A 57,671-nucleotide genomic window follows, 5' to 3' on the forward strand; every position below is an offset into this window, starting at 1 on the left:
AATGCTTGTATAAATGCAGCAAATACATTAACGCCACTGACTTGAATTATAAAACTCCCAGAAAGAATTCCTAGCAACAAAGAAATTATTACATTTTTAGTTATAAATGCAAGTATTATAGCAACTAATGGTGGTATTAAAGTTAAGATTCCAAATTTTTCTGCGTTAGCTAATGCAATAGTATCTATATCTTCCTCTGCAAATACCATTACAGTTGACATTATAAACATAATTGTCGTCAGAAAAATAATGTTAAATTTTTTATTTCTCATATAAATCTCCCTCTCTTTTTAATTTTGTGAATTATATAGGGTATTATGGGTTATGATAAAATAAAAAAGCCTTGAGTGGTAAACACTCAAGGCTTAAACATTACATACATTGATAATACTAAAAAACAAATATAATATAATTCCTTAAATGATAGCTCACCACAAATAAACCTGTGACAGTTGTACATATATTTTATGTACCCCCAGCAATATAATCTTAAAGCATCGATTATAAAACTTCGGCAATATCCCCTTTCCCAATAATTCTTTGTGCTTAACTCCTTATTAGTACTGATAGATTATTGCGCCTCTACCCTTTTATTCACTTTTATTAAATATATTTTGAGTATATATTATTTATTTAAACTTTGCAAGGAAGTTTTAAAAATTTTACTTTAAAGGATTTTTTATATCATTGTCGAATTATAAAATTAATTGTACTAAAATCAGCTAAAAAAATTTTATCAATTATATGGAGGAATTACTTTAATGTTATTAATTTACAATGAAAAAACAAACCCTTATTTCAATTTAGCAATGGAAGAATATCTACTTAAAAATTTTGACGAAGATTTATTTATTTTATGGAGGAATGAACCATCTATAATTGTTGGAAAAAATCAAAATACACTTTCTGAAATAAACTTAGAATATATAAGAGAACATTCAATACCAGTTGTTAGAAGACAATCTGGTGGAGGAGCTGTATTTCATGATTTAGGAAATATAAACTTTACATTTATAGCTTGTAATAATAATAGTTTTAGTGATTTCAGAAGATTCACTCAACCAATAATAGACTTACTTAAAACCTTAGATGTCAGTGCTGAGTTTTCTGGAAGAAATGACCTTCTTATAGATGGCAAAAAATTCTCTGGAAATGCTCAACATAACTATAAAAATAAAGTAATGCATCATGGGACACTTTTATTTTCATCTGAGATAAATGACCTTTCAAATGCACTAAAAGTAAAACCCATAAAATTTGAGGGTAAAGGTATAAAATCTGTAAAGTCTCGTGTAACCAATATAAGTGAACATTTACAGTCTGATATGGATATACTTGAGTTTAAAGATGCTATAATGAATTATCTTTCTGCGACAAATGCTGATAATACAAATTATTCTCTAAGTAAACATGACATAGAGGAAATAGAAAAACTTACTAAATCAAAATATGAAACTTGGGATTGGAACTTTGGTAATTCACCGAAATACTCTCTTTCAAATGAATTAAAATATGTTGGTGGAAATGTAGAATTTAATTTAAATGTTGATAAAGGTATAATAACTAGTATAAAGTTTTTTGGAGATTTCTTTGGGAAGTACGATGTATCTTTTGTAGAAGATAAACTTATCGGTACAAAACATGAGGAAAATTCATTGAGAACTATTTTAGATACAATTGAAATAAATGACTATTTCTTGGGTGCTGATACTAATATTTTAGTTTCTGGAATTTTAGGTGTTAAGTAAAAATAACAAAAATTTTAAAATATTTATAAAATTATGTTTACAGATACAAAAAATCATGCTAATATTTATAACATAATTAAAAATTAATACTTCTTATCCAGAGTGGTGAAGGGACTGGCCCTATGAAACCCAGCAACCAGTATATTTTAATATACATTGGTGCTAAATCCTGCAGTATTGTACTGAAAGATGAGTTTAAATTAGCTTTTAAAGCCTGAGTTTATACTCAGGCTTATTTTATTTTCACAATGTGATAAAAAGAGGGTATTTTATTTTTAACTAATCAATTATATTCAGGAGGGAATTTTTATGAAATTCAAAAAATTATTAAGTTTGTTATTATGTCTAGTATTTACTTTATCTGTAGTTGGATGTTCAAAATCTAAAGACGATAAAAAAATTGTTGTTGGTGCTACTTTAGTTCCAGGTGGAGAGTTGTTAGAAGAACTAAAACCACTTATTGAAGAAAAAGGTTATACTTTAGAAGTTAAAAACTTTGACGATTACATACTTCCAAATGAAGCTTTAAATAATGGCGAAATTGATGCAAATCTATTTCAACATGAACCTTATCTAAAAGAAGCTGTTAAAGCTAAAGGCTATAAAATAATGGCAGGAACTAAACTATATGTATGCCCAGCCATACTTTACTCTTACAAAATAAAATCTGTTGATGAATTTAAAAAGGGAGATACAATTGCAATAAGCAACAATCCATCTTCTTGTTCTAAAGACCTTAGATATCTTGAAAGTATGGGACTTTTAACTTTACCTAAAGAAAATAATTTAGTTAGTCCTAAAGATATAATTGAAAATCCAAAGGGCATACAATTCAAAGAATTAGATATTGCTCAAATACCATCTTCTCTTCCAGATGTAACTGCTGCATTTATAGACACTACTTACGCAGTACCTGCTGGTCTTAATGCTAAGAAAAATGGAATCTACACAGCACCAGTGAATGATGAGTATGCTAATCTTTTAGCATTTAGAACTGAAGATAAAGATAGTGAAAAAATTAAAGTTCTACAAGAAGTTCTTACATCAGATAAAGCAAGAAACTTAATTGAAGAAAAATATAAAGGAATTGTAATTCCTGTTTTTTAGTAGAATTAGTATAATTTGAACATTATTATTGTAATCTTGTTGAATATTGACTTATTAAGTGCTACCATTTAAATAAATCTATGTTTGTGGAGGAAGATTACTATGGCTATAGAATTGAAAAAAGGACAAAAAATAAATCTTACAAAAAAAGAAAATACCGATTTAGGTGAGATTTTAGTTAATTTAAATTGGAATCAAAAAGTACAAAAAAAGGGCTTTTTTGGAGCTCTAAGAAGTAGTAATATAGATTTAGATTTAGGCTGCTTGTTTGAAATGAAAAATGGTGCAAAAGGTGCTGTTCAAGCATTGGGCAATTCCTTTGGTAATTTAGAACATCCTCCTTTTGCTCAACTAGATGGAGATGACCGAACAGGAAGCAATACACAAGGCGAAAATATAAGAATCAACGGTAACAAGATAAAAGAAATAAAAAGAATATTGATTTATGCTTTTATTTATGAAGGTGTGGCTAATTGGTCAGAAGCTGATGGAATTGTAACTATTAAACAAAAACAAGATTCTGATTTAGTGGTTAAGCTTGATGAGCATAAAAATGGCTATAATATGTGTTCAATAGCATTAATAGAAAATGTAAATGATGAAACATTTAGCGTTGAAAAAGTAGTTAAATACTTTAAAGGACATAGAGAAATGGATAATGAGTTTAACTGGGGCTTAAAATGGGTTGCAGGAAAAAAATAATAATGTTTAAGAAGGTTCATCTTATCCAAAACATAACTTCATATTATTTACACCTCACATAAAACTTTATAAGAATTTATAGTTTTCATATAATTATTTATTTAAAATCGTATATCATATATATTGATGTTATTCTCAGTACTTATACCACTATACGTTTTTAAATAGTTAACAAAATCTAATAAAGTACTTATAATATAAGTACTTTATTAGATTATTATATATTAAAATATACTTTAACTATTATAAACTATAAACAATTTCTTTATCTAATATTTTTTCAAACTCTAACATTGGCATTGGTTTATAAAAGACAAACCCTTGAACCAAATCACACCCAATCTCTTTAAGAAACTCAACCTGTTCTTTATATTCAATACCTTCAGCAACAGTTATAATATTTAACTCTTTTATCATCTGTATAATATTTTTTATTACTATCTTCTCTTTTTCTTTGTTTAAACTCTCTTTAAAAAACATCGAGTCAAGCTTTAAAACATCAAATGGTAAATCCTTCAAAACACTTAGAGACGAGTATCCCTTTCCAAAATCATCCAAAGAACAAGTAAAGCCACTTTCATGTAGGTCATGTACAATTTCTAAAAGATGCTCTTGATTTTCAAAAGCAACACTTTCTGTAAATTCAATTTCTATAGTATTTTTAGGTATATTATATTTATTTTGTATGTGCGAATAAGTTTCTACAAACTTAGCATTATAAAATTGAATCTTAGAAACATTAACTGAGATAGGAACAATTGTTTTATTTTCATCTAATCTCTTTCTAATCCATCTACATACCTCTTCAAACACATATTGGTCTACCAAACTAATAAAAAACTCCTTTTCCAGTATTGGAATAAATATCGCTGGAGATATCACACATTTGTCTGGTGTCATCCAACGTACTAAGGCTTCTGCACAATCTATTTTTTGATTATGTAAGTTAACTTTAGGTTGAAAATAAACAACAAATTCTCTTCTATTGAGTGCTTCATGTATTCTACTCTTAATTGTATTTTCTTCAATCATTTTTTTACGAATATTTTCATTATAAAAAGCATACTTAGTACCTGGTTTATTTTTGACAGTCTTTTGTGCAAAGTTTGCACGATTTATCAAATCATCTATATTTAATTTCTCATTCACATCTTCAATACAACAAATTCCACTAACAATAGTAATACTATATTTATTTTTAATTTCATCTGTAATGTTAATCAACTTATCATCTACAACTTGTTGTCTTCTTAGCAAAGTCTCCTTATCTACATAACATCTTAATGCAACAAATCTATCTGCAATCTCTCTTGCAAATACTTCGTATTTTCCAATATCATCCATCATGATATTAGAATAGCGTTTTAATATCATGTCACCATAATCGTATCCAAATATATCATTGATATACTTAAAATTTTCAAAATCGATATAAAATATAGCAAATTTCTTATCTTTATACTTATAAATATACTGCTCTGCATCCAACTTAAACTTTTCTATAGTATTTGCTCCTGTAAGTTCATCTTTATATGCAATATTTTTTAAATCTACGTTTAGTTTTTCAAGTTTAATTAATCTTCTATTGTACTGTATAATCAATATAATCCATGCTACTATGCCTACAATCGATATTATAATTATTAAAGTCATTAAGTAATTGCTTTTTTCTTTAGAATAATGTTCTATTTCGAATACTGTGTCATTTGCAATCTTAAAAAATTCTTCACTTGTTTGTAATAACTGACTACTATCTTCTTCCATCCTTACTTTTTTAATTTCAATATTTAAATCTTCCCATTTTCTTTCTAGTAAAGATAAATACTCATTATATTTTTTACAGTCAGTGACTACTAGACCATATTTTCCATGTCCTGTATTTAATTCATGTAAAATTTCATCGATATATTCTACTAGTTCATCATTTGGTTGAAGATTCATTTCTAATTTAGTTAGACGTTGACTAGCTCCACGAACAATACCAACATAATTAATCAACTTTCCATAATCTCCAATGTTGTGAATTAATTGAACAGAAATGTAACTTATAGAAATTAATAAAACAAATAAAACTAAGATAGTCATCTTTAAAAATCTCTTCATAAAATACCTCTATCCCCTATATTTTCACGTTTATCAGATATTCTACAATTATGCTAACTAGGTTTTTTATATGTTATAAATAATTAGTATGATTTCAATTTTCTAAACATTTTTAATAACCAACTTAGTAAAAATATTGTATAATCATTTTTCTCAAATAACGTGTATTAAACTTTAATAAAATTCTCTTATCACTTAAAATATAAATAAGCTTCCTTAATTCCATCTTCTTGTGACTTAATTACATTTAAAAATTCTGCTCTTTGTTTAGTAGAACTTTCAGCTTTATTAAATTTTTAATAATCATATGTAATTAATCTAGGTTGTTCATTCTCGTTTGTAGGTGGTATTGAAAACATCAATGTGTTTTTTTATAATCATACTCAATAAAATAATCATCCATAAGTTCATACACACGTAAATGTTTTTCAAGTTCTGTTGTACAAAGTATTTTTCATGTAAACTAGTTGAGAAATAAGGGTCTATTTGATAAATATTAGAAATAGCTTAATCTAGTTCTTTAATCAAACCATTATTATCGCCTCGGCCAGTCATGAAATAGAAGGGTTTTAGAGAAAATTTGGCAATTGTTTTTACATTTTCAATATAATTCGTATTATAGTTAAGCATGTCTTCTGAGAACCATCTTGCATAGCCTGTATCTGTTCTTTTTCACTATCACAATATACATATTGTGGTATAAAGACTTCTTTTACAATATGCTTCTAAATCTTTTATCATTTTATTGTTATTTCTAATTACTACAACCCTCAATGTCTGTGTAGCTTGAGCGTCAATAATAATGTCTTTTGTATCATCATACAATACTTGTAAAACAGTGTCAGATACTACATAACTATGACTTGAATAGTTATATATTTTTCCAAAGTCATCATTTAAATTATAGCTCCCATTAAATCAATTTAGCCCAATTCTACCTTCTTTCTTTAGTGCATATGCTGTAGGTGTTATATGGATAAAAGCAATAATTAGTACTAAAAATAAAAAAACGTTTTTTTAGAGATTTTCTTCTTATATTTAACCCCCCTTCTGGGAAATTATATAATAAATAAATATATATCCATTGAATTATTAATATAATAACATAACCTTGTTCATGTATATATTGGATTAATTGTATCAAAATAACTAATAAACCGCAAGTTCTAGCTAGTTTTTTAAACATAGAATGATAAAATCCTTATAATCAAAGAAATTTTTTCACAACATTATATTTATGTTAAATAGTATTGTACATAATGAGCTATATCTTTCAATTAAATAAACTATATAAAGCAAAGCTTATAATGTTATTAACCACAGAAATATTTAAATCATAAAAAATCAGCCACTTTAAAGTGGCTGATTAATATAATCATTATATAAAGCACATTTGCTATAAACAATATGCTTACTTATTAACTGCTTTTGAAGCATCATCTATCATTTTATTTAAAGATGTAAGACCACCATCATTTACATACCATGTTGGTGCATCTAAGTATATTATATTATCATTTTTATAAGCATCCATAGATTTTATTACGTCATTGTTTAAAACAGATTTAGCTGTTAAACCAGCTTTCACATCACTACCAGTAGCTATACCTCTATCTATAACAAACATAATATCTGGATTTTGTTTAGCTATATATTCAAAAGTAATATTTTGACCATGACTTGATTCCTTTATATCTTTATCCTTATTCTTAAATCCAAAACTATTGTATAATATGCTAAATCTAGACTCTTCACCAAATACACTTAAATTCCCCTCATTTACCATAAGAGTTAAAGCATTTAAGTCTTTCTCTGTTACTTTTTTATTTAAAACTTCTATTTTCTTTTCAATTTTAGCAAATTCTTGATTAGCTTTCTCTTCTACTCCAAATATTTTAGCTATTTTATTTATATTACTTTTGACAGATTCTAAATACTTCTTATCATCTTTACTTGTACTTATTGTTGGTGCTATCTTAGATAATTGCTCATAAAAATCTTCTTGTCTTCCATTTATTATAATTAAATCTGGATTTGTTGATTTTATACCTTCTAAATCTGGTTCTTTTAATCCACCTAAGTCTGCATATTTTTCATCTTTATACTTTTCTAAAGATGCTGGCAAACTTGATTTTGGAAGTCCTACTAAACTCTCACTGACACCTAGTGCATCCATTGTATCTAGTGCTGAATAATCAAATACTACTACTTTTTTAGGCTTTAACTTTACATCTATTTCTCCTAAGCTATGAGTTATTTTTATAGTAGCATCTGAAGCATCTGCTGTTTTCTTCTCACCTTTTTTACTCCCACCTAATGCAAATACTGCTACTAATCCTACTATAGCCACTGTTGCTATTATTGCTGCTTTTTTATTCATCTTAATGTCTCCCTCATTTTTTATTAATATTCGTCTTAGTTTAAATTTTGATTAGAAAATTCATAGATTCCTATCTATAGTGTCTTAAAAATAAACACATATTCTATTTCCATTTATATGCTTAATGTCAAAGTTCATTTCGTAAATATCTCCTAAAACTTTTTCATTGACTATTTCATCTGTACGACCTACCTTTTCAATTTTTCCATTTTTAAGTGCAACTATATTATCTGAATAGCATGAAGCAAAATTTATATCATGCATGACCAACACTATAGTCTTACCTAATTCATCACAAAGACTTCTAAGTACCTTCATCATTTGTACTGAATGATTCATATCCAAATTGTTAAGTGGTTCATCAAGTAATATGTACTCTGTATTTTGGGCTATTACCATTGCTATATAAGCTCTTTGTCTTTGACCTCCACTTAATTCATCCAAATATTTGTCTTGTATATCAGTTAGTTTCATATACTCTATAGCTTCATTAATGTATTTTTCATCATCTTGAGTTAAATTTCCTTCACTGTATGGAAATCTTCCAAATCCAACTAATTCTCTTATTGTGAGTTTTAAAGTTATATTATTAGATTGTTTAAGTATAGCTATTTTTTTAGCTAGTTCTTTATTATTGTAAGAATTTAAGTTTTTTCCTTCTATTAATACTTCTCCACTATCACTGCCTATAAGTCTTGTTACTATTGATAATACAGTACTTTTACCAGCCCCATTTGGACCTATAAAAGATGTTATTTTCCCTTTTTCTATATTAAAAGAAACATTATCTACAACATTTTTATTTTTATATTTTTTAAATATGTTTTTTATTTCTATCATCTATTTGCCCCCTTTAATAATAATTGGATAAAGTAAATTCCTCCTATAAAATTTATTACTACGCTTAATGTTGTATCAAATTTGAATATATGTTGTATAAAAAATTGACCTATTATTAATGTAATTATTCCTAGCAATATAGAACCTAAAATTAAATACGTATGTTTATATGTTTTAAAAACTTCTCTAGCTATGTTGGCTAGTAAAAGACCTAAAAATGTCATAGGTCCAATAAGTGCTGTTGATACTGAAACTAAAATTGCTATTAGGATTATCATTTTTTTTACTACTTTATCAAAATCTACACCTAAATTAATCGCTTGCTCTCTACCTAATGACAGTACATCTAAATATTTTATATCATCATATATAAAAGGTATTGTTGCAATAACTATTATAAATGCAATTAATAATACATTTGTATTTATATTATTTAGACTAGCCATTATGCTAGTTTGTAGTGCTAGAAATTCATTAGGGTCTATCATTACTTGAATAAATGTTGTTGCACTTTTAAATAGAGTTCCAAATACTATTCCTACTAGGATTAAAAAGAAAATATTATTTTCTTTTCTTTCAAACAATGCTCTATACAATAGCATTGAAGCTACAATCATTATAGTAACATTAATGATAAAATTATAATTTTCATTTATGATAAGAATACTGGTTGCTCCAAATATAAATACTATTATAGTTTGAATCATTACATATAAGGAATCTAACCCTAGTACACTTGGTGTCAATATCTGATTGTTAGTAATCGTTTGAAATACTACAGTAGTAAATGCTATACATCCTCCTCCAAGTATCATCGCAAGTATTTTTGGTATTCTTTGTGATAATGCATAATCTAGATTATTCATGTCTATTCCATAGGTTAAAAAAAGCACCATTGATATCAAGAGTAATGCAGTCATCAAATAAATTTTTTTATTAAGACTAAGCTTCATTTATATTCCTCCTTAGTATTAAGTAAAGGAATAGTATACTTCCTATAACGCCAACTGTAAGCCCTATAGATATTTCATATGGATAAATGATAATCCTTCCAAAAATATCACATATAAGTACAAATATTGCCCCAAATAATCCCGTATGCCATATACTATCTCTTATATTATCACCCATATACAGAGATACAATATTTGGAACTATTAGACCTATAAAAGGTATATTACCAGCAGTAACAACTACACATACTGTGACAAGAGCTACTATTATTAAACCTAAATTGACGACTTTTTTATAACTTAGCCCTAAGTTAGTTGCAAAATCCATCCCCATTCCAACAACAGTAAATCTATTTGCATAAATATATGCTACTATTATGAGAGGTATTGTTATGTATAATATTTCATAATTTCCTTTAAGTATCATAGAAAAATCACCCTGCATCCAAGAACTTACATTTTGACTCAAATCATATTTATATGCAATAAAATCAGTCATAGAACCTATTATATTTCCAAACATTATACCTACTAATGGTACGAATATTATACTTTTAAACTGTAACTTCCTTATTATTTTCATAAACATAAATGTTCCTATAAGAGAAAATATAAATGCGATTATAGTCTTCGTGAAAATCGATGCACTTGGTATTAAAAGCATACAAATTACTATACCAAATTGAGCCGCATCTATTGTTGCTCCTGTAGTAGGCGATACAAATTTATTTTTACTTATCTGTTGCATTATAAGGCCTGCTATACTCATTCCTATACCTGCAATCAATATACTTATTAATCTTGGTATTCTACTCATGACAAATATCATAAGTTTATGCTGATTTTTTGCAAATATATGCATTATGTTTATATCTTCTGCTCCTATAAATAAGGAAAAATAAGATAAAATTATTATTCCTATAATTAAATATCTCTTTTTCATTCTCCCTCCTTACTTTTTACTAAAAATGATAATAATTATCATTTCTTTTATAGTTTATCAATAATAATTATCATTGTCAATATGTATAGATATTTGTTTTTTTATATAAAAAATGTTACTAGAATTTTTAATTCTAGTAACATTTAAATTTAATCTAATCTATATACCATATATAAACCTATATATATGAATGCTTATTATTAAGTATAGCATTTTCTACACCTAATTTAGTTAATATCTTACTTTAGTATCTCTTTAAATACTCTATAAAAGTTTCCACTAGATATTAAGTTTATATCACTCTTTTTATATCCTCTTTTTTCAAGCTCTACTATTATATTCTTAGCTTCATATGTACTTTTAAGCCCATCTACACTTGGATTTTTGGAATTTTCTTCAGTAAAAGAACCTATAGTCTCTTCTCCTAGATAGTCACTAAAATCAAAACCAAAAGATACATGCTCTATACCTATAAGATTCACCATATAGTCTATATGGTCAACTAAGTGTATTAAATCTTGCTTTTTCGGATTGATATTTGTAAATCCTCTAAAACTATTTATTCCCACTAATCCACCTGTTTTTGAAATTTCTTTTAATTGATTATCTGTGAGATTTCTTTTTGCATCACATAGATTTTTAACATTAGAATGAGATGCTATAACTGGTTTGCTTACAACAGACATCAAATCCCAAAATGATTTTTCATTTAGATGTGATACATCTATTAGCATACCTAATTGTTCTAACTTCTCTACTGCTTTTTTTCCTATTTCAGTCAATCCTCTGTTTTCATCTCCTAAACACCCTGTAGCAAGTTCATTCTGTTCATTCCAAGTTAATGATGCATGTCTAGCTCCAACTTCTTTATAATAATATTCGATTAAGTCTAAATTTTTTCCAACATGGCTTAAACCTTCAAGACCTATTAAAATATTTATTTTATTCTCATTTAGACCTTTATTTATATCAGAATATTTTTTTACTATATTTACAATATCCTTCATATCTTCAATTTCTTCTTTTATACATTCTATTATCTGCTTAACTCTCTTTTCCGGCTTTTTATCATATGGTGGGTCTATCCATATTACAAAAATAGCCCCTTCAATATTTGCTTTTTTAAAATTTTCAAGATGGATTCTTCTAAATACATCTTTCTCTCCATTAAGCCTTCTTATCGTTACATCTGACCAAGTATCTGAATGTCCATCAAAAATCATGACAACCTCCAATTAAATAAAGTTTTTTCAAACGTTTGTTTTTCTCTCTTTATAAAACTTATATTAAAATATTTCCTACCAAAAGACCAAAATAATTACCAACTATATATCCAAATGTCCCAACTATAAGTATTGGCCCTACTAACTTAGACCACCCTTTTGATATTGCCATAGCTGCTGCTGTTGTAGGTCCACCAATATTTGCATTAGATGCAAGAATAGCTTCTTCCAAGGTAAACTTAAATATTTTGGCAACTATAAATGTAACTAACATGTTTATAAGTACCATTATTCCACAATATAAAAGTAATAATGGAGATTTTTGAATTATTAATGTGATTGAAGCAGGAACACCTACTACAACAAAGAAAATGTAGATTAAAAATGTGCCCAGCTCTTGAGCTCCTTTTATATCACTAAAGAAATTAGGCATAAAGGTAGCAAATATCATAGTTAAAGTAGTTATTATTAGATATTGATTGCCAAATAAAGTATTTAACATTGCTAAAAATGGACTTGACGTTGGTATTATAGATTTAAACCAACCTGACAATTCTACTGATACTGCAACTATTATAAAAGCACTACCAATGGCTATTGCTATATCTTTTAAAGATATTTCTTTTCTTCCCCAATAATTTGCTGCTATTGTTTCGCCTTCATTTACACCTATGCTTTCCATCTCATCTACATGTGGATGTTTAAAATGTTTTCTAAAAAATCCAATAGATGGGATAGCTATTAAAACAAAGAAATATAATGCCATCAAAAGATTATCTGCTACAACAGTTGCTGATACCAATTCCCCAGGTGCATCAAATGCTCCTGACATAGCTGCAAAGTTTACATTTCCACCTATATAAGAACCTGTCATCATAGCTGCAACAATATTTAAATCTGGTACTGCATTTTTTAATGCCAAGAATCCAATCATAGCTCCAAGTACAGTTCCTATCGAACCTACAAGAAATATTACAAGTAATCTTCCACTCTCTTTCCATATCTTTTTGATATTACATTGATATAACAACAAAGCTATGGCTAAAGGTACAACATAACCCCAGACTTGGTCATATACAACAGACTCTACTGGTATAATATTTAGATTTGATAATAACATTGCCCCTACAAGGGCTATTATTGCTCCTGATATTTTTGATGCCCAACTATACTTTTGCTCTAAATAAATACTAAATGCTGCCCATCCAGTTACAATTGCCCATAATACCCAAATATTATCAGGACTTACAAAACTCCTCATCTCAACCGCCTCCATTTCATTAAATTAAAATATCAATATTAATATTCAATATATTGAATATTAATACTATTATAATTCATCTTTTCAGAAAATTCAATATAACGATGTAAATACATGCATTACATAACTTTTATTTTATTTTATTAATTTTGGAAACTATATATGTTATAATCATGTTTGAGGGGGTTTTTATCTAATGGACATAGATGTTGGAAGCAAAATTAGAGCTCTTAGAAAATCTAAAAATATAAGTATAGCTACTTTAGCCAAAGAGTCAGGTTTAAGTACAGGTTTAATAAGTCAAATTGAACGTAATATGGTTGTTCCATCAATTATAGCAATGTGGAAAATAGCAAAATCTCTTGATGTAAACATAGGCTATTTTTTTGATGATATTGGGAAGGATGATTCTAATATAGTAGTAAAGAAAAACAATCGAAAGAAAATAGTAACTAACGATTCTACAAAATTTTATGAGCTTCTTGTTCCTAATCTAATTGGAAAAAAAATAGAATTCATACTTGTTACATTAAATGGACATACAAAAAAAAGTAGCGAATTCGTAACACATGAAGGAGAAGAATGTGGGTACATAATAAAAGGAAAAATGAAAATAACACTTGGTAATAAAGAGTATATATTAGAGGAAGGGGACAGTTTTTATTTTAACAGCACTATACCTCATATATATGAAAACTGTGATAATGATGAATGTATTTCAGTTTGGGCAATGACTCCACCTTCATTTTAATATATTAGACTCTTGTTTAAGTATAAATTAATAAAAATCTGAAATAAATTAGTATGATAAATTTTATCCTAATTTATTTCAGACTTTTCTAGTTTATTGGTTATATATTAAGTAGACAACTTTCATCTAAAATTTTAGATAGTATTTCTTCAGTTCCACTCATTCCATCAAATTTACTTGATATAAATGTGTTTTTTCTTTCATTTTTATTTATATCACCATGCTTCAATACATAAGCTTTATTTGAAATATCTAGCATTCCATAATCCATAATAGAATCCCCAATTGCATAAAAATTTTCTATTCCTAATTCTTTGGTTAGGTATTCGATAGCATTTTCTTTTGAGATTTCTTTTGGTATAAAATAAATTTTTCTACCACTTACATACAATCTCCAATTTTTTGATTCCAATATATTTATATACTCTCTAATTGAATCTAAATTAAATTTTTTAAAATCTACAACTATATAAAAAAATGTATCCTCTGCAACTTTAAAATTAGTTATTCCTTCTACATTCAAATACGTTTTAAATTTATCTACCATGCTTTCAATAGGCTCATAGTTAGATTTTAATTTGTCTATCTTTTCACTCCATGATTTCAATATTTCATTATCTTTAAGTATAACTCCTCCATTTGAAGTTATACTCCATGGAAAATAAATGCCATATTTATTAAATTCTATACGCTTAAACTGTTCTATTGTTCTAGTAGTAGTTGGTATAAACATACCATAATATTGTATTTGTTTTATTAAATTTATAGTATTTAAAGATATATAAGAGATTTCTTTCTCTTTATAGATTTCTATATTTGTATATCCCTTATCAGTATTTAAAAATTTATCAGAGTAAATAATACTCCTGTCTAAGTCTGAAAAAACAATCATTCAGTATTCTCCTGTCAAATATATTTTCTAAACATCTTTCATATTTTTTATTATGCCACAACACTTGTAAGCTTTTAAATTCATTTCTTCAACTTCAACATTTTTCTCTTTTGCCAAAATAAATATATGCTCTAAAGATTTATCATTTAAGTCTTTAACAAGTATCTTATATGGAACTCTCCTAAGTAAAACTCTTGTTGTTTCTCCTACACCTGGCTTGATAAAGTTGATATCTTTTATATCGTACTTTTCCTTTATATTTAAAACATCAAAATAACCATCTTTAGTTATAATATCGCTTTTCCATTTTTCAACTTCATCAGATATATTTTCAAATTGGTTTTTGAAACATGCCTCTATAGTTTCTATATAATTTATAGACTCATCTTTATCCTTTAAGTGGTTATAAAACTTAGCACCATGAAAATCATCCTTACCAATCAAATCGTCTCTTAGCACAGTTCTACTCACTAGCCCAGAAATAGTTGAGTTTAAACATGCACTTGGTATTAAAAAGTCTTCTCTAATTCCATAAAGTCCAGAATATCCAGCAGGGTCAGCTAATACAGCAAGAGTTGAATCAAAATTCTTTTTAAATTTAAATTTAAGCTCATCACATGCTTTTTCTAGCTCTCTTGATATTGTTCCCTTACCAGTCCATCCATCTAAAAATTGTATGTTTGAATTTGGATGACTATTTATTATATATTCAACTGCATTCATATCTATTCCTTTATCTCTTATTATAGATATTGTATAGTGAGGTAAATTTAAATTATACTTATTTCTTAGATATCTCTTTGCCAAAATACCAATTGGTGTTCCAGCTCTAGCAAGTGAAACTAGTACAACATCATTTCCATTTTTTTTAATTATCTTTTCACACATAACACCTATAGAAAATGCCAGTTTATTCTTGTTTTGTTCTAGTTTATCATGATATAATTTCAGATAATCTTCGCTAACCTCATACTCTACTGGTATCATTTCTGAATAATGTCTGCCACTTTGTATTTTTAACTCTCTCTCTTTGTTTCCTTCTTCTTCAATTAAATTTGATATATCTTTTAATAAAAAGACAACATCATCTTTAGAATATGTGCTAAATTCTCCCATATGACTCAACTCCTACCTTAAAACTGTGATATATTTTATCTTGATAAAACATTTTAGCTACAACATACTATAGTCAATTTTTTTATGCTTGTTTTTTTAATTATATCAATAAATTCCAGATAAGAATTCTCGCTTTTATCTAACTCAACAAATAAATAACACTCAGAAAAATCATGTCTATCTATGTTGTAAATATAATTTTGAACGTCAGAATTATAAAAACTCTTTAATTTAAACTTACTTCTAATAGGATAATTGTTTTTATCAATATTAATTATTGGACTTCTAGTTGTTGAATGATAGTATATATCACATTGATTTTCTTTTTCTTTTGCAAATAACATTGGTATATACATGAATTCTTCAGTACCTAAAAATAGAACCTTTTCTGCTTTCTTTTTTAAAGATTCTTTACTTTCTATAACTATTTTTTTACTTTCTCTTTTTACAATTTCTTTTAATTTAATTTGTTCTCTTTTGTTAATTCCAAATCTACCTGTATATCTTATATATTTTTTATTTCCAATATAATCTTCTAAATCAACATTGACATGATTTACTATTAAATTTATTTTATCATCCTTCATAATACTTGATTGACTAATAGTACAATTATCATTGTAATTTGCAACAATATCTTCATTTATATCAAAATTAAAGTCTCCTTTAAATAAATACACAAATTCTATTTTACATCCAAGTTCTTTTTCCAGACTACTAATTTTTTTTAAATTTTCATCACTTACCCAATTAAGTATAGAACATATAGTATATTTCTTTTTAGGATAAATACTTTGAATCTTTCTAATTATATTCATACACGTATTAGCTGTAGTAATTTCATCATCTACCAAAATTACTTCATCGCCAAATTTAAAGTTATCTAGCATTTCAAAATATAAATTTTGGTCTGTTGCATGAGAGTGTTCTTCTAAAAAGTCTAAATTTTCTAGCTCATCAAATTGCTCCCTAGTGGTATGAATAAATTCATAATCTCCAGATAAGTAATCAAAAAAGCTATGTCCAACAGCTGTACCAGTTTCGGCAAAAGCTATTACAGTCCCATTTGATGCTACCTTATTTTTTTTATTATAAATCGTGGCCATTAGCTTTCCTAAATTATCCATTTCACTTGGTTTACAAGCTAAATGTTTTCCAAGTTTTTTTGATATAAATAAAAAACGTCTCTTACTGTTATTTCTTATTCCTATATCTAAAAAATCATTTAAATCTAAGTTTAATGGATTATCAACAATGTCAATCTCACAATTAAAATTTAAGCAATTCTTCATAGTCTACTCCTTTATTTAATACACCATATATTTTAGATAAAATTAATGTTTTTTTAGCCCATAAAAAATGAGGATTAGTTTCATTCATTCTCTCACCTAATATGCCTTTACTCACACCATATTTACTATTTGCACTATCAAGTATCTCCAAAGCATCAGTAAAATCTTCATATGATACTGCAGATAAAGCTTGTACAATTTGAATTTGCATTGGATGAATTACTGTCTTTCCAACTAATCCATGAAATTTATCCAATAGTATTTCTTCTATATACTTCTTTCTTATCTCTTCGTTTGTCATATCAAAAAATTCCGATACACCTCCACTTATTGGTATATCTATCTCTGGTCTTTGAAGATATGTAATTACATCTAATATAAACGAAGAACAAATCAAATTATTATATATAGAAAAATTTTTATCTCTTCTTATACCATACATACCTAATATATCAGTTAGACCTATTCTAATACTAAGTATTCTTGATTTATATCTTAAAATAGTATTATATAAATTACTGAAGCTTAATTCTTTATTTTCTTTATATATGAATTCTCTTGTTTCTATTATTGGAATAACATACATATTTTGAAGACCTATAGAATTCAAAACTTCTATACAGTTTTCAATTAACTTCGAATTTGCTTTAGGAATCAATATTCCTGTTATAGTATTATTGTTTTTAATTATAATCTCTTTAATTCTTAGCAATTGCTCTACATCTTTTATTCTCACAAAAATTAATGGTATTCCATCTTTATTAGTTATATTTTCATTGCTAATATTTTTCAAAATCAATTTAAGATTTTCTATAGCCTCAGATTCTCCATTTGCCCCAACAGCATCTTCTAAACAAATAGCTAGTGGTCTAACTCCCTTAACATCACCTATAATACTCTTATAAATCATATTATATTGAGTAGCTGGAACGTATAAAAAAGCACCCAGTGCATATTTCAGTACATCTTTTTCAGTATTGGCATTAAAGTCTTCTGGCACTTTCAAAAAAATTTTCTCTAAATCCTCTTTGCAGATATAATCGAAATATTTCAATGTGTGGCCTCCTCATATACATAGAAAGGGCCAACTTTATCCAAATTAGCCCCTAATATACTACTTATTATAAATTATAGCTGTATTTAATTCTTCTAATCTCTTTGTATTATCCTTGATTGTAACTCTATTATTTTCTTCTATTCTCAGAGTTTCATCTATACCAGATTTAATTGTATTGTACATTTTTTCTAATGTCTCTATTTGCACAGAGCTTGTTCCAGCCATTCTAGCTATTTGTGCACTTTGAGAACTTACATTTTGTGCATTTCTAAGCAATAATTCATTAGTTTTATCATCAAGAGCTTTTAGAGACTTTGCTTGTAATTCTTGCTTTTTAAGTAATATAGCTTGAGATAAACATTGTTTAAATACTGGCAAAGTTACAACAAATGCACTATTGATTTTTCTAATTAAACCATAGTTATTATGTTGCATACCTCTAAGCATAGGTATAGTCTGAATAGCTATATTTTCTGCTATTCTTAAATCATAGACTCTTTGATTTAACATATCATAGACTTTTAATAGTTCTTGATAGTTGACAATATCCATTTGGTCTCCACTAGTCTCTGATTTTTGTTTGAAATATGGTAATATTTCATTATCCATTTCTTCTACTGCCATTTCTCCAGCAACAATATATTTTTGAAGTTCGTTATAAAAGTCAAAATTTTCATTTAACATAGCACCAATTTGCTTATTAGAAAGTGCTATATCTCTTTCATATTGTTCAAGTTCAATTTGAATCTTTTCAACTTCTCCTCCCAGTGTTTCATACTTTTGAAACATCATTTCAATAGCATTATTAGCTTTTTTGAAAAGTTTTTGAACAAAATTTGGTTCCTTAGTTTCTTGAAAATCATCTAAATCAAATTTATCCATTATTTTAGTTAAGTGAACAAGCATTTTAGAATTTTCTTCATTTCTATTTAATTTTATCGTGTTTAATAGGCTATCAGAAACTCTGGCTACTCCTTCAGATGCTTTTCTACCAAATTGTAAAATTGTATCTGGATTTTCTACTTCTATAAGAGAAGTTAAAGCCTCAACCTCTTTAGACTTTCTAAGTTCAATTTTTTTATTATTTGTATATTCCATTATATCAAATTTTTCTTCTTGTACAGTCGTAGGTAAATTTTCAACAGTTTCTACAGAATTGTTATCTTTTGAAAAATTATTTATATTTATCCCCATTTAAAATCGTCTCCTCTTGCCAAAAATTTTTTTAAGTAAAGGTATTTCATCTTCAAGTAAGTTCAATCTAAGGTCATATACCATTTTATCCAACCTGTGTATATCAATCAATTGGTTATTTATAACATTTTCTATATTATTTTCTCCGCCTGGAGATAATATAATAATATCAAATCCAATTTTACTAAGTAAAAGCATTAGAAATACAACTTCTTTATCAAGCACAATGTTCTTATACATATATATAACCAACTTTGGATTTATGAGAGAGTAATCGAAATTATTCATCATGTGAACAAGCTTTTTATCCATATGAAGTACTGTGAATAAGCCTTTTATTTTATCCTCTCCACTTAGTCCATTTAAAAACATGTTACCTTCTATAAGTTCTTCCACTTTTTCTAAAATCATAATTTGTTGATTTAATGATAATGTTGAAATAGAATACTCTTTATTATTTAAAACAGAATTTTTATCTATAATACCTTTTGAATTTAATACAAATGATAGGCTAAAAGCTTCTCTCGTAAATTCTTTTGAAAATCTATCTATATCTCCATTAAATTCAATGAATGTTGAACTTTCTGAATCTCTTAATAAATCTAAAAACTTAATGTATTCATTTTTATCATTATATATTCCATTGATTTTAGAAAAGAAAACTGGAGTTTCTACTGTAGTATCATTAAACTTAAATCCTGGTCTCAATTTTAATGGCTGATTCCAATATATTGATATTTCATCAATAGTTGAACTTAAAAGCAAGCTTTTTATTTTTCTATCTTGAAGTTGCCAAGGTTTTATAAATCCAGAATCATTTAGCAATTCTTCACTTATTCGTTTTGATGCTTCTGCTCCAACAGTAAAAGCTTTTTTTACAGAACCTTTATCTATCTTTTCACCTGAAACGACTCTATCTTCAAAAGAAACATTTTCTTCTATTATATTAGCCTCTTCTAATTCTATCTTATATTTCTCTAAATTTAAGATACTTATATTACTCTTTGAGTTTGGATTAAGGTATAATATATCAAATCCTGCTAAGTACAATATTAAGAGTAAATAAACTTCATGCTTTTTTATGTCTCCATAAAATATTATTTTTGGAGCATCATTTTTATTTATATCTAAGGCACCAATATAAGTCTTTATCCATGCCATTATTTTCACTATAAAATTTTGTTTAACTCTATCATTAGTAAAGTCTTTTTCTTCCTCTTTTAATACTCTATCTATTGCTTGCTTTATTTTATAATCTATTTCTTCAAACCCTAAAATACTTATATCTGTATCTTCTGTGCTGTTTTTATAATTTTTAAGTCCATTTTTAAAATAATTAATAATGTCAAAATCACTAGGATTTGCTATAGCATCAGTAAATAAGGCAATATCTTTTCTACTATCAATATTTTGCTTAGTCTTAAATATTTCAAGATTATACAAAATCTCATCTTCTAAACCAATATATGAAATAAAATAACTCAGATATCCCTTTGAAGGAGTGTAATTTCCTCTATCTGATTGGCTGGAGAATATTTTTTCAAATACCTTTGAGTCACCCATAATTATCCTCCCAATTTAATTGTTTATTGATAACTGACTCAAAATATATATTTTGAGCCAGTTTGTTATTTTTTATAAAATTTATTTTAAGCTGTTTTCTTTGGTTTTACTAATCTTATTACACATTTTACAACTTCATTGACTACAACTACACTTGCTGCAACACATAAAACTTTTACCCATGTCATAACATCCATAGCTACAGAGTTAAAGAAATCTTGGAATAACTGAGTAAATATTACTTGTGCAATACCTGTTAAAACTATTATTTGTAATGCTAGTTTATTATGTGTAAAGTTTGGGAAAATACTATCTGCATTAAATTCTCTACAGTTAAATGCATTAAATAATGCACTAAAAGCAAATAACGCAAACATTACAGTTCCCTTATGAGCTTCATCAACACCTAAGAAGTTAAATGTAGACTGTAACATTAGTATTGCTGTTATATAGAATGCATTTAATACTATTGTATATACCATTGACTTAGATATTATATTTGCTTTTCTATCAACAGGTTTTCTATTTAACACATGGTCTCTAACAGGCTCTAAACCTAATGCTAGTGCTGGTGGACCATCCATAATTATATTTACCCACAACAATTGTATTGTTGTAAATGGCATTTCTTGTCCCATAACCTGAGATATTATAGCCACTAAAAATGCAATTACATTTACTGTTAATTGGAATTGAACAAATCTTTGGAAGTTATCATAGATTCCTCTACCCCATTTAATCCCTTTTACAATAGTGCTAAAACTATCATCAGTTAAAATTATATCTGCTGCACTTTTTGATACTTCTGTACCAGATATACCCATTGCTATACCAACATCTGCCTTTGAAAGCGCTGGGGCATCATTTATACCATCACCTGTTACAGCAACAACATCTCCACTCTTTTGAAGAGCTGAAACTATTCTCATTTTACTATCTGGCTTACTTCTTGCAACAATCGAAATAGTTTGTATTTCTTGTTTTAGTTCTTCATCATCTAAAGTATCTATATATGAAGCTTCAACTGCTCTCATATTTCCTTTTAATAGACCTAACTCTTCACCTATAGCTCTTGCTGTATTTATATTATCTCCTGTAAGCATTTTTACAGAAACACCAGCTTTATTTGCTGTATTTACAGATTCTATAACATCTTTTCTAAGTGGGTCTCTTATACCAACAAAACCACTAAATACTAACTCACTTTCCATTGCACTCACATTCATAGAATCACTTTCAGCAGTTACTGCTGCTTCTTCTTCAGCTTGCGAGATTTCTTTATATGCAAAACCTAAAGTTCTCATTGATTTTACTTGTAATTTTTTTATTTCTTCTAAAATCTCATGTTTTATACCTTCAGTTATTGGAACTATGTCTTTTCCTCTTTGGATATATGAACATAGCTCAAGCAAGACTTCTGGTGCTCCTTTTGATAACAACACATGATTATTATCTTGACCTATAACAGATGTCATTCTCTTTGAATCAGAAGTAAAAGGGTTTTGAGCTACTATATTAGATTCTTTTCTAACTTGTCTGTAATCTACATTTTTATAATATAGAAGTAGTGCACATTCTGTAGCACTTCCCAGGTACTTAACATCACTATCATTATGCTCTACATCAGCTGTAGAGTTTATCATACAGTTTTCTTCAAAATAACTATTTATTTCTTCTTCTGAACTCTCAATATATCTTCCATCAATATATGCAACTTCTACTGTCATTCTATTTTCTGTTAATGTACCGGTTTTATCTGAACATATTACAGAAACAGAACCTATAGTTTCACAAGCTTCTTTTTTAGTAACTAAGGCATTTATCTTAGCCATTTTTTGCATAGTTATTGCAAGTGTCATATTTATCATAGTTGGCAGACCTTCTGGAACTGCTGCAACTATTAATGCAACACATACTGTAAATGCTGTTTTAACAGGGTCTATCGATTCTAAAAATGGTAAAATTCCAGACATATCAACATTTAATACATTCTTACTTACCATTTGGAAAACCATGAATATAAATAATAATCCTGCTACTGCACTGGAAACTTTAGCTATCAATCCACCTAAATTTCCAAGCTTTATCTGAAGTGGAGTTTGCTCATCTGCGTCTGATAAGTTTTGAGCAATTTTACCCATTTCACTACTATCTCCAATTGAAGTTACAACTAATATTCCTCTACCATAAGCAACAAGTGTACCACCAAATACCATATTTATTTGTTTTGCAGGAATTGGTTCTTGTACCACTAGTGCTCCTTTAGATTCTATTTCTTCCATTGGAACTACTACATCACATTTTTTAGATACATCATCTGATTCGCCTGTTAACATATCTTCTCTAATTTTAAGATTTATAGTTTCTATAAGTCTACCATCAGCAGGTACCATATCACCAGTTTCAATATATACTATATCTCCTGGTACTAGTTCACTCTTAGAAATTTGATGTATTTCTCCATCTCTTAGTACTTTAACTTCAATATTTTCAGTCATCTTAGAAAGAGCATCTGCTGCTTTCTTAGAACGACCTTCTGTAATCATACCTATTGCTATACCTATTGCTATAGCTCCTACAATCCCGATTGCATCATGAGTTTCTCCAATTACTGCACTTACTACTGCTGCAATAATTAAAATAACTATCATTGGTTCACTTAAACTGTCTTTTAAATCATCCCAAAAGCTTCCTTCCTCTTTTGGTGTAAATTCATTTAAACCATACTTTTCTCTTCTAGTCTTGACTTCTGATTTTGATAAACCTCTGTCAGGGTTAACAGATAAGTCTTTAGTTACGTCTTCTTTGTCAACATTATAATATTTGATATCATTATTAAATTCCATATACACACTCAATCCTGTCTAAATTTTGCATTACTTCTTTAAGACCCGCATCTTTTGTTCCTTCACCTATTGCTTTAAACTGCCAACTTCCATCTTTTCTATATATAGCCCCTACTATAAGAGTAGTTTTTTCCGAATAATTATCAGATAAATTATACTTCGCTATTTCCTTTTTATTGCTTTGGTCCTCAACTCTTATATAGGCATTTTTTATCATCCCAAAGTGTTGTTTTCTGTCTATACAATTGTATATATTTACTACAAATAATAATCTGTGAATATTTGATGGAACTTTATCTAAATTAACTAGAATTTGTTCATCATCACCCACACCTTCACCAGTTAGGTTATCTCCTGTATGTAAAACTGACTTACAGGCACTTTTTAAGTTTCCAAAATAAATTAAGTCTTTTATCCCACTTAATTTTCCTTCCTGATTTAGCATAAATACAGATGCATCGCAATCTATATCAGCTTGTCCTCCGCCAAATAAAGACTTAAGGAATCCTCCACCTGATTGTTGCACAGGGTCCCATCCTAAGCCCACAAGTATACTACTCAATCCAGGGTTGGATTTTTTTAAATCTATTTTATCACCTTTTGATAAATTAATCGACATACTAAACCTCCATAAAATTTTATATAATATAACCTATACATTATTTGTATAGGCTACTTATATTTAATATACTGTGTTACTCATACTAAACACTTAATCCATAGTTTCTGCAAAGTGCTTCTAAGCCACCTTCAAATCCTGCTCCAACTGCACTAAACTTCCATTCTCCATTATATTTATATATCTCACATACTGTAATTGCAGTCTCTATACTAAATTCTTCGCCTAAGTCATATCTTAATATTTCTTCGTCATTTTCAGAGTTTAAAACTCTTATATATGAGTTGCTTACTTGTCCAAAGTTTTGTTTTCTTTCAGCAGCTTCATATATTGTAACTGTTACAGCTATTTTTTGTATATGCTTTGGCATTGTATCTAAGTTTACTAATATTTCTTCGTCATCTCCATCACCTTCACCAGTTCTATTATCACCTAAATGCTCAACTGCTCCAGATGAATGTTTTAAGTTATTATAGAATATAAAATCTTCATCTCTTTCAACTCTTTGAGATTCTCCTACCATAAAAACACTGACATCTAAATCGTAATCATAACCACTATCGAATGAATTTGTATCCCATCCTAATCCAAGTTTAATATTTTTAAGACCTGGATTTCCCTTAGTTAAATCAATTTTTTGTCCTTTTTTTAATACTATAGCCATGGAAAATACCCCCTCTAGTTTATTATATTTAAAATTATAAGTTTATTCCAAAGTTTCCACATAAAGCAGCAAGGCCACCTTCAAAACCAGAACCTAGTGCGTTAAATTTCCATTCTCCATTGTGTTTATATATTTCGGCTACTACTATAGCTGTCTCTATACTAAAATCTTCACCTAATTCATACTTTATTAGTTCTTCATTTGTATCTTTATCTACTATTCTTATATAAGAATTGCTTACTTGCCCAAAATTTTGTGTTCTTTCTGTTGCATCATGAATTGTAACTGTAAAAGAAATTTTGCTTATTTCTCCAGGAATCTTAGATAAATCAACAACTATTTGCTCATCATCTCCATCACCTTCACCAGTTCTATTATCACCTAAATGTTCAACTGCTCCAGAAGTATGCTTTAAATTGTTGTAAAATACAAAATCTCCATCATTAGTAACACTTCCACTTACTCCTGTTAAAAATGCTGCTGTATCTAAGTCAAAGTCAAATCCACCATCATACTTGTTAGTGTCCCATCCTAACCCTACTAAAATATTTTTAAGCCCTGGGTTTCCTTTAGTTAAATCAACCTTTTGGCCTTTTGATAATGTTATACCCATAATTTATCGCTCCCTTGTTAATTTTAGCTAAACAAATCTTGCTAATTATTTATCTTTTTCTTTAATCATATTATAACATTTTTTATTCATTTGTGAATAAAACTTAGTTGATATTTTTAAAATATAATTAAAAAAATGTTTATATTTCTTACTTTTTACATAGATTTTACATATTTTTTTAAAGAGATAAAATCTATGTTTAATATGTAATTATATATCATTTATATCTACAAGTATACATTTTATTTTGAAACTACAAAATTCTTGTACTATATTGTTTTAAGATGTTTTATAATAGATTATATCATCTTATTAGAGGAGAAAAAATATGATTTGTACTATTAAACCATTAAAAGTTGTAATAAAGAATTCAAAAGAGCCTTTAAATGAATTTATGTCTAGTAAGTCTTATACAAATAAGAGTTCTTCTTATATTAAAGAAGTCTACTTTACACGATATATAGGTATTGAAGATTCTATTGATAAATACATAAAAAACATCAAAAATATAGATACTCATCTTTTTAATAATACAACTGTTCCCTATATTAGGCTAAACAACTTAAATATAAATTTTGATAAATCCCAAACAGATAAGATGCTCAATACTTTCAATACTTATAATGATGCTAAATTTAACAGTTGGAGCTTATACAATATTGAATTTCCTTGTAAAATAGAAAATGATACCTTAGATTGGACAAAAAAAATTGCATTTAAAAGTACATTAGAGTTGTTTTCTAAAAACACACCAAATTCAACACCTTCTATTGTTAAAAACTTTGCTGTTAAACTTTTATGTTGGATAGATTATTTTCTACCCAAATTATTTTATAATAAAGTCAAAATTGATGTTTCACCCAAAGTAGTGTATTTTGGAAATATTAAAAGACAGGAACTTTTTTTCTTGTATTTTTTATCACAGCTTGGATGTGATATTTTGTACATAAATCCTCATAAAGATATCCTTGATTTATATCCTGAATGTTCTAGATTTTCTACTTTAGTTGAACTTTCTAAAAAAAGTCCAACTATGCTAGATATACCTTTAGAAAAATTAAATACAGATATAAATAAGAATATCAATAATAACAAAACTTATACGCCTATAAATAAACCTCAATCTGAACAAACTTCTGTTGACACAAGCTTTACATCTGGAAAAAATAAAAAAGATAAAGAAATAGAACTTACATATGAAGAACTCGCAAAATTATCAACTTCTGTTGTTATGATTGTTGTGTGTGATAATGAAAATAAACCATTCAAGAGTGGTTCTGGAGTAGTCATAAATAGTGAAGGTTATATACTTACAAATCTCCATGTAGTTAATGAAGGCTATTCATTTTTAGTTAGATTTGAAAATGATGATAAAGTTTATACATCGTATCAAATCATAAAGTACCACTCAGATTATGATTTAGCTGTAATAAAAGTTGATAGAAAATGTAAAGCGATACCAGTCAAGGTCAGCAAAAAACCTGTAAGAGGTCAAAAAATAGTTGCGATTGGAAGCCCTTTAGGTCTTTTCAATACAGTTTCAGATGGAATTATCTCTGCTTTTCGTGACTTTGAAACAGTTCAAATGATACAATTTACAGCTCCAATCTCTAGTGGTAGTTCTGGAGGGGCTCTTTTAGATATGTTTGGCAATTTACTTGGATTAATTTCTGCTGGGTACGATGATGGACAAAACTTAAATCTAGCAGTGGAAAGTCATCTTGTCAAAATATTTGCCAATAATTTTATCGAAATAATAAACTAATTTGCTCTTGCTTCATGCCAATAGAGGGGGCGAGAACATTATATATGTTCGCCCTCTGTATGTCATGCAAAAATTAATATTTGATGTTTTTATGCTCTATAAACAATTGATACCATAGACAAAATGTAAATATAGTCCATATTTTTCTTGAATTATCTTTGTGACCTTTTAGATGTTCATCTAAAAGTTTTATTATATATTTTTTATCAATAAACTCGTCTACATTTGCATTAGAAATAGTTTCTCTTACAACATCCCCTAAATCATCTTTTAACCAAACTCTTATTGGCGTTGGAAATCCTAATTTTTTTCTCTGAATAACATGTTCTGGTACTATATCTTTAAAGGACTCTCTAAGTAGCACTTTTGTATTATTTTTTGTTATTTTTTGTTCAACTCTTAAATTTTTTGCTACATCAAATACATCTTTATCTAAAAAAGGTACTCTAAGTTCTAGATGCTCAGCTACAGAGAATTTATCAACTTTTTGAAGTATATCACCTTGAAGCCATGTATTTACATCTATATGTTGCATTTTACTTATATAATCGTAATTATTTTTCTGCGCTTCTCTGTATAAATTTGATAATAAATACTCATGTATATTCTTTTCCTTATATTTAAAAAAGAATCTTTTCACTTCATTATTTTCAAAAATCTTCGCATTTCCTATATATCTCTTTTCTAAAGGTATTGTAGCTCTATAAAGATAATTTTTGCCTTTTATATTAGGCATAAGCTCTGAAACTCTATTTAATACACCTCTAATATACACTGGTGAGTTTATAACTGATTTCACATTATTATATTCCTTGTATACATTGTATCCTCCGAATAATTCATCAGCACCTTCTCCAGACAACGCTATTTTAACATATTTACTAGCTTCTTTAATTAAAAAATAAAGACCTACTCCTGATGGGTCTGCCACAGGGTCATCCAAAAAATAAATTACACTAGGCAATGCTTTTATATAGTCATCTTGTGTTATGTTAAGTGGAATGTTTTCTATGCCCAATTTATCAGCTGTTTTTTTAGCTATTTCCAATTCACTATATCCTTTAACATTAAAACCTAGTGAAAAAGACTTTATATTTGGATTAATTTGTGAAGCTATAGAGGTTATAATTGATGAATCTATACCACCAGACAAAAATGTTCCAACAGGTTTATTTTCTAATACCTGTCTTCTTACCGAATCTATTACTACATTTCTCACTTCTTCTTCGCCTATATCTCTATTTCCTAAATGGTTCTTACTGTAAAAAAATTTTGTACTACTCCTAAATTCAAGTTTATTATATCTCTTTAAAGATAGTATTCCATTTTCCACTCTAAAAAAATGTCCTGCTGGTATCAATCTTATCCCTTGTATCATAGTATCTTCAGGAAGAACATATTGAAACGAAAAATAACTCTGTAAACTTCGTTCATTTATGTTTAGTTTTTTAATATACTCCAGTATAAATTTATATTCTGATGCAAAGATTATCACTTTTTCTTTATTTATATAGTAAAGTGGTTTTATTCCAAATAAATCTCTTGCCCCAAATATACTTTCATCTTTTTTATCATATATTATAAAGCTAAACATCCCTTTTATCTTATGTACACAATTTTTTCCAAATGCTATATAAGATGTTAATAAGATTTCAATATCACTATCTGTAGAAAAGCTGTACCCTTTTTTAATCAATTCTTCTTTTATCTCACAACTATTATATATCTCACCATTTAAAACTATAACCTTTCCATCTTTTTCAAATGGTTTAACTCCATGTATAACATCTATTACATCAAATCTATTAAAATCAAACTCTTTTTCCTCACCTTTTAAGTATTCTCTACTATCAAGACTTATATGATTTATATTATTTACAGATTCTTTTATTTTAAATTTAATATCTTCTTTTCCAGATATATCTCCTTTATAATAAATTGAAATATTGCCACACATATTATCAAATTTCCTTCCTATTTTTTAGTATTATCCTGTATTTCATAGTTTTGTCTTTGCCTTCAAAACTTATTCAATTTTAAAAAAATTACTATCAAATTTTTATAAATTATCTGCTAATCTTTCATAATTTTTTAATTTCTAGAAATACTATATTAGGAGGTGATTTTTATGAAGAAAAAAATGTTAATACCAGTTATTATGTCTTTATTTATACTTTCACAGTGTATAACTTTATTTGCTTTTACACCCGAAAATAACAAGTTTAAGGTTAAACCATTACCTTATGCTTATGATGCACTTGAGCCCTATATAGATAAAGAAACTATGATTTTACATCATGATAAACATTATCAAGCTTACGTTGATAAGTTAAATGCAGCTCTTGAAAAATATCCTGAACTTTATAATTATTCTTTATGTGAATTATTACAAAACTTAGATTCTTTACCTAAAGATATTGCTACAACAGTAAGAAATAATGCAGGTGGTGCTTACAATCATAAATTCTTTTTTGATATAATGACTCCTGAAAAAACTATACCTTCTGAATCTTTAAAAGCAGCTATTGACAGAGATTTTGGTTCTTTTGAAAAATTCAAAGAAGAATTCCAAAAAGCAGCTTTAGATGTTTTTGGTTCTGGTTGGGCTTGGCTAGTAGCTACTAAAGATGGTAAATTGTCCATTATAACTACTCCAAACCAAGATAGTCCTGTAAGTAAAAACTTGACTCCTATCATAGGTCTTGATGTTTGGGAACATGCTTACTATTTAAAATATCAAAACAGAAGAAATGAATATATTAACAATTGGTTTAATGTAGTTAATTGGAATGGAGCTTTAGAAAATTACAAAAATTTAAAATCTCAAGATTAATTAAATATTAAAATCCTTTTGAAAAAAACTTATGTTTGCTATATAATATAATAAAAGATAGTCTAAATTTACAAATATTACGTTTATAGTGACGATTCAGGAGGATTTTTATATGATAAAAGAAACACATGAAAGGGGAGGATATATATTAGCACTTTTGATACTCCCCTTTATAAATAATATATATTTAGTCAAATACGATACTACATATAAAATAGTATTAATTATAGTCTATATCTATTTTGCATATTTAGGTTCATTATTTCCAGATATAGATATGAGAGGTTCTTACATAAGCAAAAAGTTTATATTAATTTACAAGTTATTTGGAAGTAGGTTTAGACACAGAGGGTTTACTCATAGTCTTCTTGCCTTATTACTCATTGGTAGTTTTTTTAAGTCTCTAACAATCTTTACTAACAACAATATAGTTTTTTCATGTCTGTCTAGTGGATTTATAATAGGATATTTTTCTCACATGTGCCTTGACCTTATTACGAAAGAAGGTATCGAATTGTTTTTTCCCATTACTATAAACATTTCCTTACTCCCTATAAAAACTAGCTCGAAAACAGAAAAATTCATATCTAAACTTTTAAACTTCATAGTTATTTTTTTAATCGGATATCAATTTTACATTTTATTTTAATATATTTTTATAGCTATATATTTATAAATCAATTAATAAATTAAAAAAATTGTCTTAAAAGAATACTTTTAAATTTAAAATTTATTTAAATCTAATTCTTTTAAGACAATTTTATTTTTTTGACAAGTTAAATTCTTTTATTATTTCTGTCATTATCGTGTTTTTTATGATGAAATTCATAATTATGATTTTCAAGGTTTTTATTAACTTTACTTCCAATTTTCCATGATAAAAATACTAGTAGTATAAATGATGCTATCTTTAGTGGGCTTGTTATAAATCCTTCTATATCACTTGCCACATAACTTATTACTATAAACATTACAAATTTTCCTGCCAACATTGCTGGAACAAAATCTTTTATATCTTTTTTACAAAAAGCTGATGCAACAGTAACTAAACATCCAGGCATAAATGGACAAGCATATGCTATAAATAGCAGTTTAAATCCCTGTTTGTCCATCCAACTTATTGCTCTTTCAGTTTTACTATTTCTCAACTTATTAAAAAGTCTACTATCAGTAAATCTACTTATTAATAAAAATAATGAGGTTGTCCCAAGCCCTGAGCCAATCCATGATAACAAACACCCAAGTAATAACCCTTGTATCGCAGCATTTGCTGTAACTATCGCCACAAGTGGTAAGGCTGGTATAAAGCTTTCTATAAATGCACTTAATAAACCAATTATTGTGGCTAACACCCAATAGTTTTGAGTTAAATCAAGTAATTCTTGTATATACTGCATATTGCTTTTCCCCTTTTTTTAACTTTAACTATTATTATATACTCTATATTACTATTACATACCAATTTCAAAAAGGAATCTAATATTCAAAAGTAAATAATTTATGTAAATTTACAGTTAAGGTATATTTATTTTATTATATATTATAACAAAAAAGTCTTAAAATATGAATCTATCATATTTCAAGACTTTTTCTTTTTATCTGGATATATTTAAACTATAGTATATCTGACTTCATAATATCTTCAAAGTCCCCTTTTTCAGATATCAATCTTATCAATTTAACAGTACAACTTAAATCATTTATAAGTATAGCTCCTACTAATGAACCATCTTTCATAAATAACTTTTTATATACTCTTTTACCTTCATCTTTTGATGAAATTTCTTTATCAAAATCTTGTATATTACCAATACTAAATACTTTAACATTCATTGCATCTAATGAAACTGGATATACATCACTTTCAAATTTCAAACTATCTCCACTTGCATTTGCTCCTGCTATTTTTCCCATTTCTACTGAAGATGGCCATATTGCTAGACTAGTATTTCCTACTTGTGCAACATCTCCACAAGCATATATATCTTTAACAGTTGTCTGTAATGTATTATCTACAACAATACCTCTATCAATTTTTACAGATGTATCTTGAACCATTTGAGTATTTGCTCTCACTCCAATCGAAAAGACTACCATATCACAGTCAACACTATTGCCATCTTTAAATACAACTTTTTGAGCCTTTCCATCACCATCAATACCATCAACTGCCACACCTAATCTTACATCTATGCCTGTATCCCTTACACATTGTTCTAGTATTTTACTTCCTTCTTTATCAAGTTGTTTTGATAATATACCATCCATTGCTTCAACTACTACTACTTCTAAGCCTTTTAATTTGAATTCCCATGCTGCTTCAAGACCTAATAGTCCTCCACCAATTACTACAACTTTCTTAGACTTCTCTAATGCTTCTTTTACATTATATAAGTCTTTTATATTTCTAAGTGTAAATACATTTTCTAAATCATGACCTTTAATTGGTGGTATGAAGTTTCTACTTCCTGTAGCTATTACAAGCTTATCAAATTTAATAGCACCATCATTTACTACAATAGTTTTATTTGCTTCATCTAATTTATCTACATTTGTTCCTAATATTACTACTATATTGTTTTCGTCATACCAAGCTTTATCTTCCATATAGAAATCAGAATTAAGTTCTTCATTTATACCATCAGAAAGTGCAGGTCTGTAGTAAGTTAACTCCTCCTCATTAGAAATCATAGTTATCTTACAAGTCTTATTTCTTTTTCTTATAGCATCTGCTGCATAGAAACCAGCTGCACCATTTCCTACTATAACAAAATATTCATCAGTATCTTTTCTAAAAGTAACCTCATCTTCTTCAACTTCTATAAATTGGTCCTCTTTGGCTCCACATACAGGGCATATACTAGGAGCACTATCTCCTTCAAATACTTCGTTACAAATTACACATTTAAACTTTTTAGTTTTCTTTTTACTTCCAAAAGTAGAGTTTAACTTATCTAAGAATTTTCCTGTATAAGCATATAATTTGTCAACTTCTTCTCCTGATGGTTTAAAGTTAACAGCAAATGGTTTCACTGTTGTCATTCTAAGCTGATTGATTCTCTCCATAGCATTTTCTATACCTTCTCCACTCCATCCATATGAACCAAATACTGATGCAACTTTTCCACCATGAAGAACTGGATTTAAAGATACTAATATATCCCATATAGGTTTTAACGCATCTCCTAATATTGTTGGTGTTCCAAATAATACACCTTGTGATACTGCTATTTTAGCTAGAATTTCTTCTTGCTTATGTTCTATTACATCAAATAAATTCACTTTATAATTGCTATTTTTTTCAATATATGATTTTATAGCTTCTGCCATGATTTTTGTATATCCATGTGCAGAAACATAACAAATTGTAACTTCTTTTTCTAATTTTACTTGTTCATTTACACTCCAATTATAATAAAGGTCTATAATTTTTCTAGGATTTTCAGTCAATACTGGTCCATGACCTGGACACACTGTGTCTATATCTAAATCTTTTATCTTTTCTATAGCAGTTACCATAGATGGTTTAAATGGTCCCATTATACAATCATAATAATATCTTAAAGCATCTAAGTAATCCTTTTCTTCATCTTCATTAAGAGTGTTTACTATCTTATCATTACTATAATGACTTCCAAATGAATCACATGTTACAAGGGTTTTATCCTCTTTTATATATGTGTATATAGTATCTGGCCAATGAAGCATAGGTACAGAGAAGAATTCTAAAGTTTTATCACCTATTGATAGCACATCTCCATCTGCAACTGCAATATATTCAAAATCTTTGTTTACGATTTCCTTTAGATACTTAATGGCAGTTTCTGAAGCTACTACTTTTGCATTTTTTGCTAAATCTAAAAGTTTTTCAACGCTTCCTGCATGGTCTGGTTCAGTATGACTTACCACAATATAGTCAATTTTTTCAAAATCTATATTTAAATCATTTAATCTTTCAATATATTTGTCAAAATGTTTATCCTTCACTGTCTCAAATAAAACTGTTTTTTCTGTTCCTTTTAAAACATATGAATTATAAGTTGTTCCATAAGGTGTATACATAATTATGTCAAATACTCTTAAATCAGGGTCGAGCGAACCTACCCAATATAAATTTTCTTTTATTTTCAGTGATTTTAATGACATACCGTACTCCTCCTAAAATAATTATTTAACCTTTTTATACCCTATTTGTTATATTTTAAACAAATTTTATTTAAAAAAGAATTTATTTTAAAAGCAACTTAAAACTTTTAATCTTCTTTTTCTACCTCCAGTATAGTTCCTTTTTTAGAATCTACCTTTATGTCATATTCATTTTTTTCTTTATCTATTCTTATTTTATAAAAAGTAGCATCTAAATCTTTATCTAAACTCCATTCTTTTACTATTCCATCTTGTTCTTTTAATGCAATTTCCATAGCTTTTTGAGGTGTTATTATATCATTTAAATCTAATTTTTCTTCTCTAGCTTTACCATTTAAATCTTCTGAATCCAATTTTTCAGTTTTATCTTGTAATACATCCTTTGTATTAGCATCTATTTTCATCTTATACTCATTGTTATCATCTACACCTTCAACCGTATAAACATATTTATTTAAATCACTTTCAAGACTTAAATCTACTATATCAGCATCCTTATATTTGTCTTTAAATATATTTATTGCATCTGTGTAAGGTACTTTGAAATCTTGCTCCATTAAACTTTCATCCATTTTGCCATCTTTTAAATCACTATTTGATGCATTTGCTTCTTTTTTTGTGTCACCATTTTGAGGCGCTTGTCCTGAATTTGAATTTCCACTACATGCAGTTAATAAACCTGCAATAAGTATACTTGCTACTAATAAATATAGTTTTTTACACATAAAAATCCTCCTTAAATAATTAATTTATTCTATATTATACCCTTTAAATCCTTTATTTACCCTTTTATATTGCAGATACTTCTTACTTTATTTTAATAGTTTCAAGGCTTTACAATCTATACTTAAGAAGCTAAAAATCTATTTTAATATTACTTATATGAAAATTAACCTAAATAATAAGATATGAGTATAAATTTTTAAAGTTCTAATATAATACCTGTTTATAAATCATAATTATTCTTAAGAATAGAAATGTTGAATATATCGCTCAAAGATGAAATATTTTTAAAATCTATATAATATAATTTATTATACCAGAATTTTAAAATTTAAATCTATAAGATAGTAAAAATCATTATTAATTAAACATAAATATAAAAAATCTACATAAAGTAAATACAACTGAAAGGGATGCTATTTAAAGCATCCCTTTTATATAATTAAAAACTTAAATTTTATTTAGTTCTCTGACTGTTAAATCCATTTTAGGATATGGTATTGTAATTCCTTCTTCATCAAATCTAACTTTAACCTCTTCTAATAAATCCAGGTAAATTGTCCAATAGTCTTCTGTCTTACACCAAGCCCTAATTGCAAATTTAATTGCATTATCTCCATGTTCAACTATTCCTATAAATGGTTCTGGTTCATTTATTATTAATTTATGTTTGTTTACAATTTCTTTTAAGACTCTTCTAACATGTAATATATCATCTTCATATCCTACACTAAAAACCAAATCAACCCTTCTAGTATTTTTTGCAGAATAATTTATCAAACTATCATTTGATACAGAACCATTTGGTATAAGTATCTGTTTATTATCTGGAGTAGCTAATTGTGTATAAAAAAGACCTATTTGCTCAACTGTTCCTCCATGACCTGCTGCTTCTATGTAATCTCCTACTTTAAATGGTCTAATCAGAAGTATAATAAATCCTCCAGCAAAATTTGATAAACTACCTTGCAGTGCCAAACCTATCGCTACCCCTGCTGAAGCTATTACAGCAGCAAAACTAGATAAACTCATACCCCAGTATTCAAGAACAACTATTATAACAGCAACTTTAAGTACACTTAAAAGAAGAGATTTCAAAAACTTTCTTAACGTTAAATCAACATCTCTTTTACCAAGAACTGTCATGACATGGTTTACAATTTTTTTTATTATTTTAAATCCAATGGAAAGTATAAGTAGACCTATTATAAGTTTTACTCCACTTGTAGTTGCCCATTCCAAAAGGCTTTCCATCAAACCGCCCATGTCCATTTTATTAATATCTAGATTATTTAAATCTAACTTACTTATATCATCTATTTTTGTTGTATCCATAGAAAAAACTCCTTACTTTATATTTTAGAACCAATATTATAGTTTAAAGTTCTTATTTTTCTATTTAATATGATACAATATCATTTAATCATAGTAAACAAGATTTATATTCCAGTTAGCTCTTTTTTCTAAATCCAAACCCTCTATTATTTACAGAACTTTATGCTAAGTCACTCCGAAAATGCTACTTAGTTTTAAAATCATCATTTTTCACACCAATATGAGATGCTATTATAGTTATAATACTTAATACTATAAATATAATAAATCCTCTTTTGTATCCATCAACTGTATTGTAGAAATTTATTTGTAAAGATATAGCTATGATTAAATTAATAATACCGCTTCCTATAAATTCAAAGGTATTAATAACACTAGTTGCTAATCCAGAATAAATCTCTTTATTCTTATATTTAGCATCATTAAATACTTGTAAATGTGACATGACTATACACCCCATTATAAAAAATGCTACTGGTAAAAACATTATTGGTGGTTTTACTTTGAAAACAATTACAATTATTATCCATATAAATAAGTCTATCATTGCACCATATTTTATTATGTTAAACTTGCTAGACTTTATTTTTGCAAACACAAAATCCATAATTATTGAGCCAAATATAAATCCATATGTAAAAAATGATACTATAAATGCAGAAAAACTCTTGCTAACTCCATAAACGTCCATTATGTATCTTACTCCCCAAAGACTTGTAAATGCACTTGTTAAACCTACAAAAGAAAACATTATTATTGAATTATACCATGTTGACTTGTTGACTATAACAGACTTAATCCCCTCAATAATACTAATTTTTTCTGATTCTTCATAAATATCAACATTTACATTAAATCCATATTCTCTTGGTGTATCTCTAACAATAATATACATACAACATCCAATTAAAACACCTATTATACCTATTAATAAAAATGAATTTCTCCAACCAATAAATTCAGATAAAAATACTAGCGGAAAAGTAGCAAGAACTCCTCCCACATTTCCAACAAATGAGAACTTAGCTGTTGCAGAAGCAAACTCTGATTTATCAAACCATCTACCTTGAATTTTTAAGATACAAAGTAGTATTACTGATGTTCCTGCTCCTACAACTATACGAGAAATATATGCTAATTCTATATTTTGTATTAATCCAAATAATATAGAACCTACACTCGCTGTTATTATTCCAATACTACTAATTTTTCTTGCTCCATATTTATCAATTAATATACCTGCTGGTATTTGCATAAATGCATATGAGTAAAGGCAAAATGATGCTATATTTGATATTTGTATAGAATTAAACCCTAACTCTTTTGCTAAATTATCTGAGACAACAGCAGTTGACATCCTTAAAAATAAGACTAAAATAAATGAAAATGTAATTATGCCCCAAACACTCCATTTAGTCTTTGTATAACTTTTCATATTTTCTCCCTCAAATCCATGTAGTTTTAACTTTTATTACTCTGTTTGTAGACTTTCTATTTGCAGTATTTGCTTATAATAATTTTGTAATTATTTATCAAAATTTTTAGCATTCATTTTTATTATATAATACACATACACATTTAACCATATATAAGAATTTATTCCTGTTTACATAATACTCAATTGGTTACTTATTAAAGTAAACAAGAGCCATCTTTTAGGGTAGCTCTAAAAGATGGCTCTTTATAAAAATATCTATTCTAAATTTAAATTTCTATCTAGTATATATTTTGTAGCAACAAATAATATTACTAAAAGTATAATACTACCAAGTATAGCAAACATAAAATGAGAGCTTTGATATAAATGATAAATCATATTAGTATTTTCTCTTGGTAAAAATCTTTCAATTGTATTACCAACAGTTGATATTATCATATTTATAATTATAAAAGAAACAAATGCGGATACATTTCTATGTTTATTAAATCTTGGTAATTGCCCCATTGAAATTGCTGTGTATAGCAATAAAATGAATGAAGTATATGAAATAAGCATTGTTAATAATAACAAGAAAATATCTAAAAAGTTTTCAAATCCCAATTTAAAAACATTATTAAAAAAATCTAAAATCTCAGCAAATTCAATTCCAGAAGCACTAAAAAACATTAGTACTGAAAATGTAACTACTGCAACTATAAAACTAAGTACCGCATATATAAGTGCTGTTATACATTTGGATAATATAAGCGAACTAGTATTAACAGGAAGAGTAAACATTAAATAACCTTCATCTCCCAAAAGATTTTTTCTAAATCTTTGAATTGTAACTACAATAGTTAAAACACCTAGTGCCATAAAAAGACTTGTAAGTACAAGTATTCCTATTCCTTGTATTTGGAATATATCAATCTTCATAAATATTCCGTTTAATATAGCCACTACTATTATAGCTATATATAATGGTATAAACGTTCTTCCACTTGCCTTTAATTCATATTTTAATAGTTTTCCTAACATTTGAATTCCTCCCTAAATAATGCATCTATAGATTTACCTTTTTCCTCTCTTATTGCTTCAACATCTCCCTGTAGTACTATTTCACCTTTAGATATAAATATTACTTCATCACATATATTCTCTATCTCACTTATTAAATGAGTTGCAATCAACAAAGTACTATCCTCAGAATAGTTTTTTAGTATAGTCTTAAGTATATATGACCTTGCAGCTGGGTCAACACCTCCAATAGGTTCATCTAAAATGTATATATTTGCTTTTCTTGACATGACTAGAATAAGCTGTACTTTTTCTTTAGTTCCTTTAGACATTGTTTTTAATTTTTCATTTACATCAATATCTAAACTCTTAATCATTTCATTTGCTCTTCTAACATCAAAGTCACTATAAAAATCATAGAAAAATTTAAGTAAGTCTGATACCTTCATCCAGTCGTTTAAATAAGTTCTTTCTGGTAAGTATGATACTATTTTTTTTGTTTCTATAGATGGCTTCATTCCATTTATCATAATTTCACCATCATCAGGTTGTAACAATCCATTCATCAATTTAATCATTGTACTTTTACCACTTCCATTAGGACCTAACAAGCCAACTATTTTTCCTTTTGGTATATTCAATTCAACATTCTTTAAAACTTTTTTAGTTCCATAGCTTTTATTTACACCTTTAAATTCAACTATGTCATTTTGAGAAACATTATTTATATTTTTATCCATTTTATAATTCCCCTTTCAAATTTTCTGTTATAAGTTTTAACATTTCATCTTTGTCATATCCAAGTTTTACTAAAGTTTCTTTTAATGTGTTTATTTCAACATTGGCTATTTCCTCTTTCATAGCTTTTATTTTTTCCTTATCATCTGTTACAAATCTTCCTTTTGTTCTTTGGCTATAAACCAATCCTTGTCTTTCCAGTTCTGTTAAAGCTTTTTGCATTGTATTTGGATTAACTTCAGCATCCTCTGCAAGTGCTCTTACTGTTTCTAATTTAGAACCTATTTTTATTTCCCCTGAAACTATTTTTAACTTTAGATGTTCTACTAATTGTATATATATAGGTTTGTTATTATCAAGTTCCCATTCCATATTCATGCCTCCTCATTGTGTTATCATATTATTGTATTAATAACCTAATACAATAATATAATAATACAGCTCATATGTCAACTATTTTTAGATAAAATTATAAATATCTACAAGCTTTTTCATTTAAATATAGTTTTTATAAAAAATAGCATTTTAAAACCTATTATTAAATCTCAAAATCTTCAGGTTTGAATAGGTATAATACAAGAAATTTCCTTAATCACTATGTTTTTTGATATTTCATTTGGTATTTATTTTTCTCTTGTCTGGTTTAGAGATTTTCATTCAAGGCTACCAAATTTTATGTGAATCTATAAGAATATATGAAGTGAAAAAATATAATTGTATTTTTAGGTCTTGGTAGCCTTTATTATAATTATGTTCACATGCTATTACTTTTTTATCCTTTTAGCAAATTTTTCCTTAGCAAAATCGTATGACTCTTGTATCATTACTTTTAATTCTTTAAATGTTTTTTCTGAAGGATTTAAGACACATACCCATCCCATCCATGCGTAAACAGGATGAGGCATAATTGTATCCATTTTTTTAAAATCAAAGTCCATTTTCACAATTTGCCCAGCCTCTGGACGCTTTGGAATATAATCGAACATTTTAATAAATGTTTCCTTTTTCAAGCATACATTCACACGATAAACATTACTTCGGTTGAGTGATGAACTTTTGTCATTTTCACCATCTTTTTCTTTGATAGTAAGAACATATACTCCTTTCTTTAAAATACCATTAGGATTATAAAATATACCTCTTTCCCCCCAATTGTCTGTTAAAACAACATCATCTAAATTTGATACACAGTAATTGAATATATCATCAACTTTCATATTAAATATCCATCCTTTCTATAATATTTATATTGCTTTCAACACGATAATATCCTATCATATAATGGTGACAATAATTGTCACTATTATAAAAAAAGGAGTAGAAAAATGTCAAAGGCTGAGCGCTTAATTGAATTGATAATAACTATAAATGCAAAAAGAAATTTTACCTTGAGGGAATTGTCTGAAGAATTTTATGTATCAAAACGAACGATACTTAGGGATTTACAAGCTTTAGAAAGCATGGGATTCCCTCTATATTCAGAAACAGGGGCAACAGGTGGTTATCATATGTTAAAAGAACGTATACTACCACCAATTACCTTTTCAGAAAGTGAAGCAAAAGCAATATTTTTTGCCTATCAATCGTTAGCTTTTTATCGTGATTTGCCATTTGAACAAGAGAGAGTCTCTGTATTAAAGAAGTTTTTAAATTGTCTACCAGCAGATGTACAGCATAATATTACTCAAATACAAAATAAAATTGTATTCTGGACACCAGATAGACATTGCTCTTCTCCTTTGTTGAAAGAACTATTTAACATAATTACAAATAATTCTGCTCTTACAGTTCAATATTCATCAAATAAAAACCAAAGTATCCGAACTATTATCCCTGTTGGTTTATATGCAATGAATGGTCTTTGGTACTGTCCAGCGTATTGCTTAAAGTCAAAATCTATCCGTGAATTTCGTGTAGACAGAATTGAAAAGATTGTAAATATAGAAAATATAACAAGTTCAAAATACAGTATTCCAAATTCAATACATGAATATCTTGAAAATTTAGAAGTTGCTAAAGATTATCATATTAAAATTCAACTAACAGATATAGGAGTAAAACGCTGTGAGACAGAATTTCTATTAGCAAAAGGATTGACTATTTTTCCTAATGGTGGCTACATAGATATGTATATCTCAAAAACAACACTAAACTGGGTAGCTGAATATTTCTTGTCATTTGGAAAAGAGGCCACAGTACTAGAACCAATTGAGCTTAAAACATTGATAAAATCAAAAGTTCAGGAATTATACAATCATTACTGCAAAATAAATACTGAAATGTAATTTCAATAGATGCCACCAATAGATACTACATTCTAGTGTTTTAGTTAATCTATATGAGGTAAGACTATATTTATATTTGTTAATGTTTACATATTTCAATAAATAGATGTATAAAAATCCACATAAAAAATGAACACTAGATTAGAGTTCATTTTTAATATAACTTATTCATTTTTTATAAAGTAAATTAATTATTCTTTTGCTGAAGTGTATGCAATCAATTTTTCAAATTCTTCAATTGGCATTGGTTTTCCAAATAGATATCCTTGTGCCATATCACATTTGACTTCCTTCAATAGTTTAAACTGTGCTTCTGTCTCTACACCTTCAGATATTACTTTCATCCCCAATTCCTTTGCCATCTCTACAACTTTAGTAACAATTATTTTACTTCTCTTACTATTATATGTTTCCATGATAAATTTTTGGTCAAGTTTTAAGATATCCATAGGAATTTCTTTTAACATATTTAATGATGAATACCCTGAACCAAAATCATCCATAGATATTAAAAAGCCTATCTCTTTTAAATTATTCATTATATCAATTAAAATATCAAAATTATCAAATATAATACTCTCAGTTAATTCAAGTTCTATATATTTTGCAGGTATATTGTACTTATCAATTATATTTTTATAGGTTTCTATAAAATTATTGCAATATAAATGGATTCTTGAGACATTAACTGAAATAGTTACTGGGTTTATACCTGCATCAATCCATTTTCTAAGCTGTATACAAACTTCTTCTAGTACATATAAATCTAAATTTATTATAAAACCATTTTTCTCAAAAAATGGTATAAACTCACTTGGAGGAATTAATCCCTTATCACGATTTTTCCATCGTACAAGTGCTTCCGAACCTTGTATTTCTCCTGTATTTAGTTCTATTTTAGGTTGCAAATACACTATGAACTCTTTATTTTCTAAGCTTGAGAACATTGTATTTTCCATCTCTTTTTCTTTTATTTCTTGATCATGAATCTTGTTGTCATAAAATGCATATGAACTTTTATGTCCTCCTTTTGCCATTTTATGAGGTATATTAGCTCTATCTATTATTGGGTTGATATCTTTATCTTCTGGAAGTATAAAGTATATTCCACAGCTTAAAACCAATTTATATTTTTCTTCCTGATTATTATTAAATAAATCCAATTCTTTAAATATACATTCTAATCTATTTATTATATCTTCTTCTTCTTTATATTTCATAATTATTGTGAAATTATCAGCAGATATCCTTGCAAATATTTCTTCTTCAAATATATTATGTTTAATAATATTTGTTAAACTACATAAAATTTTATTTCCCACTTCATATCCGAACAAATCATTTATATACTTAAATTTATCAATATCTATATATAATAACGCATATTTCTCTTGAGTGTTTTTGCTTAATATTTTTTTAGCATCAATTACAAATTTATCCATAGTACTTGCTCCTGTAAGACCATCTGTATACACGATATTTTGTAATTTAACTCTTAAACTTAATTTATCATATACTATATAAAAAATAAGTACTAGACATATTATCGTCATAGTAAATATTATCTGCAATGCATAGTAGCTAATAAATTGTTTATTAAATAAGTTGAATTCAAAGTTATTTATGGAGTTATTTTTATAAAGCTTATGTAAAGAATAAACTGGTGTTGTATATTTAACTTGTAAAATTATACAAATAAATAAAAAAACCATTAATTTTTTTTGTAATTTCCTCATAAAAATTTCCTCCCATTAAAGCACCTCTATTTGATTATAAACCACTAGCAAATAAACACATTCCAAAAGTTTCCATTTCTTGTAAAATGGATAGTTTTTAGTAAAAATCAATATAATTATAATATAAAAATAAAATTTTTCAGAAAATTCATATAAAAAGATTGACTTTTTATCAATAATTATATGCCAAAATAATCCAATTTATTTTCTATTATACCGATATGAAATGTATAAATCAATAGGAAAGACAACTAATATAACATATTCTATATATATAGTATAACAAAATTTTACAAATTTTAAAGTAAATATAAACTATCCATTTTACAAGAAATGACTACTTTTTATTAAAATACAGTATTTGCAACATATTTACCTTTAAAATTCTATTCTATTTTTCTTCTTCTATTCATTTCCACAAATCAACACTTAATTTTCATAACAAACTAAATTGAATAATATTTAATTTGAATTTTTTAATATGTTACTTTCACTTAATTTTTTAAGGTCATTTTTTAAATATAAACTCTTTATAAATTCATTTATATAATTAAAATATTATATAAATGAATTTATAAAGAGTTTATATAATGAAGAAATAAATAAAATAACACTAAAGTATATATAAATAAAGTAATACTTATATATTTTAGTGTTATTTATTATCTCAATATATTTAAGAAATTTATATTTAATTTTTTAAATCTTTTCTATATAAAAGTCTCCTTCCTAATATAACCAATATAAAACTTATTACAAGAATTAAAACAAATTTAAACATATTTAAATTTGAAAAATCAACCTCAATAAACTTATATAAATTAGCTATATTTCCTGTTGCATAATGATTTACTATAACTGCTACACTATTATTTAAGAAATGTAATAACATTGATACAAATATAGAGCCCGACTTATATACACTGTATGCAAATATGATTCCTAATATTGATGTTGGAATTATTCTTATAAAATCCATATGCATAATACCAAACAATACTCCACTACAGATTATTGCTAACTTTACAGACTTAACTCCATTTTTTGATTTACTAAATGCAGAAAATATAAAACCTCTAAAAAATATTTCTTCACATATAGCTGGTAATAATCCTATTATCAATAAATTCAATAAAAATTTATCCTTCATAAACAGAGATTTATTTAAACTCTCAGCCACTTCCATATTTTGAGGAAATAAAAATAAAATTAACTGAGTTATAATCATAATAATGATGTATCCACCAATCCAAAGAACAACTCCTCCTAAGAGATGTTTTAATGTTGGAATCTTTATACTAAATACTTCTCTAAAATCAGCTTTGATATAATATGCAAATATTAGTGGTAAAGCAATTATCATAACTTGTGTCATTACAATACCTGCTGTTCCAAATTTAATTTGAACCAAAGAACCAGCATAAATTAAAAGAACTAATCCTACTGCATACAAAATAATCCCATCACTCACAGTTGGTATAGACCCTTTTTTTATATTACATCTTTTCTCCAAGAAAGAAAAACTCTTACTATTTCCAAAAAGTATTTCTTCAGAATTAAACATTTTAGACAGAAGTATAATTGCCAATATAACAAAAGCTATATTCGATGTTAAAACTAGTGCTATCAGATTTAAATCACTTTTAAAAGATAATACACTTTTTATAAGTAATGATATATTTACCACAGGTATTACAGCTGTTACTCTATCCAATACTATATTTGGTATCATAGAAACATAAGATGGTATCATAATAACCAACATAAGAGGAGTTATATAGTTTTGAGCATCTTTAAAGCTTTTTGCTAGTGAACATACACACATACTTATTGCTGCAACTACCATTGAAAACAGACATACACATATTAAAGTAGTAGCAATTGGTAAAATTAAATCTCCATAATTAAAATTTCCAAAACCAAACTGGCTACTAAGACCCCCACTCACTAAAATAAATGCCATCGTTAAGCCCATAGATAAAATATTTAAAATTGCTGTTACTATTGCACTAAGGGAAACAGCCATATATTTTCCCATGACTAATTCTAAATTTGATATTGGGAGTGTAAATAAAGTTTCTAGTGTACCTCTTTCCTTTTCTCCAGCCATAACATCTATTGCTGGATATATTGAACCAAGCAAAACTCCTATTATTAATATAAATGGCAATATCTGTCCTAAGAAGTAGCCTGCTACTTCTTCTGTTTTTGCAACATCTATAGTACTGTACTTTATAGGTTCTAATGTACTTTGTACATCCAGTCCTTTTTCAGATAAAGTATTCTCTATAGTAAATCTCTTGTATTTATCTAAAACAGTTTCAATTCTTTTTACAGAGTTAGACGAATTTTCCTGAGATGAATTCATATATATTTTATAACTCGTAGATGATTGCTTTTCTTCTATTTTTATGTAAGCATCAATTTTATTTTCTTCTAAAGACTTCTTATAATTATCAACACTTAATATTTTTATTTTGCCTTTATCATTTGTAGTATCTTTATTAGTCCCAGTATCGCCCTCTAAATTATTCTCCTCTTCAATCATTGATACAAGCACTTTATTAGGTGTACTATCAAAAGCTATATTAATATCTTTACTATTCATACTATTTGCAGACATATTCATTACTTGAATCATCAACAACATAAGCAAAGGATATAAAAGAAGTGGTATAACAATCATCATAAATAAGGTCTTTTTGTCTCTTAGTATGTCTAACATTTCTTTTTTGAATATGTATTTTACAATTTTACTTCTCATCTAAACCTCCTCCATTCTAGAAAGATTTATAAACACATCTCTCAGATTATTTACTCCCGATTCTTCTTTTAAACTTTTCGGTGTTCCTGATGCAATTATTTTTCCATTATGAATCATTAAAATCTTATCACATAAAATTTCTGCTTCTTCCATATAATGAGTTGAATAAAGTACGGTTTTTCCTATTAACTTTTCGTTTTTCATAAAGTCTATTATAGATGCACTACTCAAAACGTCAAGACCTAATGTTGGTTCATCAAAAATATACACTTTTGGGGAATGTATTAAACAACGAGCTATAGATGTTCGCTGTGTCTGACCAGTTGATAGATTTTCAATTCTATTGTCTATAAATTCATTCATATCCATTACTTTTACAACATTTTTAATCGACTCTTCTATTTCTTCTTTTGTCATTTCATATAAACTTCCAAAAGTTGTTAAAAGTTCTCTAGGAGAAAGTCTTCCATATAGCTTTGTATTTCCAGATAGATATCCTATTTCTTTTTTTGCTGAATTTTTATCTATTGAATAATCATATCCAGAAACACTTATATTTCCTGATGTTGGTGTTAATATTCCTCCTAGCATTCTAAGTAAAGTTGTCTTTCCAGCACCATTTGGTCCTAATATTCCGACTATCTCACCTTCTTCAACACTAAAAGAAACATTATTTACAGCAAGAAAGTCTTCTTTTTTAGTTTTAATTTTCTTTAATTTTTTTATTGAACTTTTATTTTTATCATCTTTTATAACTCTTGTAAAAGATTTACATAACTTATCTACCTCTATCATTTACCAATTTGCTCCTTTCTTATTTATAGATATATTTATATAAATATAACATATAAACCTTTTTTATATACTATTTTTTATTTTAAAATATCTTATTTATAAAAACATATCTATTTACATGACAAATTATTACTTTTTATTCTTTTATAATATGTATTAACTAATAGATATAAAATAACATATTAATTTTTAAAGTATTAATAAATATTATCAATAAAAAAAGTGTCTCTAATCATTTAAAAATCTTTCAGACACTTTTTTCTAATTTCTCTTTTATTTTATTATCTAACTTTTTTACCAAGTTTAAATACTGCTAAAACATCTGACATTACATCTATATTATCTATAGGATTGCCATTTACAACTATCACATCTGCTTTCTTTCCTTTTTCTAAAGTTCCATAATTTTTATCAATTCTTAAAAGTTCAGATGCAGTTTTTGTAGCTGCTACTATTACATCCATATTATCCATACCATAATCTGACATTAACTTCATTTCATAATATGTCTTTCCATGTTCATTATAAGAAGTTCCTGCATCAGAACCAACTGCAATTTTAATTCCTTTTTTGTACGCTTTTAAGAATGATTCTTTATGTGGAATAGCAACAATTTCGCACTTTCTAAGAGTAGCCTCAGTTATTCCACTTTCTTTTCCTGCATTTAAAATAAAATATGGTGCAGCAACTGTTGGAACTAGATATGTTCCTCTTTCAAGCATCAAATCAATTATTTCATCATCTAAATAAACACCATGTTCTATAGAAGTGATTCCTGCAAGCACTGCATTTTTTATACCAGTTCTTCCTTGTGCATGTGTAGCAGTTATTTTCCCTGCTTTTATAGCTTCATCTATAGCAGCCTTCATTTCTTCTAAAGTCAATTGTGGTGAACCTGGCTCAACACCATCAGTTGTTACACCTCCAGTAGCCATTATCTTTACACAATCTACTCCATTTTTTAAAACTGTTCTAGCTGATTTTCTACATTCATCTACTCCATCACTTTCAATACCAAAATAGTATCCATGTCCTCCTGTCATACATATAACTGGACCTGAAGTAACTATACCAGGACCATCTATAGACCCTTTGTCTATAAGATTTTTAAGCTGCACATCCACATATTTTGGACAACCTAGACTTCTAATATATGTTACTCCTGAATCTAAATATGCATCAAGTTGTTTTATTGTATTTACCACAAGCTCTACATCAGATACGTTCTCATAATAAACTTTTGGATTTCCTACTGGCTCCATTGTCAAATGCACATGACAATTCATAATTCCTGGCATAACAGTTTTATCTAGGTAATCATATACATCATATCCACTTAAATCTTCTCTTATATTTTCAATTTCAAGTATAGTATCTTCATCAATAATTATACCTTTATCCTTCATAATACTATTTCCTGTTCCCTGAACCTCCTATGACTAAAGTCACAGAGTTCCTGCTTCATAGAATTTTGCATACTAAAATATGTCTTACCAATTCTCCACAGGCTATCCCCGTAGTTCCTACGGTTCTTACATAAATTATCTATTTTAAACTGTTATTAGTCTTAATCCTTCTTTTAGTATATTTATACTTGCATTTATATCTCTATCGTGAGTTATATTACAACAAGGACAAATCCATTCTCTTATATTTAAATTCTTAATTTCCTCATTTTTGTACCCACATTTATTGCATATTTGTGAACTTGCAAAGAATTTACCTACCTTTACAATTTGTCTACCATACCAATTAGCCTTGTATTCTAATTGACGAACAAATTCTGACCATGACACATCAGAAATAGAACGAGATAATTTACGATTTCTAGTCATATTCTTTACTTGTAAATCTTCTATGCAAATAATATCATTTTCTTGTATTAATTTAGTAGATAGTTTTTGTAGAAAATCCTTTCGCCTATTAGCTATATGTTCTTGAAGTCTTGCAACTTTTAATCTTGCTTTATTTCTATTTAAACTACCGATTGTTTTTCTCGATAATTCTCTTTGTAATTTAGCAAGTTTGTTTAATGACTTCTGAAGATACTTAGGATTTTCTATAAATTGTCCACAACTTGAGATACAAAATTCTTTAATTCCTAAATCTAAACCTATCTGATTATTAGTATTTTCAAATGCTTCAATATCTATATCTCTACAGCATAATGATACATAATATTTACCACTTGGTTCTTGAGATACAGTAGCATTAAGTATCCTCCCTTGAGGTACTTGTTTATCCCTTACTTTAACCATACCAAGTTTAGGTAATTTTATATATTGACTAAAGTACATAATATTTCCATTTGTAAAGTTAGTTCTATATGAAAATCTATTAGTTTTCTTTGATTTAAATTTGGGAAATCCTGCATTTTCTTTAAAGAATTTTTTATATGCGCTTTCTAAATCTTTTAAGGTGTTTTGTAGTGAAAATTTGTCAGGTTCTTTAAGCCACTCTAATTCTTTTTTTAAATCAGTCAAATCAGAACTGCACTGCTTATAAGTAAAAGTTTCTTTATTATTTTCATAAACTTCTATTTTTTTAGCAAGATATTTATTATATACAAATCTACAACATCCAAAAGTTTTGTTAATTAACTCTTGCTGTTTTTTATTTGGATACATTCTAAACTTATAAGCTTTTTCCACTACTACCACCTCACTTTACTTATTTTTTATGATTATATTAATACTGGATATCTATATTTTACACACCTTACTATATGGTATTGTACTAAATATGCATATCCCATGAGTCACTTCCATTTTTCATCACCCATAATAACATTAATAAATGTAATTATTTAAAACAAGCATTTTGAAGGTTTTTATATTTATTTCTAAATAACATATGTAAGAACCATAAGTCTTAACTTTTATCATTTTTGAGGTTGTCGTTCACATAAGTTCGCTATTACCTATGCAGTTCTCTTATGAACTTCTTACACTTTCATGCAAGCACAGACTATATCTTATCCTTCGGCATTATCCGTTAAGGTCTACCCACTTCCACTACCGATAGCTTGTAGTGTACTTCCCTCAAGAGGAATAGTCGTTGAAGTTTCTCCTATTCGGAGCTTACCTGCTGATTGCCCATTTTAAAGTACTTAGGGTTTAACCTTATACCATCTAACCAATTTTTTCTACTTTCGTAACTTTCACACTTAGGTTTATTTCATCCTTATGTTTTAGTTTGGTTAGCTTTAGGGGTTTCCAGCAATTCAAGTAGTATTGGATAGGTTCTATCCTATCTCTACATATAAGTTTCCCTATATGCTGACTATTTTAGCTACTAACTCATGACTAAAGTCACGAGTGTGCGTAGCTATTTTTTAATCAATTAAATTTCCTGCTTTTATATACTTTTTGCTCATTTTTAAATTCTCCCCCTTTTCAAGTATAATGTATTATTTATCTATTATTTTTAATATTCTAATAATTAATTTTACCACTATATTACTATCATTTCAAATTTAAGTGAATTAAATATCGAATTAAATTAAAGTATATTAGAATATTTATAATATGTAAAAAATATTATTCAGATTGCTTTTATATCAAAGATAAAAATAAGACAAGATAATCAAAATATACGTATAATTATCTTGCCTTATTTTTATTTATTCATTTTTATATAATAAAAGTATACCAATCTAAAGTTATAAGATTAATACTATTATTTAATTTGCTACAAAAAACAACTTGTCTTGTAAACTTACATCTCCATTTATCAATTCAGCTTCATATACTGTTTTTTTAAGACTCATATCAAATACTTGAAATTTTATTGGTTTAGTTCCAACTATATCAGAAGTAACTCCACTTCCTTTTTTCTCTCCTGAAATATTTTCCTTTACACTTGAAATAGAATATATTTTATCATCTAGCAACTTAACTTTTCTAACACCAGATAACGCTTCATCATAATTTACTTTTAAATTAAGCCTTTCATAATCTTCTAAATTAATCTCATTGGAATCAACACTATAAACAAGATTAATTATAGAACGACTTTTATCTGTAACTATAATATTTAGTTTGTTATCTCTAACAATATAGTCTAACTTTGTTTTACTTAATAAACCCCTTTCCCTTTGGTCAGCATTTTTTTCTTTATTTAAATTATCCATAAACTTATTACTTTTATTGAAAGAATTCTCTTCTATATCATATACAATAAAATCTGAATAATTATCATGACCTTCAATGTCACCATTTATATCTTTGTTATTTAACCTCTCCAAATAAAGTTTAGTTCCAATAGAAAATTTAATCTCGTTAATACTCTGTTGGTATTTGCTTTGCGAATTTAAATTAAATCTATTTAATAATTTATAGGATTTATTTTTTATGTCTATCTTTAATATACAAATATTATTGACTGTAGCACCTGAAACATTGGTTTCACTAATCACCATATATAAATTTCCCCTATATATTTGGTTAAAAACAGTTCGCCAGCTATTTTCTTTAAAATCAGATTTTTTTAAATCAATATCAAAATTTTCTTCTAAACCACTTTTTAAATTTTTATTTGAAACTTTTATATAATCATTTAAATTGTTTCTTTCATGTACTGAATTAGACTTAGTAGAAGTATATGCTACACCTATATTCAAATCATCTTTATATATAAATTCGCTTCCTTTATCATCAATAAAATCGCTGTATTTCTTATCAATATGCAAATAATCATTTCCAATTTTAGTTTTAGGATTTATATCATTTCTTGTCCCATTTTTACTTATGATTACTTCTTCATAAGTATATTTACTTATATTAGGTGTATATACTAAACTCACTCTTCCTATATCCTTTATATTGCCATTTAAAGTTCTTATAGATAATTTATTTTTATTAAGATAACTCAATATCAAAGCCATAATAATCATTGATAAACATACTGTTATAAAACATATTGTATATTTTCCTAATTTCTTTTCTCTCATATATACACCTCCTAAAAGTCAATTTTATTATTTAAAAGTTTATTAGACACAAAACTACATACAAATATACTCACACTTGAATATACTACAGTAAATACATTACTATATTCATAAGGTATAATAAATTCTACAAGAATTATAAATATTAGAATTTCTATAACTAAAAATAGAAAACTCATTAAAGCCCTCATCTTATACACAGATTTATTTATAAGAATTGATGTAAATACTACACATATAACTCCTATTAGTAAAAATACATATTCTACTAATAAGTTCTCAAAGCTGTATGGAAGTAAAATATTTAACTTATATATTGTTTCTTGTACAAAATTATAGTTTGTAATACTACCAAGCATATAATTCGGTAGTATCTTACTTGCAATAAATAAAGTTATAGTAAATAATATCGTGTAGCTATACACTAGAAACAATACATTTAATAATTTAGATATATAAATATTAATTTTATTTTTAGGAAGCATCATAAGTGTATATATAGATTTACTTTTCATATCAAAATCTCTATACCAAATAAAGAAAGCATAACAAATACACACAAATATACCAAACAAAAAACATGATTGTATAGAACCCATTATGTTTCCAAAACTTGAAAATCCCATGACACTTACTGTTTCTATTGTCTTTCCTACTTTTGATAACTGCTCAGTTTTTACTGCATTCTCTATTATATAATTATAATCATTTAAATTTTTCACTAGATTTAAAAATACAATCGAACAGCAACAAATGATTATAAATATATAATTTTTTATGTTTCTTTTTAAATCAAACTCAAATAACTTCATTAAATCTCTCATCAATTCACCTACTTTATTCCAAATTCTAAATTGCTATTTGAACTATTAAACTGTAATTCTCCCTTATACACTATTTCTTTCGAATTTTTATTTATTATATATAGGATAGTCTTATTGTCCCAAGGTAGTACGGGATTTATTTTTGATGTACATACAATGATTTTATTTGAATCAATTTCAATGTTTCTAATGCTTCTTTCTTCTTTTTCATCCAAAACATATTTATCTTCAACTAAACCGCCATCTAGTATGTTATAAGTTATTAAATTTATCTCTTTACTTTTATTGGCATTATCTCTTTCTGACATTATCATATATAATTTACTATCTTTTAGCTTTGCTTTTTCCAAAGACATTCTATCATAACTTTTTAATTCTATTATGTTATCTTTATTCTCTTCAACATTATACTCAAGTAAATTTAGCTTAGAAGCAACATCGTCCCATGTATTTGCATTTATTGCTTCTATCAAAATATACATTTTATCTCCATCTTTACTAGAATAGCTTACATCAATACTTTGTATATTGTTGTATTTTTCAAAAAGATACTTGCTTATATTTATACTTTTTATCGTCTCTATTTTTTTATTTTTAGTATTAATCTTTATTATATCTATAGTACTCAAAGCTTCTTCATCTTTTTCTGATGAGTCACTTGGAGCATAAAGCACAGACACATATAAGTCTTTTTTGTATCTTTTTGATGATAGTACTTTTACATGATACTCATCGATATCTTTATCTACTTTATATCTCGTTCTTATAAAGTTGTTCATATCTAGTTTTTCATATTCAATTTTTTTATCACTTCCTTCTGACATAAATACACCTTTTTCTAGGTCTTCTTTTTTCTCATCTATGACAAAATTTATCCCTCTTGAATTAGATTTAGAATCATCATTTATTTCAAAACCAACATGAGCTATTGAATCCAAACCACTAGAGACATCGATTAGATTATTCGTATTCTCACTCTCTTTTATTGATTTTAATAATTCTGTTTTTTTAGTTTTATTACTTCCATTTATTATATATCTTGAATTTATATATCCATTAAAATCATATCCAAAATCTATGTTTATATAGTCCAATTCATCTGGGTCACCTTTTATAGTTTTTATACTTAAATTGTTTTCATTGTTCAATATGTCTATACTAAAATATATTGCTACTGCTAAAAATATAATAAGTATAGATACTTTAGATTTTAATTTCATGACACACCTCCTAAACAGACAACTTCTTATTTATTAAAAAATAAGAGATTCCATTTAAAATAAACATTATAACTATAAAACTTAATACATAATTACCTAAAGAATTAAGTTGTGTTCCAACAAATCCATAATACTTTCTAAACAAACTAATTATATTTATATACACTGTTGAAAAATATAGCCCTGCCAAAATTATCAAGGTAATTAAAATCACATAAAGTTTACCTCTGTAAGAAAATGTGAATAATATACAACAATTTAAAAAAGAAATAGCTAAAAGCAGTAAAATCACATAAATTGTTATAAAAGAAACAAAATCGATTGGAATACTTTTTAAATTTAAATAATATAAATCCTGAGCAAAGGACATATTAACTATTGGAATATTTCTAAAAATAAAATTAAATATATATTTACATATAAATAATGTTGCTATCTGACTTATCAAAAAACCATATACCATTGTTATCAAAGCTATTGACTTAGATATGCAAAGCTTAAATTTATCCTGCGGTAACATCATTAAAGTATAAATACTTTGATTTTTAGAAAAGAAATCTCTTTTCCACATAAAAATATAGTATGTAAACATTCCCAATATTCCGTACAGTAAAATTATTTGGATACATCTAAGATTCCCAATTACACCTATTCCATAAAATACACCTCCAAAATCCTCTATTGCTAAGTTTATAATAAATTTAGAGTTCTTAAATTTAATAATTTCAAATAAATTTAAACACAGTGTAATTAAAGATAAAAAAGATATATAAGCTATATAAAACCTCTTATTTCTCCTTAAATCTACATTTATTAGACATAGAAGCTTATTCATTCTTATATACCTCCCTCATTTTATCTAATATAGACTTACCCTCTCTTTCTCTTAAATCTTCTGCATTAAATGATGTTATTATTTTACCTTCATCAAGAATTATAACTTCATCAACTAGGCTTTCTATTTCTACTATCTCATGAGTTGTTATAATAATAGCTTGATTTTCTTTCATATATTGTGCTATTACCCCTATAAATTCTTCTCTTTTAAACAAGTCAATCCCTGTGAATGGTTCATCAAGTAATATATAGTCTGGGTCTTGACAAAATCCAAGTATTAATTTTACTCTTGCAATATTTCCTTTAGATAAATTGTCAATTACTTCATTTTCATTCAGTTTAAATATATCCATCATTTCTTTTGATTTTTCTTTATTCCATCTTGGATAAAAAATTTCCATCAATTCAAATGACTCTTTTATTGTTGTATTACTAAAGTGAGATTCTACATCTGGAACAAATGCAAGTTTATTATATATGTTTTTATTCATTTTTTCTCCATCTATTAAAATCTCTCCACTGTCAATTTTTATAAGTCCTGCTATTGCTTTTAATACTGTTGACTTACCAACACCATTTATCCCAAGTAAAGCTGTTATTTTTCCTTTTTCAATATTAAAGCTTACATTCTTTAAAGCCTCTATTTTTTTTACTTTTAGCCCTTGCATTCTTTTATATGTTTTACTTACATTTTTAATTTCTATCATATTAGTGTCCTCCATATTTAATATGCTTGTACAATTAACCTTATAAGTTAAGTGTTTATATTTATTAAAAAACTAATATCTATCTTCTATTATCTTTAAAACTTCTTCTTTAGTAACATTTATCGCCTTCATATCTTCTATAAATACAACTAAAGATTCATTTATTAGCTCTAGTTTTAGATTTTTTAATATATTTTCATCAACTGTCACGCTACTCTGATAGTTTTTAAAAGTATTTATTATATTCATATCACCCATCTCCTTATATGCTCTTTGAACAGTATTTAAATTTACTTTTAAATTAAGTGCCATTTCTCTTCTTGATGGTATTGTTTCTCCTGGTTTTAATTCTCCGGTTACTATTTGTCTCTTTATATGCTTTATTATTTGCAAATAAATGGGAGATGTATTATCTAATTCAAAATTCATACTTCCTCCTATTCTAGTGTATTAATACGATAATACACTTTTTCTAAAAAAATACATTCCTACTTTAAATTTCATTTTATATTTCATTAAGTGTATTATACGATTAATACACTTGATTTGTAAACACTTTTTTATAAATTCTTTGATTTTAATTTATTAAATCATTGAAATCAAAATTCAAATAATAAGTTTACAAAATCGAGCATCAAATGAGAGGATATATATTTTATGTTATGTTAGACTTGAAAACAAGCAAACAAGGTAAGGTTATCTCATCAACGAATCAAAAATCTTATATTGTACTAATACTTAATGGATTAATGAAATCATTATAAACATACTTAGGGAGGAAAACAAATGAATTATAAAATTGAAATTAAAAACATCGAATCAGTCACAGCAGCTACTATGAGTTACAATGGACCTATGACTGAAGCAACAAAATATTTTCCAAATGTATTTAAATCTATAAAAGGAAAATCAAATGGTGCACCATTCTTCTGCTACCATAATGTTGACCAAGAAACTGGCATAGGAAAAATGGAGTTATGTGTACCAACTGCTGAAACTCCAAATCGTATGGGTGTAACAATAAAAGAGTTTCCTAAAACAAAAGCTTTGTTTTTTACCCACATGGGTTCATATAGTAATTTGCCAAAAACATATGAAATGATATTTAAATATATTCATGAAAATAATCTAACGATACAAACTCCTTGGAGAGAAGTATTTATTAAAGGACCAGGTATGCTAATAAAAGGTAATCCAGATAAATATATTACAGAAATCATATTTCCACTTAAAGAGGAGGAATAATATATGTTGGCAATCGAAATCAACAATTTAGTAAAAGAATATAAAAATGGTGTAAAAGCTTTAAATGGTCTAAGTTTTAGTGTAAAGGCTGGAGAAATCTTTTCTTTGCTTGGTCCAAATGGTGCTGGTAAATCTTCGCTTATCAATATTTTGACCACTTTTTACAAACCTACAGCTGGTAATGTAACAATGTTTGGAAAAGATTTAATAAATAATCCATCTTGGATACGCACTCAAATTGCTTGTGTAGCACAACAAATATCTATTGATGAACACCTGTCTCTTATGGAAAACATGCTATTCCAAAGTAAAATGTATAAAGTGGAACCACAAGTTGCAAAAGAAAGAATAAACTCTTTAATTGAAAAATTTGAGTTAACTAGTTACTTAAAGTATCCTACCTCATCTTATTCTGGTGGAGTAAAACGTAGATTAGATATAGCTATGAATATGGTGTCATCTC

General features: G+C 27.0%; 50 protein-coding genes and 2 riboswitches (2 of these 52 only partly in view). Of the genes, 10 read left to right on the forward strand and 40 right to left on the reverse strand.

Going from position 1 to position 57,671, the window contains the following annotated elements; genetic code table 11:
- Positions 1-272 carry the beginning of a Na+/H+ antiporter NhaC family protein gene (locus KGF45_RS03515; RefSeq protein ID WP_227829714.1) on the reverse strand. It extends 1,459 nt beyond the left edge of the window, so the window shows 272 of its 1,731 coding nt (coding positions 1-272); its start codon is at positions 270-272; the stop codon falls past the left edge of the window.
- Positions 273-416: 144 nt separating this feature from the next.
- Positions 417-593, reverse strand: a riboswitch (Lysine riboswitch).
- A gap of 168 nt (positions 594-761) precedes the next feature.
- On the opposite strand from KGF45_RS03515, the gene KGF45_RS03520 reads away from it, so the two are divergent.
- From KGF45_RS03520 to KGF45_RS03530, 3 genes are all read left to right on the forward strand, one after another.
- A complete protein-coding gene (locus tag KGF45_RS03520; protein WP_227841859.1) occupies positions 762-1,748 on the forward strand; it encodes a lipoate--protein ligase in 987 nt (328 codons plus the stop codon).
- 90 nt (positions 1,749-1,838) lie between these two features.
- Positions 1,839-1,944: riboswitch (SAM riboswitch) on the forward strand.
- Positions 1,945-2,057: 113 nt separating this feature from the next.
- The gene (locus KGF45_RS03525) at positions 2,058-2,855 is read left to right on the forward strand and encodes a MetQ/NlpA family ABC transporter substrate-binding protein (protein ID WP_227841860.1); all 798 of its coding nucleotides are present in this window, start codon (positions 2,058-2,060) and stop codon (positions 2,853-2,855) included.
- Positions 2,856-2,957: 102 nt separating this feature from the next.
- Positions 2,958-3,557: a TerD family protein gene (locus KGF45_RS03530; RefSeq protein ID WP_227829717.1), complete on the forward strand. Its 600-nt coding sequence runs from the start codon at positions 2,958-2,960 to the stop codon at positions 3,555-3,557.
- 243 nt (positions 3,558-3,800) lie between these two features.
- On the opposite strand, the gene KGF45_RS03535 is transcribed toward KGF45_RS03530, so the two are convergent.
- The 8 genes from KGF45_RS03535 to KGF45_RS03570 all read right to left on the reverse strand — a co-directional run bounded on the left by KGF45_RS03535 (position 3,801) and on the right by KGF45_RS03570 (position 13,260).
- Entirely contained in the window at positions 3,801-5,660 is a 1,860-nt protein-coding gene (locus tag KGF45_RS03535) for a putative bifunctional diguanylate cyclase/phosphodiesterase (RefSeq protein WP_227838845.1), read from the reverse strand.
- A gap of 678 nt (positions 5,661-6,338) precedes the next feature.
- Positions 6,339-6,485 carry a hypothetical protein gene (locus tag KGF45_RS03540; RefSeq protein ID WP_227841861.1) on the reverse strand — a complete coding sequence of 49 codons (147 nt, stop codon included), beginning with the start codon at positions 6,483-6,485 and terminating at the stop codon, positions 6,339-6,341.
- A 586-nt stretch (positions 6,486-7,071) separates the two neighbouring features.
- A complete protein-coding gene (locus KGF45_RS03545; protein WP_227841862.1) occupies positions 7,072-8,040 on the reverse strand; it encodes an ABC transporter substrate-binding protein in 969 nt (322 codons plus the stop codon).
- Positions 8,041-8,124: 84 nt separating this feature from the next.
- Positions 8,125-8,880 (reverse strand): ATP-binding cassette domain-containing protein, encoded by a 756-nt coding sequence (locus KGF45_RS03550; protein ID WP_227841863.1) that lies wholly within the window; start codon positions 8,878-8,880, stop codon positions 8,125-8,127.
- Entirely contained in the window at positions 8,877-9,833 is a 957-nt protein-coding gene (locus KGF45_RS03555; RefSeq protein WP_227841864.1) for an iron chelate uptake ABC transporter family permease subunit, read from the reverse strand. The genes KGF45_RS03550 and KGF45_RS03555 overlap by 4 nt, the downstream gene beginning before the upstream one ends.
- On the reverse strand, positions 9,823-10,776 hold the full coding sequence (locus tag KGF45_RS03560) for an iron chelate uptake ABC transporter family permease subunit (protein WP_227841865.1): 954 nt from the start codon (positions 10,774-10,776) through the stop codon (positions 9,823-9,825). The genes KGF45_RS03555 and KGF45_RS03560 overlap by 11 nt, the downstream gene beginning before the upstream one ends.
- 239 nt (positions 10,777-11,015) lie before the next feature.
- Entirely contained in the window at positions 11,016-11,999 is a 984-nt protein-coding gene (locus KGF45_RS03565) for a membrane dipeptidase (RefSeq protein ID WP_227838849.1), read from the reverse strand.
- Between the two features lie 58 nt (positions 12,000-12,057).
- Positions 12,058-13,260, reverse strand: coding sequence for a DUF819 domain-containing protein (locus tag KGF45_RS03570; RefSeq protein ID WP_227829724.1), 1,203 nt, complete (start codon positions 13,258-13,260; stop codon positions 12,058-12,060).
- Positions 13,261-13,456: 196 nt separating this feature from the next.
- Here KGF45_RS03570 and KGF45_RS03575 point away from each other — a divergent pair, with 196 nt between their 5' ends.
- Complete coding sequence (locus KGF45_RS03575) at positions 13,457-14,011, forward strand: cupin domain-containing protein (RefSeq protein ID WP_227829725.1); 555 nt, start codon at positions 13,457-13,459, stop codon at positions 14,009-14,011.
- Positions 14,012-14,111: 100 nt separating this feature from the next.
- Here the strand turns inward: KGF45_RS03575 and KGF45_RS03580 are convergent, their stop codons facing one another.
- The 10 genes from KGF45_RS03580 to KGF45_RS03625 form a co-directional block, all read right to left on the reverse strand.
- Entirely contained in the window at positions 14,112-14,903 is a 792-nt protein-coding gene (locus KGF45_RS03580; protein ID WP_227841866.1) for an HAD family hydrolase, read from the reverse strand.
- A 27-nt stretch (positions 14,904-14,930) separates the two neighbouring features.
- Positions 14,931-16,019, reverse strand: a complete 1,089-nt coding sequence (locus tag KGF45_RS03585) for a cysteine protease StiP family protein (RefSeq protein WP_227841867.1) — start codon at positions 16,017-16,019, stop codon at positions 14,931-14,933.
- Positions 16,020-16,072: 53 nt separating this feature from the next.
- Positions 16,073-17,311, reverse strand: coding sequence for a phosphoribosyltransferase family protein (locus KGF45_RS03590; protein ID WP_227841868.1), 1,239 nt, complete (start codon positions 17,309-17,311; stop codon positions 16,073-16,075).
- Positions 17,289-18,365 (reverse strand): HpcH/HpaI aldolase/citrate lyase family protein, encoded by a 1,077-nt coding sequence (locus tag KGF45_RS03595; protein ID WP_227829729.1) that lies wholly within the window; start codon positions 18,363-18,365, stop codon positions 17,289-17,291. The genes KGF45_RS03590 and KGF45_RS03595 overlap by 23 nt, the downstream gene beginning before the upstream one ends.
- A gap of 60 nt (positions 18,366-18,425) precedes the next feature.
- Entirely contained in the window at positions 18,426-19,562 is a 1,137-nt protein-coding gene (locus KGF45_RS03600; RefSeq protein WP_227838856.1) for a toxic anion resistance protein, read from the reverse strand.
- Positions 19,563-21,125: a YceG family protein gene (locus KGF45_RS03605; RefSeq protein ID WP_227841869.1), complete on the reverse strand. Its 1,563-nt coding sequence runs from the start codon at positions 21,123-21,125 to the stop codon at positions 19,563-19,565.
- Between the two features lie 86 nt (positions 21,126-21,211).
- The gene (locus KGF45_RS03610) at positions 21,212-23,971 is read right to left on the reverse strand and encodes a calcium-translocating P-type ATPase, PMCA-type (protein WP_227838858.1); all 2,760 of its coding nucleotides are present in this window, start codon (positions 23,969-23,971) and stop codon (positions 21,212-21,214) included.
- Complete coding sequence (locus KGF45_RS03615) at positions 23,961-24,590, reverse strand: TerD family protein (RefSeq protein ID WP_227829733.1); 630 nt, start codon at positions 24,588-24,590, stop codon at positions 23,961-23,963. Before KGF45_RS03615 ends, KGF45_RS03610 begins: the two co-directional genes overlap by 11 nt.
- 85 nt (positions 24,591-24,675) lie before the next feature.
- Positions 24,676-25,254, reverse strand: a complete 579-nt coding sequence (locus KGF45_RS03620) for a TerD family protein (RefSeq protein ID WP_227829734.1) — start codon at positions 25,252-25,254, stop codon at positions 24,676-24,678.
- 34 nt (positions 25,255-25,288) lie between these two features.
- Positions 25,289-25,867, reverse strand: coding sequence for a TerD family protein (locus KGF45_RS03625; RefSeq protein ID WP_227829735.1), 579 nt, complete (start codon positions 25,865-25,867; stop codon positions 25,289-25,291).
- 328 nt (positions 25,868-26,195) lie between these two features.
- On the opposite strand from KGF45_RS03625, the gene KGF45_RS03630 reads away from it, so the two are divergent.
- Positions 26,196-27,632: a trypsin-like peptidase domain-containing protein gene (locus KGF45_RS03630; protein WP_227838859.1), complete on the forward strand. Its 1,437-nt coding sequence runs from the start codon at positions 26,196-26,198 to the stop codon at positions 27,630-27,632.
- Positions 27,633-27,705: 73 nt separating this feature from the next.
- Here the strand turns inward: KGF45_RS03630 and asnB are convergent, their stop codons facing one another.
- Positions 27,706-29,589, reverse strand: a complete 1,884-nt coding sequence (asnB, locus tag KGF45_RS03635; RefSeq protein WP_227841870.1) for an asparagine synthase (glutamine-hydrolyzing) — start codon at positions 29,587-29,589, stop codon at positions 27,706-27,708.
- 171 nt (positions 29,590-29,760) lie between these two features.
- On the opposite strand from asnB, the gene KGF45_RS03640 reads away from it, so the two are divergent.
- Positions 29,761-30,465 (forward strand): superoxide dismutase, encoded by a 705-nt coding sequence (locus tag KGF45_RS03640; protein WP_285891640.1) that lies wholly within the window; start codon positions 29,761-29,763, stop codon positions 30,463-30,465.
- A gap of 112 nt (positions 30,466-30,577) precedes the next feature.
- Positions 30,578-31,114, forward strand: coding sequence for a metal-dependent hydrolase (locus tag KGF45_RS03645; protein WP_227829738.1), 537 nt, complete (start codon positions 30,578-30,580; stop codon positions 31,112-31,114).
- A 127-nt stretch (positions 31,115-31,241) separates the two neighbouring features.
- Here the strand turns inward: KGF45_RS03645 and KGF45_RS03650 are convergent, their stop codons facing one another.
- From KGF45_RS03650 to KGF45_RS03690, 9 genes are all read right to left on the reverse strand, one after another.
- Positions 31,242-31,862 carry a TVP38/TMEM64 family protein gene (locus KGF45_RS03650; RefSeq protein WP_227829739.1) on the reverse strand — a complete coding sequence of 207 codons (621 nt, stop codon included), beginning with the start codon at positions 31,860-31,862 and terminating at the stop codon, positions 31,242-31,244.
- Between the two features lie 217 nt (positions 31,863-32,079).
- Entirely contained in the window at positions 32,080-34,611 is a 2,532-nt protein-coding gene (locus KGF45_RS03655; RefSeq protein WP_227829740.1) for an FAD-dependent oxidoreductase, read from the reverse strand.
- Positions 34,612-34,718: 107 nt separating this feature from the next.
- The gene (locus KGF45_RS03660; protein WP_227841871.1) at positions 34,719-35,336 is read right to left on the reverse strand and encodes a PepSY domain-containing protein; all 618 of its coding nucleotides are present in this window, start codon (positions 35,334-35,336) and stop codon (positions 34,719-34,721) included.
- 448 nt (positions 35,337-35,784) lie between these two features.
- Complete coding sequence (locus KGF45_RS03665; RefSeq protein WP_227829742.1) at positions 35,785-36,669, reverse strand: mechanosensitive ion channel family protein; 885 nt, start codon at positions 36,667-36,669, stop codon at positions 35,785-35,787.
- Positions 36,670-36,853: 184 nt separating this feature from the next.
- Complete coding sequence (locus KGF45_RS03670; RefSeq protein WP_227841872.1) at positions 36,854-38,104, reverse strand: MFS transporter; 1,251 nt, start codon at positions 38,102-38,104, stop codon at positions 36,854-36,856.
- A 258-nt stretch (positions 38,105-38,362) separates the two neighbouring features.
- Complete coding sequence (locus KGF45_RS03675; RefSeq protein WP_227841873.1) at positions 38,363-39,127, reverse strand: ABC transporter permease; 765 nt, start codon at positions 39,125-39,127, stop codon at positions 38,363-38,365.
- On the reverse strand, positions 39,121-39,846 hold the full coding sequence (locus tag KGF45_RS03680) for an ABC transporter ATP-binding protein (protein ID WP_227829745.1): 726 nt from the start codon (positions 39,844-39,846) through the stop codon (positions 39,121-39,123). The genes KGF45_RS03675 and KGF45_RS03680 overlap by 7 nt, the downstream gene beginning before the upstream one ends.
- A gap of 1 nt (position 39,847) precedes the next feature.
- On the reverse strand, positions 39,848-40,216 hold the full coding sequence (locus tag KGF45_RS03685; protein WP_227829746.1) for a GntR family transcriptional regulator: 369 nt from the start codon (positions 40,214-40,216) through the stop codon (positions 39,848-39,850).
- Positions 40,217-40,608: 392 nt separating this feature from the next.
- A complete protein-coding gene (locus KGF45_RS03690; RefSeq protein WP_227829747.1) occupies positions 40,609-41,061 on the reverse strand; it encodes a DUF6194 family protein in 453 nt (150 codons plus the stop codon).
- A gap of 108 nt (positions 41,062-41,169) precedes the next feature.
- On the opposite strand from KGF45_RS03690, the gene KGF45_RS03695 reads away from it, so the two are divergent.
- The gene (locus KGF45_RS03695; protein ID WP_227841874.1) at positions 41,170-42,129 is read left to right on the forward strand and encodes a helix-turn-helix transcriptional regulator; all 960 of its coding nucleotides are present in this window, start codon (positions 41,170-41,172) and stop codon (positions 42,127-42,129) included.
- 191 nt (positions 42,130-42,320) lie between these two features.
- Here KGF45_RS03695 and KGF45_RS03700 read toward each other — a convergent pair whose 3' ends face one another.
- The 11 genes from KGF45_RS03700 to KGF45_RS03750 all read right to left on the reverse strand — a co-directional run bounded on the left by KGF45_RS03700 (position 42,321) and on the right by KGF45_RS03750 (position 56,392).
- A complete protein-coding gene (locus KGF45_RS03700) occupies positions 42,321-43,865 on the reverse strand; it encodes a putative bifunctional diguanylate cyclase/phosphodiesterase (RefSeq protein WP_227829749.1) in 1,545 nt (514 codons plus the stop codon).
- Positions 43,866-44,556: 691 nt separating this feature from the next.
- Complete coding sequence (locus tag KGF45_RS03705; protein ID WP_227841875.1) at positions 44,557-46,629, reverse strand: ABC transporter permease subunit/CPBP intramembrane protease; 2,073 nt, start codon at positions 46,627-46,629, stop codon at positions 44,557-44,559.
- The gene (locus KGF45_RS03710) at positions 46,630-47,424 is read right to left on the reverse strand and encodes an ABC transporter ATP-binding protein (protein ID WP_227830478.1); all 795 of its coding nucleotides are present in this window, start codon (positions 47,422-47,424) and stop codon (positions 46,630-46,632) included.
- A 281-nt stretch (positions 47,425-47,705) separates the two neighbouring features.
- Complete coding sequence (locus tag KGF45_RS03715) at positions 47,706-48,830, reverse strand: metal-dependent hydrolase family protein (protein WP_227830477.1); 1,125 nt, start codon at positions 48,828-48,830, stop codon at positions 47,706-47,708.
- Between the two features lie 144 nt (positions 48,831-48,974).
- Complete coding sequence (gene tnpB, locus KGF45_RS03720) at positions 48,975-50,084, reverse strand: IS200/IS605 family element RNA-guided endonuclease TnpB (RefSeq protein WP_227841876.1); 1,110 nt, start codon at positions 50,082-50,084, stop codon at positions 48,975-48,977.
- Positions 50,085-51,106: 1,022 nt separating this feature from the next.
- Complete coding sequence (locus tag KGF45_RS03725) at positions 51,107-52,375, reverse strand: hypothetical protein (RefSeq protein ID WP_227827468.1); 1,269 nt, start codon at positions 52,373-52,375, stop codon at positions 51,107-51,109.
- An 11-nt stretch (positions 52,376-52,386) separates the two neighbouring features.
- Positions 52,387-53,199, reverse strand: coding sequence for a hypothetical protein (locus tag KGF45_RS03730; RefSeq protein ID WP_227827467.1), 813 nt, complete (start codon positions 53,197-53,199; stop codon positions 52,387-52,389).
- Positions 53,200-53,207: 8 nt separating this feature from the next.
- Positions 53,208-54,419 carry a hypothetical protein gene (locus tag KGF45_RS03735; RefSeq protein WP_227827466.1) on the reverse strand — a complete coding sequence of 404 codons (1,212 nt, stop codon included), beginning with the start codon at positions 54,417-54,419 and terminating at the stop codon, positions 53,208-53,210.
- A 10-nt stretch (positions 54,420-54,429) separates the two neighbouring features.
- Positions 54,430-55,254, reverse strand: a complete 825-nt coding sequence (locus KGF45_RS03740; protein WP_227827465.1) for an ABC transporter permease — start codon at positions 55,252-55,254, stop codon at positions 54,430-54,432.
- Positions 55,247-55,963: an ABC transporter ATP-binding protein gene (locus KGF45_RS03745; protein WP_227827464.1), complete on the reverse strand. Its 717-nt coding sequence runs from the start codon at positions 55,961-55,963 to the stop codon at positions 55,247-55,249. The genes KGF45_RS03740 and KGF45_RS03745 overlap by 8 nt, the downstream gene beginning before the upstream one ends.
- A gap of 72 nt (positions 55,964-56,035) precedes the next feature.
- Positions 56,036-56,392: a GntR family transcriptional regulator gene (locus KGF45_RS03750; RefSeq protein ID WP_227433053.1), complete on the reverse strand. Its 357-nt coding sequence runs from the start codon at positions 56,390-56,392 to the stop codon at positions 56,036-56,038.
- Between the two features lie 357 nt (positions 56,393-56,749).
- Between KGF45_RS03750 and KGF45_RS03755 the strand changes: the two genes are divergently transcribed.
- The gene (locus KGF45_RS03755; RefSeq protein ID WP_227827463.1) at positions 56,750-57,208 is read left to right on the forward strand and encodes a GyrI-like domain-containing protein; all 459 of its coding nucleotides are present in this window, start codon (positions 56,750-56,752) and stop codon (positions 57,206-57,208) included.
- Between the two features lie 3 nt (positions 57,209-57,211).
- Positions 57,212-57,671, forward strand: partial view of an ABC transporter ATP-binding protein gene (locus tag KGF45_RS03760; protein WP_227840905.1) — the 5' end (the start) only. 503 nt of this gene lie beyond the right edge of the window; 460 of the gene's 963 nt are visible here — the first part of the coding sequence; it begins with the start codon at positions 57,212-57,214; its stop codon lies off the right edge, out of view.

Origin of the sequence: Clostridioides sp. ZZV14-6154, assembly GCF_020657785.1 — a bacterium.
Lineage (GTDB): Bacteria > Bacillota > Clostridia > Peptostreptococcales > Peptostreptococcaceae > Clostridioides.

Coding starts and splice junctions, on each gene's coding strand:
- KGF45_RS03555 (WP_227841864.1), bottom strand. CDS start 9,833: ATGAAGCTTAGTCTTAATAAAAAAATTTATTTGATGACTGCATTACTC.
- KGF45_RS03630 (WP_227838859.1), top strand. CDS start 26,196: ATGATTTGTACTATTAAACCATTAAAAGTTGTAATAAAGAATTCAAAA.
- KGF45_RS03715 (WP_227830477.1), bottom strand. CDS start 48,830: ATGAAGGATAAAGGTATAATTATTGATGAAGATACTATACTTGAAATT.
- KGF45_RS03590 (WP_227841868.1), bottom strand. CDS start 17,311: ATGAAGAATTGCTTAAATTTTAATTGTGAGATTGACATTGTTGATAAT.
- KGF45_RS03695 (WP_227841874.1), top strand. CDS start 41,170: ATGTCAAAGGCTGAGCGCTTAATTGAATTGATAATAACTATAAATGCA.
- KGF45_RS03685 (WP_227829746.1), bottom strand. CDS start 40,216: ATGGAATGGGAACTTGATAATAACAAACCTATATATATACAATTAGTA.
- KGF45_RS03620 (WP_227829734.1), bottom strand. CDS start 25,254: ATGGCTATAGTATTAAAAAAAGGACAAAAAATTGATTTAACTAAGGGA.
- KGF45_RS03680 (WP_227829745.1), bottom strand. CDS start 39,846: ATGGATAAAAATATAAATAATGTTTCTCAAAATGACATAGTTGAATTT.
- KGF45_RS03725 (WP_227827468.1), bottom strand. CDS start 52,375: ATGAGAGAAAAGAAATTAGGAAAATATACAATATGTTTTATAACAGTA.
- KGF45_RS03735 (WP_227827466.1), bottom strand. CDS start 54,419: ATGAAATTAAAATCTAAAGTATCTATACTTATTATATTTTTAGCAGTA.
- KGF45_RS03710 (WP_227830478.1), bottom strand. CDS start 47,424: ATGATAGAGGTAGATAAGTTATGTAAATCTTTTACAAGAGTTATAAAA.
- KGF45_RS03560 (WP_227841865.1), bottom strand. CDS start 10,776: ATGAAAAAGAGATATTTAATTATAGGAATAATAATTTTATCTTATTTT.
- KGF45_RS03545 (WP_227841862.1), bottom strand. CDS start 8,040: ATGAATAAAAAAGCAGCAATAATAGCAACAGTGGCTATAGTAGGATTA.
- KGF45_RS03580 (WP_227841866.1), bottom strand. CDS start 14,903: ATGATTGTTTTTTCAGACTTAGACAGGAGTATTATTTACTCTGATAAA.
- KGF45_RS03625 (WP_227829735.1), bottom strand. CDS start 25,867: ATGGGTATAACATTATCAAAAGGCCAAAAGGTTGATTTAACTAAAGGA.
- KGF45_RS03705 (WP_227841875.1), bottom strand. CDS start 46,629: ATGAGAAGTAAAATTGTAAAATACATATTCAAAAAAGAAATGTTAGAC.
- KGF45_RS03645 (WP_227829738.1), top strand. CDS start 30,578: ATGATAAAAGAAACACATGAAAGGGGAGGATATATATTAGCACTTTTG.
- KGF45_RS03690 (WP_227829747.1), bottom strand. CDS start 41,061: ATGAAAGTTGATGATATATTCAATTACTGTGTATCAAATTTAGATGAT.
- KGF45_RS03605 (WP_227841869.1), bottom strand. CDS start 21,125: ATGGGTGACTCAAAGGTATTTGAAAAAATATTCTCCAGCCAATCAGAT.
- KGF45_RS03750 (WP_227433053.1), bottom strand. CDS start 56,392: ATGAATTTTGAATTAGATAATACATCTCCCATTTATTTGCAAATAATA.
- KGF45_RS03745 (WP_227827464.1), bottom strand. CDS start 55,963: ATGATAGAAATTAAAAATGTAAGTAAAACATATAAAAGAATGCAAGGG.
- KGF45_RS03655 (WP_227829740.1), bottom strand. CDS start 34,611: ATGTCATTAAAATCACTGAAAATAAAAGAAAATTTATATTGGGTAGGT.
- KGF45_RS03575 (WP_227829725.1), top strand. CDS start 13,457: ATGGACATAGATGTTGGAAGCAAAATTAGAGCTCTTAGAAAATCTAAA.
- KGF45_RS03585 (WP_227841867.1), bottom strand. CDS start 16,019: ATGGGAGAATTTAGCACATATTCTAAAGATGATGTTGTCTTTTTATTA.
- KGF45_RS03550 (WP_227841863.1), bottom strand. CDS start 8,880: ATGATAGAAATAAAAAACATATTTAAAAAATATAAAAATAAAAATGTT.
- KGF45_RS03610 (WP_227838858.1), bottom strand. CDS start 23,971: ATGGAATTTAATAATGATATCAAATATTATAATGTTGACAAAGAAGAC.
- KGF45_RS03665 (WP_227829742.1), bottom strand. CDS start 36,669: ATGGATACAACAAAAATAGATGATATAAGTAAGTTAGATTTAAATAAT.
- KGF45_RS03670 (WP_227841872.1), bottom strand. CDS start 38,104: ATGAAAAGTTATACAAAGACTAAATGGAGTGTTTGGGGCATAATTACA.
- KGF45_RS03755 (WP_227827463.1), top strand. CDS start 56,750: ATGAATTATAAAATTGAAATTAAAAACATCGAATCAGTCACAGCAGCT.
- asnB (WP_227841870.1), bottom strand. CDS start 29,589: ATGTGTGGCAATATTTCAATTTATTATAAAGGAGATATATCTGGAAAA.
- KGF45_RS03640 (WP_285891640.1), top strand. CDS start 29,761: ATGAAGAAAAAAATGTTAATACCAGTTATTATGTCTTTATTTATACTT.
- KGF45_RS03740 (WP_227827465.1), bottom strand. CDS start 55,254: ATGAATAAGCTTCTATGTCTAATAAATGTAGATTTAAGGAGAAATAAG.
- KGF45_RS03565 (WP_227838849.1), bottom strand. CDS start 11,999: ATGATTTTTGATGGACATTCAGATACTTGGTCAGATGTAACGATAAGA.
- KGF45_RS03730 (WP_227827467.1), bottom strand. CDS start 53,199: ATGAGAGATTTAATGAAGTTATTTGAGTTTGATTTAAAAAGAAACATA.
- KGF45_RS03520 (WP_227841859.1), top strand. CDS start 762: ATGTTATTAATTTACAATGAAAAAACAAACCCTTATTTCAATTTAGCA.
- KGF45_RS03570 (WP_227829724.1), bottom strand. CDS start 13,260: ATGAGGAGTTTTGTAAGTCCTGATAATATTTGGGTATTATGGGCAATT.
- KGF45_RS03615 (WP_227829733.1), bottom strand. CDS start 24,590: ATGTCGATTAATTTATCAAAAGGTGATAAAATAGATTTAAAAAAATCC.
- KGF45_RS03525 (WP_227841860.1), top strand. CDS start 2,058: ATGAAATTCAAAAAATTATTAAGTTTGTTATTATGTCTAGTATTTACT.
- KGF45_RS03535 (WP_227838845.1), bottom strand. CDS start 5,660: ATGAAGAGATTTTTAAAGATGACTATCTTAGTTTTATTTGTTTTATTA.
- KGF45_RS03530 (WP_227829717.1), top strand. CDS start 2,958: ATGGCTATAGAATTGAAAAAAGGACAAAAAATAAATCTTACAAAAAAA.
- KGF45_RS03660 (WP_227841871.1), bottom strand. CDS start 35,336: ATGTGTAAAAAACTATATTTATTAGTAGCAAGTATACTTATTGCAGGT.
- KGF45_RS03675 (WP_227841873.1), bottom strand. CDS start 39,127: ATGTTAGGAAAACTATTAAAATATGAATTAAAGGCAAGTGGAAGAACG.
- KGF45_RS03650 (WP_227829739.1), bottom strand. CDS start 31,862: ATGCAGTATATACAAGAATTACTTGATTTAACTCAAAACTATTGGGTG.
- KGF45_RS03600 (WP_227838856.1), bottom strand. CDS start 19,562: ATGGGGATAAATATAAATAATTTTTCAAAAGATAACAATTCTGTAGAA.
- KGF45_RS03700 (WP_227829749.1), bottom strand. CDS start 43,865: ATGAGGAAATTACAAAAAAAATTAATGGTTTTTTTATTTATTTGTATA.